The sequence below is a fragment of the Phytopseudomonas dryadis genome, from assembly GCF_004327355.1.
Lineage (GTDB): Bacteria > Pseudomonadota > Gammaproteobacteria > Pseudomonadales > Pseudomonadaceae > Aquipseudomonas > Aquipseudomonas dryadis.
Genome location: NZ_QJUM01000017.1, coordinates 1 through 56,913, shown reverse-complemented (window position 1 = coordinate 56,913; position 56,913 = coordinate 1). Strand labels below are relative to the sequence as shown.

The window sequence follows — 56,913 nt, the reverse complement described above, 5'->3', positions numbered from 1 at the left end:
AGCCGACCTACGGCCGGGTGTCGCGCTGGGGCATGATCGCCTACGCCTCCAGCCTCGACCAGGGCGGCCCGCTGGCGCGCACCGCCGAGGACTGCGCGCTGATGCTGCAGGCCATGGCCGGCTTCGACGCCAAGGACTCGACCAGCGTCGATCAGCCGCTCGATGATTACCTCGCCGCCCTGGCCAAGCCGCTGGCCGGCCTGCGTATGGGCCTGCCCAGGGAATACTTCGGCGCCGGCCTCGATGCGCGCATCGGCGAGAAGGTGCTGGCGGTGGTCGAGGAGCTGAAAAAGCTCGGCGCCACGGTCAAGGACATCTCGCTGCCGAACATGCAGCACGCCATCCCCGCCTACTACGTGATCGCCCCGGCCGAGGCCAGCTCCAACCTGTCGCGCTTCGACGGCGTGCGCTTCGGCTACCGCTGCGAGAACCCCCGGGATCTGCAGGATCTGTACAAGCGCTCGCGCGAAGAGGGCTTCGGCGCCGAGGTCAAACGGCGCATCATGGTCGGCACCTACGCCCTGTCCGCCGGTTACTACGATGCCTACTACCTCAAGGCGCAGAAGATCCGCCGCCTGATCAAGAACGACTTCGTCGCCGCTTTCAAGGAGGTCGACGTGATCCTCGGCCCGACCACGCCGAACCTGGCCTGGAAACTTGGCGAGAAGAACGCCGATCCGGTATCGGCCTATCTGGAAGACATCTACACCATCACCGCCAACCTGGCCGGCATCCCCGGCCTGTCGATGCCCGCGGGCTTCGTCGACGGCCTGCCGGTGGGCGTGCAGTTGCTCGGCAACTACTTCCAGGAAGGCCGCCTGCTCAACGTCGCCCATCAGTACCAGCAGGTCAGCGACTGGCACACACAAACACCCAAAAGCTTCTAAGTCATGGCGTCGCCATGCGGCCCATCCCCCTCTCCCCTCGGGAGAGGGTGGCGCGAAGCGCCGGGTGAGGGCAAAGGCAGCACGCCACATAGGATCGAGGAACACTAAAGATGCAATGGGAAACCGTGATCGGGCTGGAAATCCACGCTCAGCTCAGCACCCGATCGAAGATCTTCTCCGCCAGCGCCACCACCTTCGGCGCCGAGCCCAACACCCAGGCCAGCCTGGTCGACCTCGGCATGCCCGGCACCCTGCCGGTGCTCAACGCCGAGGCGGTGCGCATGGCCTGCCAGTTCGGCCTGGCCATCGACGCCGAGATCGCCGAGCGCAACGTCTTCGCGCGCAAGAACTACTTCTACCCGGACCTGCCCAAGGGCTACCAGACCAGCCAGATGGAGCAGCCCATCGTCGGCAAGGGCTTCCTCGACATCACCCTGGAAGACGGCACGGTCAAGCGCATCGGCATCACCCGCGCGCACCTGGAAGAAGACGCCGGCAAGAGCCTGCACGAAGACTTCCACGGCATGAGCGGCATCGACCTCAACCGCGCCGGCACGCCACTGCTGGAAATCGTTTCCGAGCCGGATATCCGTTCGGCCAAGGAAGCCGTGGCCTATGTGAAGGCCATTCATGCGCTCGTCCGTTACCTGGGCATCTGCGACGGCAATATGGCCGAAGGCTCGCTGCGCTGCGACTGCAACGTCTCGGTGCGGCCCAAGGGCCAGGCCGAATTCGGCACCCGCGCCGAGATCAAGAACGTCAACTCGTTCCGCTTCATCGAGAAAGCCATCAACCATGAAGTGCAGCGGCAGATCGAGCTGATCGAGGACGGCGGCAAGGTGGTGCAGGAAACCCGCCTGTACGACCCGAACAAGGACCAGACCCGCTCCATGCGCAGCAAGGAGGAAGCCAACGACTACCGTTACTTCCCCTGCCCCGACCTGCTGCCGGTGGTGATCGAGCGTGGCTTCCTCGACGACCTGCGCGGCCAGTTGCCGGAGCTGCCGCCGCAGAAGCGCGAACGTTTCGAGCGCGAGTTCGGCCTGTCCGCCTACGACGCCAGCGTGCTCTCGGCGAGCCGTGAGCTGGCCGACTACTTCGAGGCGGTCAACGCCAGCTGCGGCGACGCCAAGCTGGCGGCCAACTGGGTGATGGGCGAGCTGTCCAGCCTGCTCAACAAGGACAACCTGGAAATCGAGCAGTCGCCGGTGTCGGCCGCGCAACTGGGCGGGATGATCCTGCGCATCAAGGACAACACCATCAGCGGCAAGATCGCCAAGATGGTCTTCGAGGCCCTGGCCGCCGGCGAAGGCGCCACGGCCGACGAGGTCATCGAGAACAAGGGCCTCAAGCAGGTCACCGACTCGGGCGCCATCGAAGCGATGCTCGACGAAGTGCTGGCGGCCAACGCCGAGCAGGTCGAACAGTACCGCGCCAGCGACGAAGCCAAGCGCGGCAAGATGTTCGGCTTCTTCGTCGGCCAGGCGATGAAGGCCTCGAAAGGCAAGGCCAACCCGGGGCAGGTCAACCAGTTGCTGAAGAAGAAGCTGGAGGGATGAACGCGCAGCCGCAAGCGTCAAGCTACAAGCGGCAAGCCGGGCGTGCAGGCTCTTCACTTGCCGCGTGGGGCTTGCTGCTCATGGCTGCCATTCTCACCGGCTGCTCCAGCTTCGGTGGCGCGCCGGGCGACTATCGCGCGGAGGGCAAGGCGTCTTACTACGGCAAGGCCCACCACGGCAACAAGACCGCCAGTGGCGAACGCTTCGACCAGAACGCCTTGACCGCCGCCCACCGCACCCTGCCGTTCGGCACCCGGGTCAAAGTCACCAACCTGAACAACAACCGCAGCGTGGTGCTACGCATCAACGACCGCGGCCCCTTCACCCGCGGCCGTATCATCGATGTCTCGCACAAGGCCGCCGAGGCCCTGGGCATGCTCCGCGCCGGCGTGGCGCCGGTGCGCGTGGAAAGCCTGTAGATAGCGTCTTGATCCTGGCCTGCAAGAGCGTTCGCAGTCAGGGTTCACCAGTAGGAGCGTCGCCCCCGGCGCGATGCGATGGCGGCCATGCTGCAGAATCACGCTATGGCCACGATTCGCCGCGAGGTCGCGGCTCCTACGCAAATGCGACAGTTCTTGAATCCCGCGCAGGATGGGTCGGGCCGCGCAGGTGAAACCCATCAATTGCCGATGGGTTGCCACCCATCCTACAGGCTCATAACCGCCTCAAGCCTCAAGCCTCAAGCCTCAAGCCTCAAGCCTGAGACGGCTTCTATCTATGGATAACTGAAACTCTTCACCAGGGTCAGCTCACCCGGCGTACGCATGGGCACCAGGAAGCTTTCCTGCTTCTCGTTGACCGTGCCTTCTTCGCTGATCAGGGTGATCTGCCCGGTGGTGAGGATCTGCTGCGCTGAGCTGTTGCCATCTTCGTCGCGGCTGTAACCGCCACCGTAGTAGTTGACGTAGACCAGGTACTGGCCCTTGAGCGGCGTCGGCGAGGCGATCATTTCCGGGCCGTAGCCGGTGGTCACGTCGACATCCAGCGCGGCGCCATTGGCCAGGGAGCGGTCGCCATACCAGACGTGTCCGCCATCGGGGGTCACCAGGTGCAGGTCGAGGTCGGTGTTGTCGCTGTCCCAGGACAGCACCACACGCAGCCGTGCCGGGGTTTCGCCGCTGCCGCGGTTGTAGAACTGCACCCGCCGCCACTGGCCATCCGGGCTGCGCACCTCGACATTGTTGCTGCCCTCGGAAAACACGAAGGGCCGGTCGAAGCCGCCGTCCTCGCCGATCTTCAGCGGCATGCTCACGCCGTTGACCACCAGCCGCCCCGGCCCCGCTTTCGCGGTCGCCGTGATCGCGCCCTTGATCCGCGCGGTCTCGGCCTGGTTGGCCGAGCTGTTGACCGAGGATGCCGGGTAGTTGACCTGCTGCATGAACTGCGCGCCGGCGCCGCCGCCCTCGCGCCAGCCGCTACGCGGGGTGTCGAGTTGCACCTCGGCACAGGCCAGCAACGGGGTCAGACCGAGGAGCAGCAAAGCGAGCACGGTGGGCATGGCGGACATGGGGTCATTCCAGTAACAGGCGGCGGGCCAGGCGTTCGACATAGTCTTCGTCCTGGCCATTGGGGTGAGCGGCGAACGCCAGGTGCAGGTATTCGTGGGTCAGGTCGAGGCGGTCCTGCAGGGAGAACAGCCCACGCACGAAAATGCGCTGGCGCTCGCGGTCGACATAGGGCCGGCCGGATGCCAGCTGGCACACGGCGAACTGGCGGACCTCTTCGTGGCCAGGCTCGGCATCCAGGGTCTGGCGCCAGTCGCGGCGCTGCTTGCGCAGCCATTGTTCGGCCGCCGGCAGCGGCTGGCAGGCGGCCACGGGCTTGTCCCAGCGGCTCAGGCTGGCGCGCGGGAAGGCCCGGGCCAGGATGGCGTCGTAGCGCAGCCCGGCCGCGGCCTGCTCCACCGCCTGCGACCAGGCCAGGCGATCGGGCCCCGGCTGGCTGGCATGGTAGGTCACCGTGGCGCCGGCCAGCACCAGGTCGGCGCTCCAGGCGGCGATGTCGCGCGCGCCCTGGCTGGCCGGGCGCGGCGCCACGCGCTGGCTGCTACTGCTGTCGTCGATGACCAGGCAGTCGCCGCGCCGCGAGGCGTTCTGCAGCAGGTAGGTACGGATACTCACCGCCAGCGCCTTGGCCGCTTCGAGCGGCTGCGCCGAGGCTTCGCGATCCAGCACCCGGGCCACGTACTCTTCGCGGGAAAGATGGGCCGTGAGCTGCAGCCCTTCGCCGTCGCCTTCGAGAAACAGCTCGCCATCGCTGTCGATCGGCAGGCGGTTGCCATTGGCGAACTCGACCTCGTAACGTCCCCGCAGAGCCCCCGGCTCGGCGCTGCTGCCAGTGCCCGAGTGGCGCACCTGGTGCACGGGATAACGGGCGAACAGGCGCACCTCGACACAGCTGCCGGCGTCCGCCGGCCAGGGTGATGGCAACAGGCTGCCGAGCACCTCGGCATAGTCCTTGAGAATGCGCATGCTGGTGCCCGAACCGCCGACCCACAGCGGCGTGCCGTCCACCAGCCAGCCGGCGAAACCGCCCTGGCGCGACTGCGGGTCGTCATCGGCCAGCCAGCTCCAGGTCTTCACCCGCAGGCGCCCGCCCAGCGCGCCCAGGGCCGAGGCATCCGGCGCATTGAGGGGCACGTCCAGCAGCACCTTGCGCGCCTCGTCCTGGGCCGGCAAGCGCGCCAGTTGCTCGAGCAACTGGCTGACCGGCACCCGGGTCTGCGGCTGCAGCCGTGTCAGGTCGCCGAGCCAGGCCGGCGCCTGCCGCGCCCGCCAGTAACGCGCCCAGTCGGCATGCGCGAGCTGCAGATTGTCCGGCTCGAAATACAGGCCGCAGGATTGCACCAGCGCACGATCGCGCTCGATGCGCTCCCCCGTCTTGCAGCAATAGACTTCATCACGCAGCTGGCCCTGGCACTGATAGCCGCTTTCCGGCAGTTGGTTGTCGACCAGGTAGGCATAGACGAACAGTTTCCACAGGCTGCCCAGGGGCGCCTGCAGGTCTGGCGGCAAGGGCCCGCGGCCGATCACCTGCTGCGTGTTCATCAGCACCCGTTCATCGCCCTGCGCCGTGGGCCAGGCCAGCGCCAGTGGCGCATCGGCGGCGCGCAGCAGCCCGGGCAGCAGGGCAAGGGCCGCCAGCATCAGGCTCAGGGTGTTACTCAACGGTCACCTGCTGCAACGCGGGCTCGGCCTCCAGCGCCTGCTCGCCCGGCGCATACAGGCGCAGATAGCGCGCCGGCGGCAGCTCGAAGCGGCCCTTCTGCGAGAAACGCACCAGATGGCGCAACACCAGCTCGCCCTGCAGGCTGTCCACCGGCACGGCGTAGCTCAGTTGGCCGGGCTCGCTGCGCGCCCTTTCCAGCGCCGACGCCTCCTCGCCGGCCAGGCCGCTGACCTTGATCCCCCAGGTGGTGCGCTCGACATCGGCGCCCGGCGGCAACGGCACCTCCAGCAGGCCGTAGCGCAACGGGTGTTCGGCGCTGGAGGTGAGGGTCACTTCATCGAGGTACAGGTCGGCGCTGGAGATCTCGTCCCTGTCCACCTCTTCCACGCTGAAGGTGAAGGCTTCTTCACCCGGCACCAGGCGCAACAGGCGCCGGCTGAGGGTGAGCGGCACGGCGCTCGGCGCGGCCTGGGCGCTCTGGTAGTCGATGCGCACCTCGACCGGCTGATCGAGATCGCCGGCCAGCACCAGGGCCTCCGGCGCCTGCGCGCCCTGCCACTGCCAATAGGCGTCGCCACTGGCGCCCTGCCCGGCACGCCAGTCGCCTTCGGGAGCCAGGCTGTCCGTCGACGCCTGGAGATCCAGCGAGGGTTGCAGCCAGGTCAGCGCCAGCGCCCGTTCCAGACCGGCCTGGGCCGGCGCCATTTGCCTGAGCAGGCGCTGCGCCTGGTAGCGATCCGGGTGATTGAGGTACAGGCCCACGGCTTCGACGAACGGCGAACCGCTGTCATACAACGGCGCCCGGTCCTGCTCCACACGAGCCTTCAGTGCATCGCCGACGGGCACCCTGGCCCGCTCGGCCAGACCGACGCCGAGCTGCCGCGCCAGGGCCAGGCCGAGCGCCGAGTCCGGCGCCGCCATGACCAGGCTGTCTGCGTCCGCCAGCACCTGCTCCTGACCGTCGCCAGCGGCATCCAGGTCATACACCAGCCCTTCGAGCAAGGTGTTCACCGGCAGCCCCATGTCGCGGGCGAAAGCCAGGATCAGCGCGCGCTGCAGCAGCGGCGTTTGCTGGGCCCGGCGCGCATAGACATCGAGCGGGCGCTGCCAGTGCTCGGGCGGCAACTCGATGGCCAGGGCACGGCTGGCGTGCCAGTCGGCGTAGTAGGCATAGGCGGTGAGGAAGGCATCGCCCTCGGCGTCGCCGCCCCACCAGGTGAAGGTCGCTTCCGGCCCGGCCATCTGCACCAGGCGCAGGCGGCTGTTCTGCATGATCAGACGCAGGCGATCCTTGATCCGCGGCTCGCCCGCGGCCAGCACCGGGTAGGCCAGGCTCAGCGGCAGCAGGCGGCTGGCGGTCTGCTCGACGCCGCCGTAGGGGTAGCTCAACAGGTCGTCCAGGGCCGCGCCGAACAGATCTCCGCCGGCGCGCAGGCGCACGCCGCTGGCATCGGCTGGCAACTCCAGCGGCGTACTGCCGGGGAATGCCGAGAGGCGTTTGCTGTGCAGTTGCTGCCAGCCCTGTGCGACCAGGCGCAGGTCGACCGCCAGGGCATCCGCCTGCTCGCCGCCCTGCAGCAGTTCGGCGCTGAAATCGCCCTCGCTCAGGGCCATCTCCGGCAGCGCCAGGTAGTTGATGCCCTTGGCCAGCGTCACCTCGCGGCGCTGCTCCTGGCCGGCATAACGGGTCACCAGTTCGGCCTTGGCGCCGTCATTGCCCTGGTTGAAGGCGAACAGGCCCATGGCCGGCTTATCGCCGACGCGGAAACGGGTCGGCCCGCTCCACTTCAGGTACAGCGGCTTCTCCGAGCGCACGAAGTGGCGCTTCTGCCCGACCTGGCCATCGGCGCTCACCGCGCGGGCCGTGATGCGCCAGCGCGTGAGGGAGTCGGGCATGCGGAAACTGAAGCGCGCCTTGCCGTCGGCGTCCGTCAGCAGGTCCGGCTGCCAGGCGGCGGTGTCCACCTCTTCCCGGCGCGGGCGCTCCAGCACCTTGACCCCGCGCTCGCTGCGGTTGGCCCGTCCCGGCGCACTGGGCGTGCCCGGCAGGGCCAGGTCGTAGCTGATGAACGACAGGCTGGCGCTGGTGCGCACGTTGTTGCGCCGCGGGTGGTAGAAGAACTGATCGATGCCCGGGGCGATTTCCGGCTGCAGGGCGTAGATCATCTCGTCCACCACACTGACGGTCAGCCGCGCGGGCACCGGCTTGCCGGCGAAGCGGGTGGTCAGCTCCACGGTGACCATCTCGCCGGGACGCACCTGCTCGTGGTCGGTGGCGATGGCGATGTCGATCTGCGGCGTGGCGACCTTGATCCCGGCATTCTGGAAGCTGTAATCGCCGCCACGGGTGTACAGCGCGGAGAAGGTCATGTTCGGCGAGAAACGCTCGCCGACCGGAATCCGTGCGCGGTACTGGGTGTCGGACAGGCGCTCGAGCTGCAGCCAGTCGCCGCCCTTGGACAGCAGCGCGGTGGCCTCGACCTTGTCCCGCTCCAGGGTCAGCAGGGCATCGCTGACCGGCTCCGGGAAGGTGATCAGCGCCAGGGCCTCCTCGCCGCTGGCGTACTCGCTCTTGTCGAGCACGATTTCGATGGTGCCGGCCACCGCCTTGACGCCCTCGCCGCTGACCGAATGACCGGTGGCGCCGAGGATCAGGCCGCTGTCGTCCTTGAGGGTGATGCTGTAGGTACCGGGCCGCGGGAAACTCAGCTCGAAGCCCTTGGCATCCGCCGCCAGTTCGCCGCTGCCGGTGCTCTGGTCTTCCAGGCGCACCCAGTCGTAACGAGCCGGGCGCCGTTCGCTGTCACCCTCGCTGCGGTAGCTGAAGCCGACTGCCTCGCCGACGCTGCTGAAGCGCTGCGGCGCGCTCAGGCGATAGCGGGCTGCACCGCGCTCGATGAGGATTTCCTTGCTGGTCTTGACCCGGTAGGCGGCGCCGTCGCTGGCGAACACGCTGAGCAGGTAGCGGCTCGGCTTGTCGGCCGCCGGCAGGTCGAGGCGGGCACGCCCCTGGCTGTCGGTGCGCACCTCGGTGCTGCTCAGCTCCACCGGGAATTGCCCGAGGTACTGCAGCTCGTTGTCGATCATCGACAGTTGCTGGGCGCGCAGGCTCAGTTGCACCTGGGCGTCCGCCACCGGCTTGCCGTCCGGGTAGAGCAGCACCAGCGCCCCGGTGACCGCTTCGCCGGTGCGGAAGTCCGGCTTGTCCAGATCCAGCGACACCTCGAAGTGCGGCTTGATGTACTCGGCGACGCGGAAGGCGCTGCTGTACAGCTGGTCGCGATAGGCGAAACGCAGTTCGTAGCCACCGGCCACGGCGTTGTCGGGCAACTGGAAGCGCCCGTGGCTGCCGGTCTGCCCGTCGAAGTCCAGTTTCAGGCTCTGCAGTTCGGTGCCGTTGGCGTCGAGCACGGCCAGGCTGATCGGCGCGGAACCGGCCGCCACCGACTCGCGGGCGTTCTTGAACTCGCGGCCGACGATCTTCACTTCGACCCAGTCGCCCGGACGGTACAGCGGGCGATCGGTGAAGGCGTACAGCTTGGTGTCGTAGATCTCGCTGTCGTAATAGAAGTTCTCGGAAACGAAGACCCCGCCCTCCTCGTCCTCGCCGAGCACGTAGGAACGCTCCGGGCTGGCGTGCCCCAGGCGCAGCAGGCCTTCGCCGTCGGTCCTGCCGCTGGTCATCACCCCCAGGCCATCGCTCCACAGCACCTGGGCGTTGCTCACCGGCGTGCCTTCGTGCTTGCGCGCGGTCCACACCAGCAGTTCGCCGCCGGCGATCTTGCTCACCGCCACGGTGTTGGAAACGAAGACCACGGTGGTCGCCCGGTACTTGCCGATGATCGCCTCGGTCAGGTACAGGCCCGGCTCCAGCTTGCCCAGGGGAATGTAGACGTTACCCGGCGCGACGCTGAGGAACTGGCTCGAGGAGCCGGACAGATCGACGCCCTCGGGCGGCTCGATCGACTTGGCCTCCCACAGCGGGTAGCGGAATTCGGCCACCAGCGGCAGGCCCTTCATCGGCGCGAACTGCACCTGCGGGGTGTATTCGGTCGGCGCGGCGATGGCCGGACCCATCTTCAGCTCCGGCGCCTCTTCGGTGACCTGCTTGCGCGACTCGTAGGAGAAGGCGCGCTGCATCACCCGCCGCGACTTGCGGTACCAGTTGTCCCACAGGTAGGCCAGGGTGTTGGACAGCCCCTCGCCCTTGAACTGGCCCTCGGCGACCACCCGGTGCAGGTTCTTCTGCCGCTTGAGGAATTCCAGCGGCTGATCGATGCGGTACACGCGCACGTCGACCCCGCCGTAGCCTTCCATACGGTAGCGCCGGTAATCACGACCGGGCGCCTCGAGGCGCACCCTGGCCACCTCGTCGGTGGCGAAACTGCTGTCGGCGAGGAGGAAGAACGACTCGCCGGCCAGGGGCGAATAGTTGCTCGCCGGCACCTCGTCCCCGGCCTGGCCGACGCCCAGGGGCAGCAGCGCCAGCAGGGCCACGGCGCAGAGACGGCGCGTGCTCATCGCGAAAGAAAATGCAGCCGATAGATGCCGATAAAGTTGGGGTTGGCGTCGTCGGGTATCCATCGGGTGTCCTTCCAGGTCATGAGTTGTTGCAGGCTGACGGAACGCATGCCGTTGTCGGTGGGCGTGCTGCTGCCGGTGTGGTAGACGATGTCGCGGCCCATCCAGATCATCAGGTGTTGCTCGTCGCCCTGATCGAAGAACATCAGGTCACCGGGGCGTGCCTGGTTGAGGTCGCGACCGGCGAACCGGCTGTTGTGCTGGATCAGTTTGATCGCATTGACGTAGGGCCCGACCTGGCCGCCGCCCTGTTGCCATTGCTGGGCCAGGCGGCGCTGGGCGTCGTCCAGTTCCAGCTCCGGCGGCAGGTAGCGGTTGGACAGGCCATTGGCGCGCAGCCATTTGCCGTCGTGCACTTTCAACGCCTCGTTGGCGGCGAAGCGCACCAGGCCGGCACAGTCCTGCTGGTGCCAGCGCGGGCTCGGCCCCTGGCGCAACTGCTCCTGGGCGATGCGCACGAACCAGGCGCGAAACACCTGGGACTGCTCGGCGTTCAGCGCCGGCGCCTGCTCGGCGCGCAGGCCCAGGCTGCAGACCAGCAGCAGGAGGGCGGTCAGCATGACGCAGGGTCGATGCACGGCGGGCGTCGAACGGGCTCTCACAGTGCGCGCCACTCCAGCGCAATCCACTGCCAGTCATCCCCGGCGGCGGTATCGGCCGGCAGGCTCAGGGCGAACTGGCCATAGCCGCCCATGGCCCGCAGCTTGGGCAGCAGGTGGGTGTCGGCGGCATTACGGAACACCGGCTCGTAGTTGGCCGGCAGGCTCTCCAGGGTTTCCCGCTCGAGCAGCCGCGACAGGCTGTCCGGGGCGAAGTAGCCCGGCACCAGCGCGTCCCTGGGCAGGACCTCGGCCAAGGGCGGGAAGCGCTTGCCGAGGGTATCCAGCGCCTTGTCCACCAGGCGATCGTCCAGGGAGAACAACAGCGTCGAGCCGTGGCGCGCCAGGCTGACCCGGAAAAAGCCGCGGGAGGCCAGGGCATCCGGGGCCGAACTCTGCGCAGCCGGGTACTGGCCGAAATTGGAGCCCACCTCGCGCTGCCAGCGATGGCCGTCCGTCTCGCTGCGGCTGTCGAGGGGGAAGCGACCGTCCTCCACATAGGGCTCGAAGGCGCCGATCATGCTGTCGAACAGCCCGCCGATGGCGTCATCCAGCTCCGGCGTGACGGCCTCGTCGAGGTAGGTGACCAACAGCGGCGAGTGCAGGCGCGAGTCGGCGTACCAGCACAGGCCCGCCGCGCTGCCGAGGCGCTTTTCCAGGTCGGCGCCGACTTCCTTGCTCGCCCCGACCCGCGCCAGCAGGCGCTCGGCGCTGCCGGGCGCCACCGGCAGGGCGACGCAGGCGCTGGCGCCCATGGGCATGGCCTGCCAGATCGGCTTGAAGTCCAGGCGCGGCTGGTCATCGACCTCGTTCAGGGCCAGGAAGCTGTGCCAGCCCTGCTCGTTCTTTTCGAAGCGCAGGCCGGCGAAGGCCGGGAAGAAACGCTGGTAGCCCAGGGCGACGTACTCGCCGCTGAGGGAAATCCGCTGCTGCTCCTGGGCGCGCCGCTTGAGGCCGAAACGGGCGGGGAACGGGTTGTCGCCGTCGAGCAACGCCTCCACCGCGGCGGTGGCATCCCGTCCCGGCAGTTCGTCCTCGCCCAGCAGCATGCCCGGCGAGGACAGCACCAGCAGCTTGTCGCCATGGCTGGCCAGCAACAGGGAGCGGTCGCCCAGGTAGGTGAGGCGGTACAGCGGCACGCTGCTGCCATCGACCCGCAACTCACCGGCCCGGCTCAACTGGCGATCGTCCAGGGCCACGTGGGCCAGGGGCTCGAGCAGGCGGGCCAGGCCGCCGCGCTGGATGACCATGAGGAAGTGCTTGAGCTTGCCATCGGCGCCGCGCCACAGGGCGACATCGGCCGGCTGGTCGAGCAGCTCGTCGAGCAGGTTGTCCCGCAGCTTGAGGTCGCGCTCGTAGATGATCCGCCGCAGGCTGCCGATCAGGCCCAGGCGGTCGGCGTTGTGCTCGTAGTAGAAGACGAAGTCCTCGGTCAGGGTGTCGCGCAGCAGCGGCACCGCCAGCAGATCCCTGGGCAGGCGGCTGAGGGAGGCGCTTTCGATCAGCGCATCGGGCCGCTGCAGGTCCAGGCCCAGCTCACTGCGCTCCCCCAGCTCACGCGCCTCTTGCGAACAGCCGCCGAGCAGGCCGACGGCCAGCAAGCCCAGGGCGAGCGCGCGCAGGCCGCGCAGGCCCGGCGCAACCAGGGTGTCGTGGGCCGCTGCGGCAGTGGTATTCCGGTTCATGGTCAGACCCCAGTTCATCCGAGCATCGGGCTATCAGTAATTGAAGGACTTGACGAAAAGCAGCTCGCCAATGGCGCGCAAGGGCACCAGAAAGGTCTCGCGCTTTTCGTCCAGGGTGTTCTCGTTGAAGATCAGGCTGATCTGCGAGGTGATGACCTCGTTCTGGTTGCTGCCGGCCTCGAAGTTGTAGCCGCCGCTGCCCAGGTTGCCCCAGTAGTTCACGTAGATCAGGTAGGTGCCCTGCAGCGGCGCGGTCATGGTGAACATTTCCGGACCCGGGCCGTCGACGCTGTCGACATCCAACCCACCGCCGTTGCTCAGCACCGGCTGCCTCCAGAAGGCGTGCTGGCCGTCCGGGGTGACCACATGCAGGTCCAGCTCGGCCTTGGGATCGTCCCAGCCGAGGACGATGCGTATGCGCGCGGGGGTACGCAGGTTGTTGGCCTCGTAGAACTGCACACGCTTGAGCGACTTGCCCTCGCCCACCACCAGTTCGACGCTGTTGGAGCCGGCACCGAAGGCATAGGGCCGGGCGAAGCGGCCCTGCTCGTCGGTGTACAGCGGCAGTGGATTGCCATTGACCACCAGCCGGTGCGGCGCGCGCGCCTGCCCCAGGTCGTGCAGGGTGCCCTCGATCATGCTGCGGCCACGCTGGGCGCCACGGTCGATGGGAGGAGTCGGATAGGCGACGCGGGGATTCTCGCTGCCATCGCCGAGGCCGTGATAGCGCCAGCCGCCACTGGGGCTGGGCAGGGAAACCGAGGGTTCGGCCCAGACCAGGCAAGGCGCCAGCAGAACGCACAGCGACAACAAGCGTCCTGCCAGGCAGCCGCAGGCCCGAGCGGACTGAAACGATCGCCGTCGCGGAAAAAGACCAACCACTGCACCACACTCCTTGTGCCTGGCCCGACCCTGACGGCCGGGCACCCGCACTTCACATCCCAGGCTCACGGCGCACCGACGAGGCTACCCCACGGCGGCGTCATATGAAGTTACACGCTGGCCGAGGATGCTAACGAGTTACCCCGCAACTGACAATCGTGGCACGTGCGAATCAGTACTGCTTCACAGTGATGAGCGACCAATGAAAGGCGATAGCAGCCTTCGATCAAAAGCGCTTGAGGCTGGAAAGCTGGACGAAAGAGCCTGTGCGGTTTGCTTGTCGTTCAGCCTCCAGCCTCAAGCGCTCTTATCGGCCGTCCGTTTCCGCCTTTTTGTTGCCGGTCAGCCAGTAGGATGGGTGAAACCCATCGACGATTGATGGGTTTCACCCATCCTACGAAGAGCCGTTTGCGCCTCTAAGCTGCCCTCCTCGGCTATCTGCGCCCCCCAGCGATGACTAGATCCACCCCGCCCATTGCAGCAGCAACAGACCGACATTGGTGGTGACCACCGCCGCCAGGGTGGTGATGACGATGATCGCCGCCGCCAGCTGGTAGTTGCCGTTGACCGCCCGCGCCATGACGAAGCTGGCCGCGGCCGTGGGGCTGGCGAAGTACAGGAAGAGGATGGCCAGGTCGGCATCGCGGAAGCCGTACAGCCAGGCGCCGGCGGTGGACAGCAGCGGTAGCCAGACCATCTTCATCAGGCTCGAACTGATGGCGATGCCGCTGCTTTCCCGCAGCGAGGCCAGCGACAGGGTGCCGCCGATGCAGATCAGCGCCAGCGGCAGGGTCATCTGTGCGAAGTATTCAGCGGAGACCATCATCCAGTGCGGCGGGATCACTTCCCAGTAGGCGAAGGGAATCGCCGCCAGCACGCCGATGATCAGCGGGTTGCTGAAGATGCTCTTGCAGATCGTCCACGGGTCGGACTTCATGTCCGGGCTGTAGATCGCCAGGACGATGGCCGATAGCACGTTGTAGCAGAGGATCACCACGCCACCGAGCACCGCCCCCACCGACAGCCCGTAGTCGCCATACATGCTGGTGGCCAGCGCCAGGCCGACGATGCCGTTGTTGCCGCGAAACGCGCCCTGGGTATAGATACCGCGGTCGACCCTGGGGCAACGCCAGATGGCCCAGCCCCAGGCGATCAGGAAACACGCCAGCGTGGCGACCACGAAATAACCGATCAGCGCCGGCTGCAGGGCGGCGCTCAGGTCGGCCTGGACGATGCTGAGAAACAGCAGGGTCGGCATGGTGCCACGGAATACCAGCGACGAGGCGGTATTGATGAAGGCGGCATCGATCCAGCCGATCCGGCGCAACAACACCCCGAGAAACAGCATGGAGAACACCGGGGCGGTGATGCTGATGGTTTGCTGAAGCACAGCGAGCATGGAAGTCCCGGAAACGGAGGCGATGGAACAGCTTCAAGCTTCAAGCTTCAAGCTTCAAGCCAGAGTATGACCCGATACCGATGGCGTCTCGGCTCTCGCTTGCAGCTTGTGGCTTGCAGCTTGCCGCTGCCTCAACGGCGCACCGGGCGCTTCTGCAACTTGCGCTGCAGGGTGCGGCGGTGCATGCCCAGGGCACGGGCCGTGGCGGAAATGTTGCCTTCGTGCTCGGCCAGCACGCGCTGGATATGCTCCCACTGCAGGCGATCCACCGACATCGGGTTCTCCGGCACCAGGGTATCCAGGTCGGCATGCTGGGTGAGCAATGCGGCGAGCACGTCGTCGGCATCCGCGGGTTTGCACAGGTAATTGCAGGCGCCGCGCTTGATGGACTCCACCGCGGTGGCGATGCTCGAATAGCCGGTGAGGATCACCACGCGCATTTCCGCATCGAGTTCCAGCAGCTTGGGCAACAGCACCAGGCCGGAGTCGCCTTCCATCTTCAGGTCGAGCACGGCGTAATCCGGCAGATCGCGCTCGGCCAGGGCCAGGCCCTCCTCGGCCGAGGCCGCGGTGGATACCCGCAGGCCCCGGTTGCCCATGGCGCGGGCCATCACCCGGGTGAAGGTCGGATCGTCATCGACCAGCAGCAGGTGGGGTTGTTCTTCGCCTTCGAACAGCGCTTCTTCACTCATGCATCACTCCTTAGGTCCGCCCATAGGCCCGCGGCAATTTGAGCTCGGTGAGCGTGCCGCCCTCTTCATGGTTATACAGTTTAACCGTACCACCGGCACGGGTGACGCTGGCCTGACTAAGGAACAGGCCGAGGCCGAAGCCCTTGCCTTTGCCCTTGGTGGTGAAAAACGGCCGGCCCAGTTGTTCGGCGATGGCCAGCGGCACGCCGTCGCCGAAATCGCGGATGCTCAGGCGCAGCCACTGTTGGTCCCAGTCCAGGCGGATATCCAGCTTGTCCGGGCAGGCATCGGCGGCATTGTTCAACAGGTTGAGCAAGGCCTGGGTCAGATCCGCCGGCGGCATCAGTTGCGGCGGCTTGCCGCGACCCTGGCATGCGTAGCGATAGGTGGCCTCGGGACGCATCAGGTGCCAACGGTTGAGCGTGGTTTCCAGCCACTCCACCGCGGACATTTCCACCACCGCCTGGCGCCGATCCGCCTCGGCGGCGCGCACCAGTTGCTGCAAGGTGGCCTTGCACAGTTTGACCTGCTCCTGCAGCACGGCCAGATCCTCCTGCAGCAGCGGGTTGTCGTGCTCGCGGCGCAGCTCCTTGATCAGCACGCTCATGGTCGCCAAGGGCGTGCCCAGCTCATGGGCGGCGCCGGCGGCCTGGGTGGCCACGGCCAGCAGTTGCTGGTCACGCAGGCCTTCTTCGCGGCGCTCGGCGCGCAGCTCCTCCTGCTGGCGCAGTTCCTCGGCCATCTTGGCGACGAAGAAGGTGATCAACGCCGCGGCCAGGGCGAAGCTCAGCCACATGCCGTAGATCAGCAGGCTTTCCCGCGGGCCTACCGGCAACTGCAAGGGGTGCGACCACACCAGCAACAGGGTGTAGGCCGCCAGCGCCATGCCCGCCAGGATCATGGTGAACAACCAGGGCAAGGTGGCCGCGGCGATGGTCAGCGGCACCAGGTAATAGGAGACGAAGGGGTTGGTCGAGCCACCGGAGTAGTACAGCAGGACGCTGTGGATGATCAGGTCGATGCCCAGCTGCACCGCGTACTCGACCTCGGTCACCGGCCAGGGCCCACGCAGGCGCAACGCCGTGAGCAGGCACAGCACCAGGGAAATGCCCAGGGTCACGCTCAGTTCCAGCCAGGGCAGCGGCAGCAGCTCGGATTTGTAGGCGAGGCCAACCGAACCGGCCTGCGCAGCCAGCACCAGGATGCGGATCAGGGTCAGGCGCCAGAGATTCTGCCGGCTGGCCGACAACAGTTGCACGGGGGCAAGCATGAACGATTCCTCAGACCCTTTGGCGAGCCGTGCGATTATAACCAAGGCGCCTGCGCGCCTGCTGCGGCAACGCGCCGCAGCGGCACCGGGGTCGCAGGCGGGCGGGTAGACGTCGAAAATCGCTGCCGGCGATTTTTTGTGGCCCGCCATCCCTGGGGATTCAGCGACAAGCGCGCAGAATGGCCACATTGGGGTAGGAGCCGCGACCTCGCGGCGAATCGTGGCCATACCGCGATTTCTGCGGCATGACCGCCATCGCATCGCGCCGGGGTCGGCGCTCCTACTTATGAGCCTTGACTGCGAACCGGCGCTTGCAGGCCAAGGATCAAGGCGGTATCTGCGGGCCGCCTCCCACGACGTCGAAAATCGCTCCCGGCGATTTTTTCGTGAAGCCTTAACCCGGATGCCGTTACCTGTTCGTCTACCCTGATGAACACGGCAACCCCTCCGTGCCAGTCCATCGATAAGGAACCGCCATGCTGCCACTTTCCCGTCTCGCCACCGCCCTGGCCATCACCGCCGCCGGTCTGTTCAGCCTCACCGCCCAGGCCGACGAAGCGCGCTACAACCAGGTGTCGCTGAGCACCCAGGTCAGCCACGAAGTGGCGCACGACCTGATGCAGGTCACCCTCTACAGCGAAGCCCAGAACAAGGACCCGGCGGCCCTCGCCGCCGAGATCACCCGCACCCTCAATGCGGCCCTGAGCCAGGCGCGTGGCGTCGAAGGCATCAGCGTGTCCCAGGGCAGCCGCAACAGCTATCCGGTCTACAGCGAAAAGGGCGAGACCATCAGCGCCTGGCGCGAACGCGCCGAGATCCGCCTGGAAAGCGCGGACTTCGCGGCCCTGTCCAAACTCACCGGCGAGATGCTCACCAGCCTGAAGATGGGCGGCATGAACTTCAGCATCGCCACGGCCACCCGCAAGCAGGAAGAGGACGCCTTGATCAAGGACGCGGTCGCCGCCTTCAAGGCGCGCGCCCAGTTGACCACCGAGGCACTGGGCGGCAGCAGCTACAAGCTGGTCAGCCTGAACCTCAGCAGCGGCGGTTTCATGCAACCGCCGATGCGCCCGCAGATGATGAAAGCCGCCGCCTTCGCCAACGACAGCGTCACCCCGGAAATCGAGGCCGGTACCAGCCAGGTGACCCTCAGCGCCGACGGCGTGATCGAAGTGCAGATGCCTTGAGCCCCATGCGTGCCGGCGACCGGCGCGGCAGCGGCTTCAGCGGCGATGCTCGATCGCCGCTGAAGCGCCTCCCACGATCAGCGGCGTTCCGCAGACCGTGGATACCGGCTTGAATCCCATCCGGCAAGCATCAGTCGAGAAATAAGGCCGTCGCCTGGGTTCGAGCACGGCGATACCCGGGCCGCCCTGCCCCAGGTGTCGCCACGCTCGACCCGAGCGACACGAACAGAGGTTCGGCGCGAATCCGTCAGCCGCGATGCTTCGGCGCTCGAAGCAAGAAACACCCTCCCCCACCGCCAATCCGGCACATCCCGTGCATAGCCTCCCACAAGGTCTAGGGTTAACGCAGGCTTTGTCAGGCTCTGACAGACCCTTTTCCCTGCAGCAGACCCCTCACGAAAAACACAAATAGACATGAGGTAACCATGCACAAGAACGCCGTCATCCAGGCTTTCGTCGCCGCTGGCCTGATCGCCAGCGCCCCCTTCGCCCAGGCCGCCAGCAACCTGGTGTTCTGTTCCGAGGGCAGCCCGGCCGGATTCGACCCGGGGCTGTACACCACCGGCACGGATTTCGATGCCGCCGCGGAAACCGTCTTCAACCGCCTGTCCCAGTTCGAACGCGGCGGCACCGCCGTGATCCCTGGCCTGGCGGAAAAATGGGACATCAGTGACGACGGTCTCACCTATACCTTTCACCTGCGCCAGGGCGTGAAGTTCCATACCACCGACTACTTCACCCCGAGCCGCGACTTCAACGCCGACGACGTGCTGTTCACCTTCCAGCGCATGCTCGACAAGGAGCATCCGTTCCGCAAGGCCTACCCCACCGAGTTCCCCTACTTCACCGATATGGGCATGGACCAGAACATCGCCAGCATCGACAAGCTGGACGAGCACAGCGTTCGTTTCACCCTCAATAGCGTGGACGCGGCCTTTATCCAGAACATGGCCATGAGCTTCGCCTCGATCCATTCGGCCGAGTACGCCGAGCAGTTGCTCGAGGCCGGCAAGGCCGCGGACATCAACCAGAAGCCCATCGGCACCGGCCCGTTCGTGTTCAGCCGTTACCAGAAGGACGCGCAGATCCGCTACAAGGGCAACCCGCAATACTGGCACCCCGAGGACGTCAAGATCGACAACCTGATCTTCGCCATCAACACCGATCCCTCGGTGCGCATGCAGAAGCTCAGGGCCGGGGAGTGCCACGTCAGCGTCTACCCACGCCCCGCCGATCTGGACAACCTGAAAAAGGACCCCAAGCTGCAGATGCCCGACCAGGCCGGCTTCAACGTCGGCTACCTGGCCTACAACACCGAGCACAAGCCGTTCGACAAGCTCGAGGTGCGCCAGGCCATGGACATGGCGGTGAACAAGCAGGCCATCATCAACGCCGTGTACCAGGGCGCCGGCCAGGTCGCCGTGAACGGCATGCCGCCGACCCAGTGGTCCTATGACGAGAGCATCGTGGACACCCCGTACAACCCGGACAAGGCCAAGGAACTGCTCGAGGCCGCCGGCGTCGCCGAGGGCACCGAAATCACCCTGTGGGCCATGCCCGTACAGCGTCCGTACAACCCCAACGCCAAGCTGATGGCCGAGATGCTCCAGGCCGACTGGGCCAAGATCGGCATCAAGGCGCGCATCGTCAGCTACGAGTGGGGCGAGTACAACAAGCGCGCCAAGGCCGGTGAACACGACGCCCTGCTGATCGGCTGGACCGGCGACAACGGCGACCCCGACAACTGGCTCAGCGTGCTGTACGGCTGCGACGCCATCGGCGGCAACAACTACAGCCGCCTGTGCAACCCGGTGTTCGACAAGCTGCTCAAGCAGGCCAAGGCGATCAACGATCAGGAACAACGCACCACGCTGTACAAGCAGGCCCAGCACCTGCTCAAGGACGACGTGCAGATCACCCCGATCGCCCACTCCACGGTCTACCAGCCGATGAGCACCCGGGTGAAGGACTTCAAGATCAGCCCCTTCGGCGTCAATTCCTTCTATGGCGTCAGCATCGAGTAAGGCGGCAAACGCAACGCCCGGACCAATGCCCGGGCGTTGTCGTGCTCGCCGTGCCCCGGGAGCCCCGTCTCCGGGGCGCTGCGCGGGCGGCTGTCAGGCCTGCAGGCCGAAGGGGTCGTCCAGCGAATGGCTCGGCCGGGTAAACCAGCGCGGGCCCTCGGCGGTCATGTAGAAGTGGTCTTCCAGGCGGATACCGAATTCCCCCGGCACGCAGATCATCGGCTCGTTGCTGAAGCACATGCCTTCTTCCAGCGGGGTGTCATCGCCCCCGACCAGGTAGGGCCCTTCGTGGATGTCCAGGCCGATACCGTGGCCGGTGCGGTGCGACAGCCCTGGCAACGTGTAGCCCGGGCCAAGCCCTGCGGCTTCCAGGCTACGGCGGGCCGCCGCGTCCACCGCCGCGCAGGGCGCGCCGAGGCGCGCGGCCTCGAAGGCGGCCTGTTGCGCGGCCTTTTCCGTGTCCCAGAACGCGCGCTGACGGGCGCTGGGCGTGCCGAACACGTAGCTGCGGGTGATGTCCGACAGGTAGCCATGCACCTGGCAGCCGGTGTCGATCAGCACCATGTCACCGTCCTCGAGCCGTTGCGCATGCTTGACCCCATGGGGAAAGGCGCTGGCGGCACCGAACAGGACGATGCAGAAGATCGACCCCGGGGCACCGACCCGGCGGTGTGCCTGGCGGATGAACTCGGCCACCTCGGTGGTGCTGATGCCCTCGTGGAGGATGCTCGCGGCCGCCTTCTGCACCTCCAGGGTCATGTCCTTGGCCCGCTGCATCAGGCCGATTTCCGCCGCCGATTTGCGCTGTCGGCATAGCGTGCTGACCCGCCCGGCATCGACGAAACGGTAACCGTCGGCCAGTTGCCGGATGCCCTCGTACATGAAAAAAGGCAAGGAAGAACAAAGGCCTACCTGGGGCGGCCGAGCGCCATCGGGGGAAACGCCGATACGCTGCAGACAGTCCAGCAGCAGGCGGTAGGGATTCTCGTGCTCTTCCCAGGTGTTGATCGCCCCGGGCAGCACCTGGAAGTCGCGAACCGTGCCCTCCTCGAACGCGGGCGCCAGGTATTCGAGCTCGCCCTCGGCGGGCAGCAACGCGCCGACCAGGCGCTCGCTGGGATGCCACTGCACGCCCGTGAAGTAATGCAGGTTGCTGCCGGCAGCGAGGAACAGCGCCGCGATACCCTGCTCACGCATCAGCCCCTGAGCCTTGGCGATACGCGCCCGGTACTCGGCCTCGGCGATCGGCGTACTGCCCGCCGTCATGTCCTGCAAACGCGCCAGCGCCTGCTCCGGCGTACTGCCGCCAACTCCCAGTGTCATGTCCATTCCTCGTTGCCAGGGCAAAAACAGCCAGCCGCCCGCGGGCGAACCGTCAGCACTCGATGCGGCAGAATTTAAGTGCAACTTAAATTCTGGTCAAAATATTTTTCAGTCACACTTAAAAAAAGGATCGGAAATCCTTTTTCTCGTGACACGACCTGTCCCGGTGCAATGACCGCAATCGCATCGCCCCGAGGTCGGGGCTCCTACCGGTCGCGGACCACCCTACCCTTGTAGGAGCCGCGCCCTCGCGGCGATCGGCCACGCCGCGGTTTGGCCTGCACCCGTCTACGGGCTGTCGCCGCCGGGCCCGATGGGTATACTGCGGCCATTCGAACAGCGAGCCCCTCCATGACCGCAGATCGCATTGGCGAACGCCTGCGCCGATATCGGCGGGCCGCCGGCAAAACCCTCAACGAAGTGGCCGCCGATGCCGGCCTGACCGCCAGCTTCCTGTCCCAGGCCGAACGCAATCTCACCGGGGTCTCGCTGTCGTCCCTGGCGAGCATCGCCAAATCGCTCGACGTGCCGCTCAACGTGCTCTTCGACCAGCCCGAGCAGGCGCAACCCGACTCCCACGTGGACCAGCGCGTGCGCTACACCGTCGGCGGCCAGTTGCTGGCCTATGAGCGCCTCTCCAGCTCGTTTCCCGGCAACTCGATCAACGCGGTGAAGATGAACATTCCCGTGGGCTACCAGTCGGAACTGATCGCCCATGAGGGGGTGGAGTTCTCCTACGTACTGGTCGGGCAGATCGTCTACACCATCGAGGGTCGCGAATACCCGCTGGGGCCTGGCGACTCCGTGCACTTCGATGCCAACAAACTGCATCGCCTGGCCAATGCCGGCGACGGCAATGCCGAAGTGCTGACCATGACCACCATGGCCCTGTTCGACGATCGCCCCGTCAGCGAGTGACTTTTGCCCCAGATGAGGGCATTTGTGCGCAATGTTAGTGCTGCTTAATTTTTGTTGACCGGAATTTCAGCATGACTTAATTTCGAGCTCGACCCGGTGGGCCACCCGCCTTCACCGCATACCGAGCTCGTGCCGAACCAGGCGCGAACAAAAAAGAAAAAAGAGGTTCGCATGCGCATGTCACCCCTGTGCACGGCTCTGCTCACCGCAGGCCTGATCGTCGGTTCGCCCCTGGCCGTGGCCAGCAACCTGGTTTACTGCTCCGAGGGCAGCCCGGCCGGTTTCGATCCGGGCCAGTACACCACCGGCACCGACTTCGATGCGGCATCGGAAACCATCTTCAACCGCCTGGCCCAGTTCGAGCGCGGCGGCACCAAGGCCCAGCCGGCCCTGGCCAGCTCCTGGGACGTCAGCGAGGACGGCCTGACCTACACCTTCCACCTGCGCGAAGGGGTCAAGTTCCACAGCACCGATTACTTCAAGCCGAGCCGCGACTTCAACGCCGACGACGTGCTGTTCACCTTCCAGCGCATGCTCGACAAGGAGCATCCGTTCCGCAAGGCCTATCCCAGCGAATTCCCCTACTTCACCGACATGGGCCTGGACCAGAACATCGCCAGGATCGAGAAGGCCGACGACCACACCGTGGTGTTCACCCTCAACGCCGTCGACGCCGCCTTCGTGCAGAACCTGGCGATGAACTTCGCCGCCGTGCATTCCGCCGAGTACGCCGAGCAGTTGCTCAAGGCCGGCAAGGCCTCGGACATCAACCAGAAGCCGATCGGCACCGGCCCCTTCGTGTTCAGCCGCTACCAGAAGGACGCGGTGATTCGCTACAAGGGCAACACGCAATACTGGGCGCCCGAGGAAGTGAAGATCGACAACCTGATCTTCTCGATCAACACCGACGCCTCGGTACGCGCCCAGAAGCTGCGCGCCGGCGAATGCCAGATCACCCTCAATCCGCGCCCGGCCGACCTCAAGGGCCTGCTGGCGGACAGCAACCTCAACGTGCCGAGCGAGCCCGGCTACAACCTCGGCTACATCGCCTACAACGTCACCCGCGCGCCCTTCGACAAACTCGAAGTGCGCCAGGCGCTGGACATGGCGGTGAACAAGGCGGCGATCATCGAGGCCGTGTACCAGGGCGCCGGCCAGCTTGCCGTGAACGGCATGCCGCCGACCCAGTGGTCCTACGACGAGTCGCTCAAGGACGCGCCATACGACCCGGAAAAAGCCAGGCAACTGCTCGAGGCCGCCGGCGTCGCCGAAGGCACCGAGATCACCCTGTGGGCCATGCCCGTGCAGCGCCCCTACAACCCCAATGCCCGGCTGATGGCCGAGATGCTGCAGAGCGACTGGGCCAAGGTCGGCATCAAGGCGCGCATCGTCAGCTACGAGTGGGGCGAGTACATCAAGCGCGCCCATGCCGGCGAGCACGACGCCATGCTGATCGGCTGGACCGGCGACAATGGCGACCCCGATAACTGGCTCGGCACTCTGTACGGCTGCGCGTCGGTGGACGGCAACAACTTCTCCAAGTGGTGCGACGCCGAATACGACAAGCTGGTCGTGGCGGCCAAGCGCACCACCGACCAGGAGCAACGCAGCGAGCTGTACAAACAGGCCCAGGCCGTGCTCAAGCGCGAGGTGCCGATCACGCCGATCGCCCACTCCACCGTCTACCAACCGATGCGCACCAGCGTCAAAGGCTTCGAGATCAGCCCTTTCGGTCGCAACAGCTTCAGCGGTGTCAGCAACGACTGATAGCCTGTCGCACAACCGTCCCTGCACGGCGAGTCCGGGCGAATGCCCGGACCACGCCATGGTCGAACAGCTCATTGCATCCTATACCTAGAGGGGCCGCCAAGGCTCCCGCCGGCCCGGTTCTGCCGCCTGATGAGGAGTGACTCCCCCCAATGCTGAGTTTCATCGCACGCCGCCTGGGCTTGCTGATTCCCACCTTCTTCGGCGTCACCCTGCTGACCTTCGCCCTGATCCGCATGATCCCCGGCGATCCGGTGGAAGTGATGATGGGCGAACGCCGGGTCGACCCGCAGATGCACGCCGAGGCCATGGAGCGCCTGGGCCTGAACAAGCCACTGTATGCCCAGTACCTGGACTACATCGGCAAGCTGGCCCGGGGCGACCTGGGCGAATCGCTGCGTACGCGCACCCCGGTGTGGGACGAGTTCACCACCCTGTTTCCCGCCACCCTGGAACTGAGCCTCGCCGCCCTGCTGTTCGCCGGTACCCTGGGCCTGATCGCCGGCGTGATCGCCGCGCTCAAGCGCGGTTCGCTGTTCGACCACGGGGTGATGGGCATTTCCCTGGCCGGCTACTCCATGCCGATCTTCTGGTGGGGCCTGCTGCTGATCATGTTCTTCTCGGTATGGCTGGGCTGGACGCCGGTATCCGGGCGTATCGACCTGCTCTACGACATCCCCCCGGTGACCGGTTTCATGCTGATCGACAGCCTGCTGTCCGACGAACCAGGCGCCTTCCTCGACGCCCTGCGCCATCTGATCCTGCCAGCCGTGGTACTGGGCACCATTCCCCTGGCGGTGATCGCGCGCATGACCCGCTCGGCCATGCTCGAAGTGCTGCGCGAGGACTACGTGCGCACCGCCCGCGCCAAGGGCCTGTCGCCGGCGCGCGTGGTGTTCGTCCATGGCCTGCGCAATGCGCTGATCCCGGTGCTCACGGTATTCGGCCTGCAGGTCGGCACGCTGCTGGCCGGCGCGGTGCTGACCGAAACCATCTTCTCCTGGCCGGGCATCGGCAAGTGGCTGATCGAGTCGATCGGCGCCCGCGACTACCCGGTGGTGCAGAACGGCATCCTGCTGATCGCCTGCCTGGTGATCATGGTCAACTTCGTGGTGGACATCCTCTATGGCCTGGCCAACCCACGCATCCGCCATCAGCGCTAACGAGGATCTTTCCATGTCCCTGCCCCTGGCCTGCCGGAACACTGCTCGCGTAGCCTGGGTCGAGCGAAGCGACACCCGGGACAGTGCATCCTGGGTATCGCGTTGCTCGACCCAGGCTACACCTACTACGTGCCGGTGGACGGATGAAGCGCCGTCCACCCTACGGAAAGCCGACGCCTGCGTAGGGTGGATGGCGCTCTTTTCATCCACCATGGCCGTACCACGGTGGACGGGTGACGCGTCGTCCACCCTACGGAAAACCGACGCCTGCGTAGGGTGGATGGCGCTCCTTTCATCCACCATGGCCGTACCACGGTGGACGGGTGACGCGTCGTCCATCCGGCAGGAGAAGGAGGCGCGCCCATGACCTCGACCACCACCACGCCCCTCGATCAGAGCCTGCTCTACCCCTCGCCACTGAAGGAGTTCTGGAGCGCCTTCTGCCATAACAAGGGCGCCGTGGCCGGCCTCGGCTTCATGCTGCTGATGGTGTTCTGCGCCCTGTTCGCACCCTGGGTCGCGCCCTACTCGCCCAGCGAGCAGTTCCGCGATGCCCTGCTGACCCCGCCGGTATGGCTCGAGGGCGGGCAATGGCAGTTCCTGCTGGGCACCGACGAGGTCGGCCGCGACCTGCTCTCGCGGCTGATCCACGGCGCCCGCCTGTCGCTGCTGATCGGCCTGGCCTCGGTGGTGATATCGCTGATTCCCGGCGTGCTCATGGGGCTGGCCGCCGGCTTCTTTCCCAACCTGATCGGCCCGCTGATCATGCGCCTGATGGACATCATGCTGGCGCTGCCGTCGCTGCTGCTGGCGGTGGCCATCGTCGCCATCCTCGGCCCCGGCCTGATCAATACGGTGATCGCCATCGCCATCGTCTCGCTGCCGTCCTACGTGCGCCTGACCCGCGCGGCGGTGATGGGCGAGCTGAACCGCGACTACGTCACCGCCGCCCGCCTGGCCGGCGCCAGCCTGCCGCGGCTGATGTTCGTCACCGTGCTGCCCAACTGCATGGCGCCGCTGATCGTGCAGGCCACCCTGAGCTTTTCCTCGGCGATCCTCGACGCTGCCGCCCTGGGCTTCCTCGGCCTCGGCGTGCAACCGCCGACCCCCGAGTGGGGCACCATGCTGGCCTCGGCGCGCGACTACATCGAACGTGCCTGGTGGGTGGTCACCCTGCCGGGGCTGGCGATCCTGCTCAGCGTGCTGGCGATCAACCTGATGGGCGACGGCCTGCGCGATGCGCTGGACCCGAAACTCAAGAACGCGATCTGAGGAGGCCGCCATGAACAACCTCCACGCCATGACCGCACATCGGTGGACGGGTGAAGCATCGTCCACCCTACACAACCGCTCGAGACCGCCCGTAGGGTGGATCGGGGCGCGTAGCTGGCGCCTCTTTTCATCCACCATGGGTGAACCGCGACGGTGGACGGGTGAAGCGTCGTCCACCCTACGCCAGAACAGCCCCGCAGTGTGGCTCGGGGCGCGTAGCCGGCGCCTCTTTTCATCCACCATGGCCGCACCACGCTATCAGATGGAGGCCGTCCGATGAGCCTGCTCGAGATCCGCAACCTCAGCGTGCGCTTCGGTGACGCCAACGCCGTACCGGTGGTCGATGGCCTCGACCTGAACGTGGACAAGGGCGAAGTGCTGGCCATCGTCGGCGAGTCCGGCTCCGGCAAATCAGTGACCATGATGGCCCTCATGGGCCTGATCGACGCCCCCGGCATCGTCCGCGCCGAGCGCCTGGTGTTCGACGGCAGCGACATGCTCACCCTCAAGGGCCGGCAGCGCCGCCACATCGTCGGCAAGGACCTGTCGATGATCTTCCAGGACCCGATGACCGCCCTGAACCCCAGTTTCACCGTCGGCTTCCAGATCGAAGAAGTGCTGCGCCAGCACCTCGGGCTCAAGGGCAAGGCTGCCCGGCAGCGCGCCCTGCAGTTGCTCGAGCGGGTGGAAATCCCGGGCGCGGCCAGTCGCCTCGACGCTTACCCGCACCAACTCTCCGGCGGCATGAGCCAGCGGGTGGCGATCGCCATGGCCATCGCCGCCGAGCCCAAACTGCTGATCGCCGACGAGCCGACCACCGCCCTCGACGTGACCATCCAGGCGCAGATCATGGAGCTGCTGCTGAACCTGCAGCGCGAGCAGAACATGGGCCTGGTGCTGATCACCCACGACCTGGCGGTGGTCGCCGAAACCGCCAACCGGGTCTGCGTGATGTATGCCGGGCAAGCCGTGGAGCTGGGCCAGGTGCCGGCGCTGTTCGACGCGCCGACCCATCCGTACAGCGAAGCGCTGATCAAGGCGATTCCCGAACACAGCCTGGGCGCCAGCCGCCTGTCGACCCTGCCCGGCATCGTCCCCGGGCGCTACGACCGGCCCCATGGCTGCCTGCTGTCGCCACGCTGCCCCTATGTACAAGCCAGTTGCCGAGAACGACGTCCGGCCCTGGAGCCGCACGAGCGCGGTGCGGTGCGCTGCTACTTCCCCCTCAACCTGAATGCGGAGGTGGCGTGATGACGACCGTCCTCACGGCGCGCCAACTGACGCGCCATTACGCCGTGTCCCGCGGGTTGTTCAAGCCCGGCGCCACGGTACAGGCGCTCAACGGCGTGTCCTTCGACCTCGAGGCCGGCAGGACCCTGGCCGTGGTCGGCGAGTCGGGCTGTGGCAAATCCACCCTGGCCCGTGCCCTGACGCTGATCGAGGAGCCAACCTCGGGGTCGCTGCAGATCGCCGGCCAGGAGGTCGCCGGCGCCAGCGCACAGGCGCGCAAGCAGTTGCGCCGCGACGTGCAGATGGTCTTCCAGAACCCCTACGCCTCGCTCAACCCGCGGCAGAAGATCGGCGATCAACTGGCCGAACCCCTGGTGATCAATACCGGCCTGTCGCGCGCCGAGCGCCGCGACAAGGTGCAGGCGATGATGAGCCAGGTCGGCCTGCGCCCGGAGCATTACCAGCGCTACCCGCACATGTTCTCCGGCGGCCAGCGCCAGCGCATCGCCCTGGCCCGGGCGATGATGCTGACGCCCAAGGTGCTGGTGGCCGACGAGCCGACCTCGGCGCTGGACGTGTCGATCCAGGCCCAGGTGCTCAACCTGTTCATGGATCTGCAGGACGAATTCAGGACCGGCTACGTGTTCATCTCGCACAACCTTTCCGTGGTGCGCCATGTCGCCGACGAGGTGCTGGTGATGTACCTCGGCCGCCCCGCCGAGATGGGCCCCAGCACGCTGATCTACGAACGCCCCCTGCACCCCTACACCAAGGCGCTGCTCTCGGCCACGCCGACCATCCACCCCGATCCGGACAAACCCAAGATCAGGATCGTCGGCGAACTGCCCAACCCGCTGGACCCGCCCCCCGGCTGCGCCTTCCACAAGCGCTGCCCCCATGCCAGCCAGCGCTGCCAGGAAGAAGTCCCGCCGCTGCGGGCGCTGGATGGCCGTCAGGTGGCCTGCCACCACGCGGAGACGATCAACGCCTGAGCCCGCCCAGCGGACTCAATAGACATCGCGGCGGTAGCGGCCCTGTTCGATGAGTTGGTCGACCGCCGCGTGGCCGAGTATCTCGCGCAGCACGCCATCGACCCCGCTGGCCATACCGGCCAGGCTGCCGCATACGTACAGCGCGGCGCCGTCCGCCAGCCACGCCTGCAGCGTTTCGCCGGCCTCGCGCAAGCGATCCTGCACATAGACCTTCTGCGCCTGGTCGCGGGAGAAGGCCAGGTCCAGACGCGCCAGTTGGCCTGCGGCCAGCCAGCCCTGCAATTGCTCGCGGCAATAGAAGTCATGGGCGGCGCTGCGCTCGCCGAACAGCAGCCAGTTGCGTGAGTGCCCCGCCGCGATACGGGCCTTGAGCAGGCTGCGCAAACCGGCCAGGCCGGTGCCATTGCCGATCAGGATCAGCGGGCGCTCGTCGGCCGGCACATGGAAGCCGCTGTTGCGCCGAATCCGCCCCAGCACCTGCCCGGGCACAGCGGCATGCTCGGTCAGCCAGCCCGAACCCGCGCCAAGGCGACCGTCGGCCTGATGCTGCTGGCGCACGATCAACTCGAGCAGCCCGTCCTCGGGCAGCGAGGCGATGGAATATTCGCGCGAGGCCAGCGGCACCAGGGCCTCGAACAGCGCCTGGGCATGCAGGCCGACCAGATGCGCCGCGCTCTGCGGTAGCTGACGCGTGGCCAGCGCCTCGCGCAGCGGCTGTCCCAGCGGCTCGATCCTGGCCCGCTGCAACGCCTCGAGGCCGTGGGCCCGCAGCCAGCGCTGCACGTCCGCCGCACCGTTGCGCGGCAGGATCTCGAGAATGTCGCCCGCCTGCCAGGAGCTATCCGCCGGCGCCCGCAGACCGACCAGCCAGGTGCCCGCCGCCGTGCTCTGTGGGTTCAGGCACTGGCGCTGGCACAGTTCCCAGGCCTCGAAGGGCACCTCTTGCGGCACCTGCAGTTGCACGCCGGTCAACTCGGTCAGTTGCCGCTGCCAGTGGTCGAGGGCACTGCCGTCGTTGCCATCGACCTCCACCCGCTCACCGAGACGCCGTGCGCCAAGGCGCTCCAGCCAGTCATCGACGCGCCGGGCAAAACCGCAGAACTGGCTGTACTGACGGTCACCGAGGGCCAGCATGGCGTAGCGCAGGTGGCTCAGGTCCAGCGCTGCGCCGAGCCATTGCCGCTCGAAACCGCGCGCACTGTCCGGCGCCTCGCCATCGCCGAAGGTACTGAGCACCAGCAAGGCCCGGGGCGTGCGACGCCATTTCTCGGCATCGATTCGCGCCAGGGGCTGCACCTCCACCGCCAGGCCGGCGGCCTGCAACTGGCCGGCGGTCTGCCAGGCCAGCTGCTCGGCGAAGCCGCTCTGACTGGCGAAGCCCACCAGCCAGGATTCCCCCTGCTCGGAACCGCTCAACGCCTGGCGCGCCGTCCTGACCGCGCGTTTCTTGCGCCGCCGATCGAGATACAGCAGCAGACCGGTGATGAAGAACAGTGGCATCAGCAGGCTGGCGACCGTCATCAGCACCCGCCCGGTCAGGCCGAAGTACTCCCCGGTATGCAGGGCATAGATGCTGGCCAGCAGCCGCTCGTTGAGCGACTTGTCGGCATAGCGCTGCACCTGCCTGGCCTCGCCGCTGAGCGGGTCGAGCTGCATCTGGTTGAAGGCGCGCGCGTGCTCGGCATCGCGCAGCATGAAGGACACCCGCACCGGCTGCCCGGCCGCGTTCGGCAGCTGCAGGCTGTAGACGCCCAGCTGGTCGCCCGCGGTCTGGCGGATACCCTGCCAGAGGTTGTGATAATCCACCTGGGGCGCCGGCTGCCCCGCGGCAGGCGGCGGCCCGCGCCGGCCACGCCCCTCGCCGGCGACCCGGGGCGTATCGCTGAGCAGGGTTTCCAGGCCGCTGCGATACCAGTCGTACGACCAGTACAAGCCGGTCAGCGCCGCACACAGGTACAACGGCAGACACCAGGTACCGGCCACCGCATGCAGATCCCAGTTGAAGGCCCGGCCCCGCTTGGCCCAGTCGAAGGTCAGCCAGGTACGCCAGCTCAGCGCACGCCTCGGCCAACGCAAATAGAGCCCGGACAGGCAGAAAAACACCAGGGCGATGGTGCAGGCACCGGTGATCTGCCTGCCGCTCTGACCCATGGCCAGAAAGCGGTGGAGCTGCAGCATCAGGCCGAAGAACGGCAAGCCACGGGGCTCGCCAAGCGACTCGGCGCTATAGGGGTCGACGAAACGCATGCCACCCCGGCGCTCACCGGCTGGCGGCGTCAGGAAGACCCGTGCCGGCTGGCCGCCTGCGGTGTCCACATGGATACCGGACACGCTCAGGCCCTGCGCCTGCAGGCGCTCAATCAACTCGCCCGGCGCCAGCACCGGCCCCGGCTGCGGCGCAACCGACATCTGCGGGTTGATGGCCACGAGCAGCTCTTCCTGGAAGCTGTAGAGCGCCCCGGTCACGCCCATCAGGGCGAGCACCAGCCCGGCGCTGATACCGAGCAACCAATGCAGTTGAAAGAGGATTTTCTTGAACACGAGAGTCGACCGCGTCATGGGGAAGTGGATCAGGGGTGCGCAGGCTGCCGGCGCGGATGGACCAGCCCCAGAGACGCGAAAGCCCCGCCGGCAGAAGCACGACGGGGCCGGAGCCAGCGAAGGCGCGATGCCCCCTGAAAGGCGCCCAAGTCTATTCGATAATTGTTAACACGCAATAGGCGTTCTCATCTTTACATCTGTAAAGAACGCGCTACCGGCTATCCTCGGCGTGGATCGTCGCCTGGCTGCGAACCGACCTTGTCCAGGGCAGCCATCGCTCAGCCCGCACGCAAGATCTCGAACGGCCTGGCCAGCACGAAGAGATCCCGGGCGATGGTTTCCGGGTACTGGTCGTCCGGCAGGGCTTCGGGCAGGTACAGGGCGCTGTCGTCCAGCGTGCTCAGGTCGAATTCCGGCTCGATGCCGCCGGCCTGGAACAGGCAGGCAATGGCTTCGGCCTCGGCGCTGTTCGAACAGTTGACCCGGCGCCCGGCGAGGAACTCGTTGAGCTGGTCGCAGACCTTCTCCAGCGTCAGGCCGGTGGCCTCGGCCTCGAGCAGGGACAGGCCGAGCGTCTCTTCGCTCGAGGGATCGAGCATGGCGAAGCCGGCGGTGGGCTTGACGATGGCCGACATGCTCGAGCCGGGCACGGCAGCCCCGATCTCGATGGGGAAATGGCCATTGACGCTCTGGTAATAGCGAACGGCCAAAGCGCCTTCCAGCATTCCTGGGGTCGATTTCATGGCAACGACTCTCACTGATCCGTCATGTTCCTGGCCACGCGACGTGCCGATCACGTCACTGCGGGGAGGCATTGTCGTCCTCTTGCATGTAGGACTCATGACACTGGAAATGGTTGAGTGTTTTTCGCCTGACGGCCAACCGCATGCAAGGGCAAAGAGGCGACCAATGAGCATGCTCCATGCACGAGGTGTAGGAGCCCGCTTGCGGGCGATGCTCGCAGGCATGACAATGCCGCCATCCAGGGCAACGGCAGGCTTACGTCAGCGAGGTCGCCAACGAAAACGCCCGCAACGGGTGCGGGCGTTCGGCGTAGCGGGAGCGCTTACAGGTAGAAGGATTTCAGCGGCGGGAAGCCATTGAATTCCACGGCGCTGTAGCTGGTGGTGTAGGCACCGGTGGACAGCCAGTACAGGCGGTCGCCGCTGGCCAGGTTGAGCGGCAGGCCGTACTTGTAGTGCTCGTACATGATGTCGGCGCTGTCGCAGGTCGGGCCGGCGATCACCACTTCCTCCATCTCGCCCTTCTTCTCGGTCCAGATGGGGAACTTGATGGCTTCGTCCATGGTTTCGATCAGGCCGCTGAACTTGCCCACATCGGTGTACACCCAGCGCTCCACGGCGGTACGCGACTTGCGCGCCACCAGCACCACTTCACTGACCAGGATACCGGCGTTGGCGATCAGCGAACGGCCCGGCTCGAGGATGATTTCCGGCAACTCGTCACCGAAGTCGTCCTTGAGGAAGCGGATGATTTCCTCGGCGTAGGTTTCCAGGCTGTTGGTACGGGTGATGTAGTTGGCCGGGAAGCCGCCGCCCATGTTGATCATCTGCAGCACGATGCCGTCCTCTTCCTTCAGACGCTCGAAGATCACCTTGACCTTGGCGATGGCGGCGTCCCACACGTCGATGTCGCGCTGCTGCGAGCCCACGTGGAAGGAGATGCCGTAGGGCACCAGGCCCAGTTGCTTGGCCAGGATCAGCAGGTCCATGGCCATGTCGGTCTGGCAGCCGAACTTGCGCGACAGCGGCCAGTCGGCCGAGGTCGAGCCCTCGGTGAGGATGCGCACGTAGATCTTCGAGCCCGGCGCGGCCTTGGCGATGTTGCGCAGGTCGGCTTCGGAGTCGGTGGCGAACAGGCGCACGCCCTTCTCATAGAAGTAGCGCACGTCGCGGGCTTTCTTGATGGTGTTGCCGTAGCTGATGCGCTCCGGGCCGACGCCGGTGGCGAGCACCTTGTCCAGTTCGTAGATCGAGGCGATATCGAAGTTGGAGCCCTTGTCGCGCAGCAACTCGATGATTTCCACCGCCGGGTTGGCCTTGACGGCGTAGTACACCTTGGCGAATTCGAAACCGGCACGCAGGTCGTCGTAGGCCTGGCTGATGATCGCGGTGTCGATCACCACGAACGGGGTTTCCTGCTGGTCGGCGAACGCCTTCATCTTATTGAAGGTTTCGCGCGGGTAGTAATCTTCGACCTTGATCGGCATGCGGGGCTCCAGATGGCTAAACCATGAACACTATGATTCGGGCAGTTGAACCGGGCACAGGTTCAACCAGGTGTCGGGGGCGGCCTGCTGCCAGGCCTGGAACGTCTGATCAGTTTCCCCACTTTGGTTCGCCTACTTCCCAAGGCATGTCGCCGAGGATTGCCACTGCCTGTGGACAGGCGCGCGCCAACCTCTCGTCGTCAGTACTTGAGCCGGATGGATCGTTGCCAGCATGGACGTTCGGCGCGGACTTTAAGACCAGGCCCGGCTCAGATCAATCAAAAATTATCCCTGGCGACGCAGTCGTTTCCCGAGCGTTTCGGATTTCGCACAAGACACGGCGAAATGCTGCACAGCCGCGGCCCGCGCAGAGAACCGAACGCCTGACGATCAGCCTGGCATGGGCTGCTTTCACGACGATGACAGCCACGCTCGCCAGGCTTCGGGGCTTTATTCGGGGAAGGCAGTTACAAGGCAGAAGCGGCCGTTCGTAGGGTGGACGACGCTTCACCCGTCCACCGCTCCGCAATAGCCTGTAGGATGGGTGAAACCCATCAATTGCCGATGGGTTGCACCCATCCTACGATCGTCCGCTATCGCCTTTAACCAGCCGGCGTGCCAGCCGCCTGCGCCGCCGGCGAGACGATACTGGTCTTGCCGCGCGAACGCCCCGAACTGAGGTAGTCGGCGATGGACTCCTGGGTGACCTCACCGAGGAAGTCGTGCTCGGCGCTGAGCACCGGCAACCAGGAGCTGTTGAACTCGTACATGCGCGACAGCAGGATGCGCAGGTGTTCGTCGTAGGCCGCCGTCGCGGTGAACGCGCGCAGGAACGGCTGCACCGGACCGCTCTGCCCACGCAGGTCCCGGCGGCGGATGTAGCCCAGGCCCTTGCGGTTGCCGTCGGTGACCACCAGGTAGCGGCGGTCATGCTCCTCCATCAGTTCCAGGGCATCGCTCACCGAGGTCGCGGGCAGGATCGACGGTGCGTCGTCGGCGGCATCTTCGGCGCGGATCAGCAACAGGCGCTTGAGGGTGCTGTCCTGGCCGACGAAACCGCTGATGAAGTCGTCCGCGGGATGCGCCAGCAGGGTGTCGGGATGATCGTACTGCAGCAGTCTGCCGTCCTTGAAGATGGCGATCTTGTCGCCCAGCTTGATGGCCTCGTCGATATCGTGGCTGACCATGATCACCGTCTTGTTCAGGGCCCGCTGCATCTGGAAGAACTCGTTCTGGATGGCGTCGCGGTTGACCGGATCGACCGCGCCGAAGGGTTCGTCCATCAGCAACACCGGCGCGTCGGCGGCCAGCGCGCGGATCACGCCGATGCGCTGCTGCTGGCCACCGGACAGCTCGCGCGGGTAGCGCGACAGGTACTGCCTGGGCTCCAGTTGCACCATGCCCATCAGTTCCACCGCCCGCTCGCGGCAACGCTTCCTGTCCCAGCCGAGCAGCTTGGGCACCACGGTGATGTTCTCTTCGATGGTCATGTTGGGGAACAGACCGATCTGCTGGATCACATAGCCGATGTTGCGCCGCAGGGTCACCTCGTCGATGCCCGTGGTGTCCTCGCCGTTGATCAGCACGCGCCCGGAAGTCGGTTCGATCAGGCGGTTGATCATTTTCAGGGTGGTGGTCTTGCCACAGCCGGAGGGGCCGAGGAAGACACAGATCTGCCCCTCGTCGACGCTCAGGCTGACGGCATCCACCGCCGTCACGTCCTTGCCCTTCTGCTGGAAGATCTTGGTCAGTTTGTCGAGCTCGATCATCTCGGATTCCTCAGTGCGCCGCTCGCAGGCCACGCGGGGTCAGGGTTTTCTGCAGCCATTGCAGGAACAGGTCGGCGACGATGGCGAGCAGGCTCACCAGCACCGCGCCGACCAGCAGGGTGGCCATGTCGCTACGGCTGATGGCGGTCAGGATGAGCACGCCGAGGCCTCCGGCGCCGATGGTGGCGGCGATGGTCATCACGCCGATGTTCATCACCACGGCGGTGCGCACGCCGGCCAGGATCACCGGCACGGCGATGGGCAGGTCGACCATGCGCAGGCGCTGCCAGAAGGTCATGCCGATACCGCTGCCGGCCTCGCGAATGCCCGGCTCGACACTGCTCAAGGCCAGGTAGGTGTTGCGCAGGATCGGCAGCAACGAATAGAGGAACACCGCCGTCACCGCCGGCAGCGGCCCCAGGCCCTGGCCGAATTGCGAGTAGAACGGCAGCAGCAGGCCGAACAGGGCGATGGAGGGGATGGTCAGCATCACCGTGGCGGCGCCCTGCAACGGGCCGGCGAGCCACGGGAAGCGCGTCATCAGAATGCCCAGCGGCACGCCGATGAGGATCGCCAGGCTGACGGCGATACCGACCAGGGCGATGTGCTCGAAGGTCAGGGCCATGACCTGGGCCCAGTCGATGTGCTGGAAAGCGGTCATGAAATCCATGTCAGCGCTCCCCCTCGATCAGCTTCTGCTCGCGCAGGAAGTCCGCCGCCACCGCCGCAGGCGACTCGCGCTGGACATCGACACGGGCGTTGAGGCGGCGCATGGTGGCGTCGTCCAGGCGCTCGGCCAGGGGCTTGAGCAACTCGCGCAGATCGGGATGCGCCTGCAGGTAGTCGGCATTGACCACCGGCGCCGCGGTGTAGTCGGGGAAGTAGCCCTTGTCGTCCTCCAGCAGGCGCAGGCCGAAGGAGTCGAGGCGGCCATCGGTGGTGTACACCAGGCCGACGAACACCTGGCCGTTGCGCAACGCGGTATAGACCAGCCCGGGATCCATCTGCCGCACCTCATCGCGGGAGAAGCGCAGGTCGTACTCCTTGACCAGCCCGGCCAGGCCGTCGGAACGATTGGCGAACTCGATGTCCAGCGCCAGCAGCCGGCTGCCTTCGCCCGGCTGCTGCAGCGCGGCAGCCAGATCGCTGATGCTGTGGATATCCGGATGCTCCTTGGCGACCTGCTCCGGCAGCGCCAGGGCATAGGTGTTATTGAACCGGGTCGGTGTCAGCCAGATCGCGCCGCTCTTGGCATCCAGCGCCTTGACGCGCTCATAGGCGGCCTCCTTGTCGAGACGCTCGGTGACCTTGTTGTAGGCCACCAGCGAGGTGCCGGTGTATTCCCAGGTCAGGTCGAGCTGGCCGCTCTTCATGCCGTTCCAGGCAATGGTGCTGCCGAGGTTGCCGACGATGCGCGCCTGGTAGCCATGGGGCCGCAGATACTGGGCGGTGAGCTCGGACAGAATCGCCTGCTCGGTGAATACCTTGGCGCCGATACGGATCTCCGCGGCCTGGCCGGTGGCGGCCAGCAGCAGGCCGAGGCAGAGGGCAAAAGACTTCATCAGGATCTCCATCAGCGGGCCAGGCCTCGCTCGAAGCAGAAGCGGCTGAGCGCGGCGACCAGGCCGTCGAGCAGCAGTGCCAGCAAGGCGGTGGTGGCCGCGCCAAGGATCAGCAGCGGCTGGTTTTCCAGGGCGATGGCCGGGAAGATCAGGCTGCCCAGGCTGTTGGCGCCGATCAGGAAGGCCAGCGGTGCGGTACCGACGTTCAGCGCCAGCGCGACCCGCACGCCACCGACGATGATCGGCACGGCGTTGGGCAACTCCACCTGCCAGAGCACCTGGCCCGGCGTCATGCCGATACCGGTGGCGGCCTCCTTGAGCGAGCCGGGCACGTTGCGCAAGCCCTCGTAGGTATTGCGCACGATGGGCAGCAGGGAGGCGAGGAACAGCGCCAGAATCGCCGGGCCATTGCCGATGCCGACCAGCGACAGGGCGATCGCCAGCACCGCCAGCGGCGGCACCGTATTACCGACGTTGAACACCTGCATGAAACGCTCGGCGCTACGCTCGCGGCCCGGCCGGCTGAGCAGGATGCCCGCGGGCACACCCACCGCCAGGGCAGCGAGCATGGACACGCCGACCAGCAACAGGTGGGCCTGCAGGTAGAACAGAAGATCGTCGCGGTGCTGCACGAGAATGGCGGGGGTGATCCAGTGGACCAGCAAGGCCAGTACAGCTGCCAAGGCAGCGCCTCCCAGCAAGACCTTGGCATAGGTGTTCACCATGCTTCGACTCCAATCGACGCAAGCGCAACGCTCGCCTTATCCATCCGCCCCCCTTACGCGGCGGCCATGCCGGAAGCAGAAGGCCAAGCCTCTTTTCGCGCCCCTGTCGTCGCTCACCGGCGCGCGCATGCCGCTGCGGGCTTGAGCCAGGGGGTCTTCCGGCGCATGGATACTCGACCGCCGTCCCGAGCGAGGGGTTCAATGCTTTTGCCACCCTTATGACATGACAAAAATGCCGGCGGGTTCCACATATCCTGTTACATCGCCGTTATCATCCCCCTCTCGCCACACTGTCATCCCACCGCCAAAGGACTTGCCGTGCTCGACCTGGTAGCTGCCTTCATCGCCCTGACCACCCTGCTCACTTACGTCAATTACCGCTTCATCCGCCTGCCGCCGACCATCGGCGTCATGGCCACCGCGCTGGTGTTCTCGCTGATCGCCCAGGCCCTGAGCCAGCTCGGCTACCCGCTGATCGAGCTGGAGGTGCAGGAGATGATCCGCCGCATCGACTTCTCCGACGTCCTCATGACCTGGTTCCTGCCGGCCCTGCTGTTCGCCGGGGCGCTGCATGTCGACCTGCGCGACCTGAGCAGCTACAAGTGGCCCATCGGCCTGCTGGCCACCGTGGGCGTGCTGATCGCCACCACCGTGATCGGCGTCCTCTCCTACAGCATCTTCGCCCTGTTCGGCTGGCACGTGGACTTCCTCTATTGCCTGCTGTTCGGCGCCCTGATCTCGCCCACCGACCCCATCGCCGTGCTCGGCATCCTCAAGTCCTCGGGCGCGCCCAAGCCGCTGGCCACCACCATCGTCGGCGAATCGCTGTTCAACGATGGCACCGCCGTGGTGGTGTTCACCATCCTGCTCGGCATCCTCCAGCTCGGCACCACCCCCACGCTGGGCAGCGTCAGCTGGTTGTTCGTGCATGAAGCGGTCGGCGGCTTGCTGTTCGGCGCCGCCCTGGGCTATGGCGTATTCCTGATGATCCGCAGCATCGACCAGTACCAGGTCGAAGTCATGCTGACCCTGGCCCTGGTGTTCGGCGGGGCGGCACTGGCGGCGCGGCTGCACGTGTCCGGGCCGATCGCCATGGTGGTCGCCGGCCTGATCATCGGTAACCTGGGGCGCAACCATGCGATGTCCGACGAGTCGCGGCGTTACGTGGACGGGTTCTGGGAGCTGATCGATGAAATCCTCAACGCCCTGCTGTTCGCCCTGATCGGCCTGGAGCTGCTGCTCCTGCCGTTCTCCTGGCTGCACATCGTCGCCGCCTTCGTGCTCGGTGGCGCGGTACTGGTGGCGCGCTGGCTGACGGTCGCGCCGGCCATCCTGCTCATCCGTCGTCACCCCAGCGGGCGCCGCCAGGTGCCGGTCGGCACCATCCGCATCCTCGCCTGGGGCGGTTTGCGCGGCGGCGTCTCGGTCGCCCTGGCGCTGTCCCTGCCCCTGGGCGAGCAGCGCGACCTGCTGCTGAGCCTGACCTACATCGTGGTGCTCACCTCGATCCTGCTCCAGGGCCTGTCCATCGGCCCGCTGGTCAGGTACCTGTACCGCGATGCGCCTCACTGACGCCAGGCTCGTTCCCACACCCAGGGCAATCGCGCTATGCGCTCGAAGAGCCGGCGACTGCATGGATGCAGGAGGTAGAGCGAAGCAGGAGCCCGAGCCGAAAACAGCGCTGGAAAGCTGGAGGCTGAACGAAAGGCGGCTCGAGCACGACGCGAAACAGCGGTTTCTCATCCAGCTTTCCAGCCTCCAGCGCTTTTCATCGAGTGCGGGCGATGCCCTAACGCCATAGCGCGATTGCCCTGTTTCCATAGCCGTAACCATGGGCAGCAGCGCCCGCCCACTGCTAGCTTATCCAGAGGTAATACCTGGTAATCACAAGGGTCCCCTCATGGCGACTTCGATCAAGATCGACGACGAGTTGAAAGAACGTATCCAGCAACTGGCCGGGCTGCGCCAGCGCTCGGCCCACTGGATCATGCGTGAAGCGATCGTGCAGTACGTCACACGCGAGGAGGCCCGTGAAAGCTTCAAGCAGGAGGCCCTGGCGTCCTGGGCGTCGTATCAGGAAACCGGGCAACACCTCACCGCTCAGGAAGCTCGCGCCTGGCTCGCCACATGGAGTACCGAGGAGGAAACGGGGCAGCCCGAATGCCACGACTGATCATTACCGCTGGGGCCATGGCAGGGCTCCAGCGATGCCGCCAGTTCCTCGCCGAGAAAAGCCCCCAGGTAGCCAGACGTGCCGGGCAGGCCATCGAGCAGCAAATCATCCGCCTGGAAAACCATCCCGAGATAGGTCGCCCGCTCGCCGACCTTTCAGAACTGCGCGAGTTGATCATCGACTTTGGCGACTCGGGCTACGTTTGCACTGTACCGCCATGAGCCCGATACATCTGCCGTCTATTTGCTTGCATTCCGGCACCAGAAAGCAGCGGGTTACTAAGATAGACAATGATCGCTGCCGGCACTGACAGAAACGCGCAACGCCCATCAGCCAGGACAATCGATCCCCACGCGGCTGCCGACCGTCACCCCGAGCCGCGCGAAATCGCCCTTGGCCAGTTCGACGATGTAGCGAATCGGCTCGATCGAACTGTGCCGCTGGAGGCTGTAGGGCTGCATGTCGACCAGGCGCCGCACCACCCCGTCAGCGTCGATGAAGGCCGCCGACAGGGGCACCCGCGTGTCCTTCATCCACAGCTCCCGCACGGCGGAGTCCTTCCAGGCGAAGAGCATGCCGGGTCCGATGTCGTCGCGGCCGGACAAGCCGAGCGCGCGCTCGTCGGCCGTGGCGGCCAGCGGCATGCGCAGGGAGCGCCCCTGATCGAAGCTCACCCTGCACGCGGCAGTGTCCGCCAGGGCGGTCACCGGCAGGGCGCCGCACGCCCACAGCAGAAGCATTGCGCGGGCGCGCCGAAAAAGTGCCATGAATCACCTCGTTGAAAGAACCCTGGGGGCAATCCTATCCGACAGCGCAGCAACGCGCAGAGCAAGCCGCCGCCAGCGCCGTGCACTTTGACCGGGCTGGCGATCCAGCCTGTTTTTAACGCCGCGCTGGCAACGCAGGTAGTTTTTCAACAGCCTGCTATAATCGCGCGTTTTTCCGGGCCTAGATCGCCCGCCACCGCTTTCAAGCAGGCACGTACCCATGACCACTCAGGCCGCCGAAGTCGCCAAGCGCCGAACCTTCGCCATCATCTCCCACCCCGATGCCGGTAAGACCACCATTACCGAGAAGCTGCTGCTGATGGGCAAGGCGATCGCCGTGGCCGGCACGGTCAAGTCGCGCAAGTCCGACCGCCATGCGACCTCCGACTGGATGGAAATGGAAAAGCAGCGGGGCATCTCCATCACCACCTCGGTGATGCAGTTCCCCTACCGCGAACACATGATCAACCTGCTCGACACCCCCGGCCACGAAGACTTCTCCGAAGACACCTACCGCACCCTGACCGCGGTGGACAGCGCGCTGATGGTGCTCGACGGCGGTAAAGGCGTCGAGCCGCGCACCATCGCCCTGATGGACGTCTGCCGCCTGCGCGACACGCCCATCGTCAGTTTCGTCAACAAGCTCGACCGCGACATCCGCGACCCCATCGAGCTGCTCGACGAGATCGAGGCGGTGCTGAAGATCAAGGCCGCGCCGATCACCTGGCCGATCGGCTGCTACCGCGACTTCAAGGGCGTGTACCACCTCGAAGGCGACTACATCATCGTCTACACCCCCGGCCACGGCCACGAGCGCACCGAAACCCGGATCATCGAGAAACTCGACTCCGACGAGGCCCGCGCCCACCTGGGCGACGAATACGAACGCTTCCTCGAACAACTGGAACTGGTGCAGGGCGCCTGCCACGGCTTCGATCAGGACGAGTTCATCAGCGGCCAGCTGACCCCGGTGTTCTTCGGCACCGCCCTGGGCAACTTCGGCGTCGACCATGTGCTCGACGCCGTGGTCGACTGGGCCCCTCGCCCGCTGGCCCGGGTCGCCCACGAGCGCACCGTGGAGCCGGAGGAAGAGAAGTTCAGCGGCTTCATCTTCAAGATCCAGGCGAACATGGACCCCAAGCACCGGGACAGGATCGCCTTCATGCGCATCTGCTCGGGCAAGTACGAGAAAGGCATGAAGATGCGCCATGTGCGCACCGGCAAGGACGTGCGCATCGGCGACGCCCTGACCTTCTTCTCCAGCGAGCGCGAGCAACTGGAAGAGGCGTTCGCCGGCGATATCATCGGCCTGCACAACCACGGCACCATCCAGATCGGCGATACCTTCAGCGAAGGCGAGAACCTCGGCTTCACCGGCATCCCCCACTTCGCCCCGGAACTGTTCCGCCGCGTGCGCCTGAAGGATCCGCTCAAGTCCAAGCAACTGCGCCAGGGCCTGCAGCAACTCGCCGAAGAAGGCGCCACCCAGGTGTTCTTCCCCGAGCGCAGCAACGACATCATCCTCGGCGCCGTCGGTGTGCTGCAGTTCGACGTGGTCGCCAGCCGCCTGAAAGAGGAATACAAGGTCGAGTGCGCCTACGAACCGATCACCGTCTGGTCGGCGCGCTGGATCGAATGCGACGACAGGAAGAAGCTGGAGGAGTTTTCCAACAAGGCCGTGGAAAACCTCGCCCTCGACGGCGGCGGCCACCTCACCTACCTGGCGCCGACCCGGGTCAACCTGGCACTGATGGAAGAACGCTGGCCGGATGTGAAATTCCGCGCCACCCGCGAGCATCATTGATCAGCGCAGATCTATCGGCGAGATAAACGAGAACCGGCCCACGAAAGGCCGGTTCTTTTTTGCGCGTGAGCTCAGATTCGTAGGGCGTATTAGCCGCAGGCGTAATCCGTCGCACAACCCCGAACAGTTCGTAGGATGGGTGCAACCCATCGGCAATTGATGGGTTTCACCCATCCTACGGGCTGCAAAGAGGCGCAAGCGGACGTAGGGTGGACAACGCTCTTTTTGTCCACCACTGCGATTGCGGAGAGGTGGACGGGTCGGGCCGCGTAGGCAAGCGTCGTCCACCCTACGACCATCCGCTTCTGCCTTACTGCCCACCAGGAAATATCTATCTGATAGCCCGTAGGATGGGTGAAACCCATGGCAATTGGTGGTTTTCACCCATCCTACGTTCGTCCGCTACCGCCTTGTAGCATCCTGTCAGGCGACCCTTGATCTCGCGAGCCATAACGCAGGGTGGATCGGGGCCCGTAGCCAGCGCTTCATCCATCCACCTTTGGGCCGCGATATGGGATGAAAGGAGCGCCAGCGATACGCACGGCCCCTGCGAACCTCCCCGTCGCTTACTGCTTATCCTCCGCCAACGTCCAGGCCGTTACCGAGTCACCGATTGTGGTGCCGAACGAGCCATGCCCGCCGGCCATCTGCACGACGAACTGTTTGCCGGACTTCTCCGAGACATAGGTCATGGGCGTGGCCTGCCCGCCAGCTGGCAGACGCCCCTTCCAGAGCTCCTTGCCGGTCTGCAGGTCATAGGCACGCAGGTAATAGTCCAGAGAGCCGCTCATGAATGCCACGCCACCCGCGGTCACCACCGGCCCACCCAGCGCCGGCGTGCCGACCGTGAACGGCAAGCCCAGCGGGGCACTGTCGCGACTGGTACCGTTCTTGTGCATCCAGACTTTCTTCATGGTGCGCAGGTCGACCGCCGTCACGTAGCCCCAGGGCGGCGCCTGGCAGGGCAAGCCAAGCGCCGACAGGAACGGCTCCAGGCGAACCAGATACGGCGCCCCGAGGTTGGGCTGCAAGCCGGTTTCGCCGCCACCGCTGCGCGCCTCGGCGTTCACCTCGCTGCGCTTGACCATCTGCGAGATGAACGCCAGGTAGTTGGGCGCCCCGAACAGCAGTTGACGGTTCGGATCGACCGCCACGGACGGCCAGTTGAAGGTGCCCACGTTACCCGGGTAGATCAACGAGCCTTGCAGGGAAGGCGGCGTGAAGTCACCCTCATAGCGCAGCTTGCGGAACTGGATACGGCACATCATCTGATCCAGCGGCGTGCCACCCCACATGTCCCGCTCGCGCAAGGGCTGCGCTGGCGCGTAACTGAGCGCCGATGCCGGCTGGGTCGGCGCGGTGTGCTCGCCATAATCGGTACCTTGCGGTACCGCGACCTCTTCGACGGGCACGATGGGCTCGCCGGTGCGCCGGTCGAGGACATAGAGGTCACCCCGCTTGGTCGGCTGGATGATGGCGGGCACCCTGCCTTCGGGCCGGTCGATATCCACCAGGGTCGGCTGTGAAGGCAAGTCACGATCCCAGAGGTCATGGTGCACGGTCTGAAACTCCCAGCGAACCTGGCCGCTGGCCAGATCCAGGGCGACCAGACTGGCGGTGAAGCGCTCGGCCAGCTCGGTGCGGGGAGTCGCCCACTGATCCGGGGTCTGGTTACCGGTGGGGATATAGACCAGGCCCAGCGCTTCATCCGCCGTGGCGATCGTCCAGGAGTTGGGTGTGCTGCGCACATAGGTTGCACCCGACGGCAACGGCTCGGTGGCCTCCGGGTTGCCCGGATCGAAATTCCAGACCAGCCGACCGGTTCGTACGTCATAGGCGCGGATGACACCGCCCGGCGAATCCACCGAACCGTTGTCGGTGATGGAACCGCCCACGATCACCAGTTTTTCGGTGACCACGGGGGGCGAGGTTGGCAGGTACACGCCCAGCGCGTCGTCCCCCAATCCGACCTTCAGGTCGACCGTCCCGTCACGGCCAAAATCCTCGCACAACTTGCCATCGCCAGGATCCAGCGCGATCAGGGTCGCGTCATTGGTAGGCAGGAACAGACGGCGCGCGCAACGTGCCGCAGGCCGATCCGACTGACCTGCAGAAGCAGCCGCTCCGGCATAGCGCGGGCCGTCGTGATAGGCAAGGCCGCGGCAGGTCATATGCTGGTAATGCCTGGCATCGCGGTTGATAGAGGGATCGAAGCGCCAGAGCTCCTGCCCCGTGTCGGCATCCAGGGCGATCGCAACGCTATGTGGCGTACAGATGAACAGTCTATCGCCGACCTTCAGAGGCGTGACCTGGTTGGTCAGCTCGTGAGGATCGTTCGGCCCCGGCAAATCGCCCGTGTGGTACTCCCAGGCCTTTTCCAGCTGGCCGGCGTTGCCCGGGTTTATCTGATCGGCGCTCGAATAACGATCGCCCCGCTCGGAACCGCCGTAGGCAGGCCACTCATGCGGCGAACGCGGCGCCTGCTCCAGAGGCGACGGTTGCATCTGCGCATCGCTGAACTCGCCCGTCAGGGAATGGTAGTCCTGCGTCAGGGAATAGACTGCCATCAGCGCCCCGGCCAGCACGCCGAGCCCCAGCAGAGCACTGGCACCGTCACGCCAGCCTCCGCCAGCGCTCACATGGCGATTGACGAACGGCAGCATCAGCCAGAGGCCGAGAATGCACCACAGGTCTATACGCGGTGCCAGTTGCCACCAATCGAAACGCACCTCGTAGACCGTCCAGGCCAGCGTCGCCAGTAACAGCACCCCGTACAACCCGATCGCTGCCCGGCGCCGAGCGAACAGCAACCCCGCCACCAGCAGCAGCCCCATGCCGATCGCCAGGTAATACCAGGAGCCGCCCAGCATGGCGAGATAGCCACCGCCGGCAACCATCAGCACACCCAGCACCAGCACCACCCAGGCAGTCAGGGTGACCCGCAAAGGGCGCTGGCCGTATTCGATACTCATGACGCGTTCTCCCTGGCACTCATGCCACATATCGCGATGAAAGCTCTGGAAGCAATGCCTGTTTGGTCGTCAATGGCTCCAGTGATCGGGAAACAGTGTAAGCCACCACGCAGCGTCCATTACTAAACAGAGGCGCGGAGGCTCAGCAAGGCACGCAAGAAACGGCAACCTCTCACGCATCCCCTGCAACCTCGAGCTCGGAACGGCTCGCCCGTTCCAGTGGAGACCACCCGGCACGCACGTCACGGTGAACACTCGAGTGAGGCCAATCCCGCGCCTGGCGCACCAGCCCATGCTTGAGCGGGTTGAGGTGCACATAATCGACATGCCAGCGGAAATCCTCTTCATTGCGGATCAGATGCTCGCAATAGCCACGCTGCCAGATACCGCGCTGACCTCGCGGCAGGTGCACCATCGCACGGTATTCGGCAGGCGGCAGGGCGCGGCAGAAGAATGTCTTGAGCAGGCGCCAGCGCAGTGGCCGGGCGCTATCCCCCGGCGGCAGCGTCCACACGCAGTGCATGTGCTCGGGCAGCACCACCCAGGCATCGATCACGAACGGATGCAGGCGCTGCACCCGCAGTACCGCATCGCGCAGCACCTCGACATGCCTCACCAACAGGTCATTATCGCGACGCCGCAGCAACGCGGCGGTAAAGAACCAGGTCGACCCTGGCGTATGAACACGACGGTAGTTCGGCATCCTTGCCACCCTTTCCATGTGAAAGGAGCAAGCATAGACCGCAGACCGGCAGCGTGCTTGCCGCGATCAATCCGTAGGACGTATTGGCCGAAGACCTGATCCGCCGAACGACACCGACGCCAGCACAAATCCCGAACAGCCCAACGCCCCGCACGAGTCGGGGCGTTGGGTGCAGCCGGCTACGACCCGAGGTCTAGGCGGAACTCGAAGCAGAAATCGACTGGTACGTGGCTTGCGCCCCTCCCCCTCTACAATCAATCTTACTGCGCCTTGCAATATATCCATATTGGTATAAATTAACATCCAGCCATCTCATGGAGCGAGCATTGGAATGAAGCCCTTGCACTGGGTGGGTAGCAGCAAAAAGGATCTCTTGGATATGCCCGACGAGGTACAGGACATATTCGGTTTTGCCCTCCACCTGGCTCAGGAGGGTCACAAGCATTCCCAGGCGAAACCAATGAAAGGCTTTTCGGGCGCTGGAGTACTGGAGGTTGTCGAGGACTACGATGGCGATACTTATCGAGCCGTCTACACCGTCAAGCTCGGAGCAGTCGTCTATGCCCTGCATTGCTTTCAGAAAAAATCAACCAAAGGCATAGAGACTCCAAAGCACGACCTCGACCTGATCAAATCCAGGCTGAGAGATGCGCAAGAACATGCAAAGGGCTTAAAGACATGATCGAAATCGAAGCTGGCACCGGAAACGTTTACGCCGATCTTGGCAGAGCAGATGCCAACGAGATGCAAGTCAAAGCGCAGTTGGCTGCAAAAATTGGCAGCATCATTAAAGCCCGCCACCTGACCCAGGTCGAAGCCGCCGAAATCCTGGGTCTTTCCCAGCCAAAGGTTTCCGACATACTGCGCGGAAAATTCAGAGGCATCAGTGAAGCCCGGATGATGGATTGCCTGTCACGCCTCGGCCGTGATGTCCAGATAGTGGTGAAACAAGCACCACGCACACGCAAAGCAGGACGAGTAGAAGTCGTTTTTGCGTGATCCTGCGCAGTGCAGGTGCAGAGAGTCTGCGCTATCGCGATGTGGCAGGGTAAGCGCCCTGCCGCAATCGATCCGTAGGACGTATTGACCGTAGGCGTAATCCGCCGAACGACTTCGACACCGGCACAAATCCCAAACAGCACAACGCCCCGGGCAAGGCAAGGCGTTGGTCGAAGGATGCTCCAGGCGCGCTTGACCAGGAGCAGCCTGCCTCGTCACTGCGCAGATTCTCTCAGGGCGTTACCGCCTCACCCCGAAACCGCTGCAGCTCCTCACGGGCCACTCGACGATCACCATCCGTATCGGCCAACAGCATCAAGGCGACCGAAGCCTCCACATACTCTTCTTCGGTCACCTTTCCATCGCCATTGCCATCCCAATACTCCAGCGTCTTCTGCGCCACCGAAGCCAACACCTCGGCCGGCCACACCATATCGGGGCCGCTCTCGGCAACCGTGTAGGCAGCGATCTCCTCCACATCGACCATCCCATTACCATCCCGGTCAATGGTACGGAAGGTGGCGGGCGCTGCGGCCCGGGCTTCCTCGACGGAAATCGCTCCGTCGCCGTCGCTATCCTCCGAGCGGAAAATCTCCTCTATGTCAGCCGCTGCCGCATTGGCGGCTACCAGGGCCAGCAGCAGGCCGCCGGAAAACATCCGTGCAAGCGATAACATAAAAATCCCCTATCGATGATGGGCCAAGAAGATAGCGTTGGTACTGGAGATTGCCAGATATCAACGGCATGTCGTAGATAACAACACGACAAAACTCCATGCTCGATGAAGAATTGCTCACGTGCGCCCGGTGCCTGAAGATTACACAGCTCCAGCCATACCCTAAGGCTTATCGAGGCATGCAGCCCAGCCGCAGGTGTGATCCACTACACGAAACCGGTACGACACAAACCCCAGAGATTGGATCGGCGTCCAACTTTTGGGGTGCAGTTCACGAGGCGAGGCGCTCAGGCATATCAGCGGATGCAGCCCCAGGTCGCGGTAAACGACGGATTACGCCTTCGGCTAGGCTACGCGCCCCGATCCATCTTACGGATATGAATCAGTCTTACCGCGATGATTGCAGCGGGCTCATTGACCAAATCCCCCAGACCAGGACACCGTGCTAGCATAAGAGTCAGGCTAACGAATCCTGGGAATCGAAATCATGTCCGGCGTTTCCTCTACCGCTGCCACCTTTACCAGTGAATTGCTCAAGCTCTCCCCTGCCGAACGCATACAACTGGCAGAGGATCTTTGGGACAGCGTGGCTGCGCAGCCCGACAACGCCCCGCCTCTCTCGGCACAGCAACGCGAGGAAGTACAGCGACGCCTCGACGCCTACCGTGACAAGCCTGGCGACGCGCAGGACTGGGAAAGCATTCGCAGCCGCTTATGGGCCCGCCTGGGATGAAAAGGGGTATCCGGCTACGACCCGAGGTCGAGGCGGAACTCGAAGCGGCAATCGACTGGTACGAGGCTTGCGCTCCCGGGCTTGGTAGCGACTTCATGCGAGCAGTGGAGGCGAGCCTGGCAAGCATCGAACGCAACCCGGAATATTACCAGGTCGTTTTCGACACGGCCCGCCGGGCATTACTGCGTCGCTTTCCCTACGCCCTGATCTATAGCATCGAGCCCGACGCCATAGTGATTGCGGCATGCCTGCACACACGGCAAAATCCGGAACGCTGGCAGCGACAGAACGGCTAGCTCCCGCAGGCGGGGCTACTAGAGGTGCGCGGCAAACGACACCACACCTGTAGGGCGCGTAATCCGCCGCAAGATTCGCAACAACGCAAAACCCCAGACAGCAAAACTCCCCGCACGAAGGCGAGGCGCTCTGGTATATCAACGGATACAGCAGGTTCGCGGTAAACGACGGATTACGCCTTCGGCTAGGCTACGCGCCCCGATCCATCTTACGGATATGAATCCGTCTTACCGCGCTGCAGCAATGACGGAACAATATGAGTAGTTAGCGTCTACCACATCCAGTATTGTGGTCTGCGGCGCTGATGGGCTACGGCCAGTATCTGAATCGCTGAGTGTTGCTCGCGATAGATCACATGAAAGGGAAATTTGTGCAAGACCGCACTGCGGATATCGAGCCCATGAACCACCGGTTTTTTTTGGGCTATCGCAGATCAGCTCGATGACAAGCTCAAATTCTGCAATGAATGCGGCACCGAGCCCTCGCCCCCTGGACTCATAAAACCCGACTGACTCGAGAACTCAGCCTCGGCGGTTGGATGGAACTCATAGGTTATTTCAGCAGTGTTCGGGCCTTTTCGAGCACTTGGTGCCCTGGAACCGCTCTGACCTTGTGATTATCCAGCTCTTGCGCACGCAACGCAGCTTCTGCCAGCCAGTCCTTACGCAGCTCTTCCGCTGGCGGCGAGTCCAGGCTGAGCAATAGTTTTTGCAGTAGAATCGTGCGCTCCCCTTTCGACAAGTGAAGGGCCTCGGCTTCGATCTTTTGCAGGTTCATCAGTTCGCCTCATGGTCGGCGGTTGTTGCTGCGTAGTTGTGCTGATTGCACGAGCCTAACCCGGTAAGGCAGGTAAAGGAAAGCCGCTGTCGACAGAGGACAAACAGGAAGCCAATGCGTGGAGTTGCTGGCAGCGCTTCTGAACCGACCTCAGCGACCATCAACGGGCTGGGCAGGAAACGGCAGGCGCTGCGGCCCGGGCTTCCTCGACGGGAATCGCTCCGTCGCCGTCGCTATCTCCGAGCGGAAAATCTCGTCCATGTCAGCCGCGGCTGCATTGGCGGCGACCAGGGCCAGCAGCAGGCCGCTGGAAAACATCCGTGCAAGCGATAACATGAAAATCCCCTATCGATGATGGGCCAAACAGAGAGCGTCGGGGCTGGAGATTGCCAGATATCAACGGCATGTCGTAGATAACAACACGACAAAACGCCATGTCCGATGGCGAACTGCTCACATGCGGCGGTGAATTCGGTAGAAGAACGGTGCCTACAGATTACGCAGTTCCAGCCATGCCCTAAGGCGTATCAGGACGCGCAGCCTAGCCGCAGGCGTAATCCGCCAATCGATAGCCGCCAAAACGCAAACCCAAGACAGCACAACGCCCCGCACGAGGGCGGGGCGTTGGTTGCAACATCGGAAGCAGCAGATTAGCGGTAAACGACGGAAGCGCCTTCGGCGATTCTATCGATACGTCTTACCATGCTAATTATGCAGTTATAGGTGAGCCACCCATACCACAATACAATTTAACGGCAGCTAGCAGGAAGGTACTTGTCTTCAATACCATTAGTGCTAGCTGCTTCACACTTCCAGCCACGAACAGGCTTGATGCTTGCACTAGCAAAATCCGCCGCAACAGATGCTGTAGCAAGTGTGGCATCGCTATACGGAACAAGCTGCAGAACCGTGTTACTACCCAACTGCGAAATATTACGAGCAGTGATAGTAATTACACCGGCAGTACTAGTACTGACACTTTGAACATACTGAGAGATAGGAGCAGCAACAGTGCCACCCTCACCACAACCAAAGCTATCAGCAGCAGCAGGAGCGGCTGCAAAACCGGTTTGTGATGCTTCAGAAATTGCAGTTCGGCAGGTAGAAGCGGCAAGAACTACTTCGGAAACTTTAGCGCGAGCAGTATAGTCTTGGTACGCAGGCAACGCGATAGCGGCCAGAATACCGATGATCGCCACAACGATCATCAGTTCGATGAGGGTAAAACCCTTTTGCATTTGAGCTTTCATATAACTCTCCAATCGGTTAAGTGTCAGGCAGACAGCCTGCCGTAGCCATAGCAGCAAGCATGCCAACTCTCCTGCAGTGGGTTTTATACAGCCAGATAGCGGAGCGCCGCCCACAGCCGCCATCCATTGCCTGCCTCGCCCACCCTGGCGTCCTCCATTGTTTCGCACCTTGTGACATTTTCCGTCACCAGTTCTCATCACGTTTGGCAGCCAGGGGCAACTGCGCTATAACGCCCCCATTCATTTAGCGAGGCGCCCATGAGCGACAATATTCCCCTTTCCGGCCTGGCCAGGCAGGTGGTGCTGGCCGAGCTGCTGGACGAGAAAGCCGCTCAGCAAGCGCAACTGCAAGCCAAGCGCAATAAACTGTCGCTGGTCACCTACCTCGCCCAGAACAAGCTGGTAAAAAGCCGTGCCCTGGCCGAGTTGGCGGCCGATCAATTCGGTGTGGCCTATTTCGACCTGAGCGCCCTGGACAAGGAAACACAGCCCAGGGATCTGGTCAGCGAGAAACTGGTGCGCCAGCACCGGGTGCTGCCACTATGGCGGCGTGGCAACAAGCTGTTCGTTGGCATTTCCGATCCGTCCAACCACCAGGCGGTCACCGATATCCAGTTCAGCACCGGCCTGTCCACCGAGGCGCTGCTGGTCGAGGACGACAAGCTCGGCGAGGCTATCGACAAGTTCTTCGAGTCCACTACTAGTGGTATGGAAGATCTGGCCGATGTCGACCTCGATGGCATAGAAACCGGTGCAGTCAGCGACGACGGCCCGATCAACGACGGCAGCGGCCAGGATGCCGACGATGCTCCGGTGGTGCGCTTCGTCAACAAGATGCTGCTGGATGCGATCAAGGGCGGCTCCTCGGACTTGCATTTCGAGCCCTATGAAAAGACCTACCGCGTGCGCTTTCGTACCGACGGCATTCTGCACGAGACGGCGCGCCCACCGGTTCAGTTGGCGCCACGTATCGCCGCGCGCCTGAAAGTCATGGCCGGGCTGGATATCTCCGAGCGGCGCAAGCCGCAGGATGGCCGCATCAAGATGAAAATCTCCAAGACCAAGGCCATCGACTTTCGCGTCAATACCCTGCCCACCCTGTGGGGCGAGAAGATCGTGATGCGGATTCTCGACCCCTCCAGCGCGCAGATGGGCATCGACGCCCTCGGCTACGAAGAAGACCAGAAAGCCCTGTATATGGCGGCGCTCAAGCAGCCCCAGGGGATGATCCTGGTCACCGGCCCCACCGGCTCGGGCAAGACCGTGTCCCTGTACACTGGCCTGAATATCCTCAACACCCCGGACGTGAATATCTCCACCGCCGAAGACCCGGTGGAGATCAACCTGGAGGGCATCAACCAGGTCAACGTCAACCCCAAGCAGGGCATGGACTTTACCCAGGCCCTGCGTGCCTTTCTGCGTCAGGACCCGGACATCATCATGGTCGGCGAGATTCGCGACCTGGACACCGCCTCCATTGCGGTGAAGGCGGCGCAGACCGGCCATATGGTCATGTCCACCCTGCACACCAACAGCGCGGCGGAAACCCTGACCCGCCTGCGCAATATGGGTGTGCCTTCCTTCAATATCGCCACCTCGGTCAACCTGATCATCGCCCAGCGCCTGGCGCGCAAGCTGTGCAACAGTTGCAAGAAGGAAGTGCAGATCCCGCGTGAAACGCTGCTCGAGGAAGGGTTTCCCGAAGACCGGATCGGCACCTTCAAGCTTTACGGCCCGGTGGGCTGTGAAAACTGCAAGGGCGGTTACAAGGGCCGTGTCGGTATTTATGAAGTGGTTAAAAACACGGCGAACCTGCAGCGGATTATCATGGAGGAAGGCAACTCCATCGACATTGCCACGCAAATGCGTAAAGACGGCTTCAACGACCTGCGCACCTCGGCCCTGCTGAAGGCCATGCAAGGCGTGACCAGCCTCGAGGAAGTCAACCGCGTGACCAAGGATTAACCATGGCGAGCAAAGCGATAAAGACCAGCGTATTTACCTGGGAAGGTAAGGATCGGAAAGGCGCCTCGGTCAAGGGCGAGTTGAGCGGGCAGAACCCAGCCCTGGTCAAGGCCCAGTTGCGCAAGCAGGGCATCAATCCGACCAAGGTGCGCAAAAAGGGCATCTCGCTGTTCGGCGGCGGCAAGAAGATCAAGCCGATGGATATCGCCCTCTTTGCCCGGCAGATGGCGACCATGATGAAGGCCGGCGTGCCCTTGCTGCAGTCCTTCGATATCATCGCCGAGGGCGTCGACAACCCCAATATGCGCAAGCTGGTAGACGAGCTCAAGCAGCACGTCGCCGCCGGTAACAGCTTTGCCGCTGCATTGCGTACCAAGCCGGAATACTTCGATGACCTGTTCTGCAACCTGGTGGAAGCCGGCGAACAGGCGGGCGCCCTGGAAAACCTGCTCGACCGAGTAGCGACCTACAAGGAAAAGACCGAAGCGCTGAAAGCCAAGATCAGAAAGGCCATGAACTACCCGATCGCGGTCATCGTGGTGGCGGTGATCGTCTCCTGTATCTTGCTGATCAAGGTCGTCCCGCAGTTCGAATCGGTGTTCGCCAATTTCGGCGCGGAGCTGCCAGCCTTCACATTGTTTGTAATCGGCATATCCCAGGCGCTACAGGAATGGTGGTTTATCTTCCTGATCGCCATAGTGGGGGCAGGTTATGCCTTTATCCAGGCCAAACAGCGCTCGGAGAAGTTTCGCAACAGCCTGGATCGCGCCGCCCTCAAGGCTCCGATTGTCGGCGATATCATCTATAAATCTTCGGTCGCCCGTTATGCCCGCACCCTGGCGACCACCTTTGCGGCGGGTGTTCCACTCGTCGAAGCATTGGACTCCGTAGCCGGTGCGACCGGTAACGTGGTGTTCAGAAATGCGGTACTCAAGGTCAAGCAGGATGTCACCAGCGGCATGCAGTTGAACTTCTCCATGCGTTCCACGGAGGTGTTCCCCTCCATGGCCATTCAGATGACCGCCATCGGCGAGGAATCCGGCGCCCTGGATTCGATGCTGGACAAGGTGGCCAGCTACTACGAGGCCGAGGTCGATAACGCCGTGGACGGCCTGACCGCGCTGATGGAGCCCTTGATCATGTCCGTGCTCGGCGTACTGGTCGGTGGCCTGATCATCGCCATGTACCTGCCGATCTTCCAATTGGGCTCCGTCGTTTAATCCCATGCCCGTTATCGACTTCCTGGCCAGCCAACCGCTGGCCCTAGTTCTGTGCGCACTGTTGCTCGGCTTGCTGGTCGGCAGCTTTCTCAACGTGCTGATCTACCGCCTGCCGAAGATGATGCAGCGCGACTGGCGTATCCAGGCACGGGAAATACTGGAGCTCCCCGCGGAACCCGCCGGGGCGACCTTCAACCTGGTGCTGCCCCACTCCACCTGCCCGCAGTGCCAGCACGAGATCCGCCCGTGGGAAAATATCCCGCTGCTCAGCTACCTGTTGCTGCGCGGTAAATGCGCCAGTTGCAAGACACCGATCAGCCTGCGCTACCCGCTGGTCGAACTGGCGTGTGGACTGCTGTCGGCCTATATCGCCTGGCATTTCGGCTTTACCTGGCAGGCGGCGAGCATGCTGGTGCTGACCTGGGGTCTGCTGGCGATGAGCCTGATCGATGCCGACCACCAATTGCTGCCGGACGCCCTGGTGCTGCCGCTGCTGTGGCTGGGCCTGATCGTCAATTGCCTCGGCCTGTTCACCAGCCTGGAGGACGCCCTCTGGGGAGCCATCGCCGGCTACCTGAGCCTATGGTCGGTGTACTGGCTGTTCAAGCTGATCACCGGCAAGGAAGGCATGGGCTACGGCGACTTCAAACTGCTGGCCATGCTCGGCGCCTGGGGCGGCTGGCAGGTGCTGCCGCTGACCATTCTGCTGTCCTCTCTGGTCGGCGCGGTGCTCGGTGTGATCATGCTCAGGTTGCGCAACGCCGAGACCAGCACACCCATCCCATTCGGCCCCTACCTCGCCATCGCCGGCTGGATCGCCTTGCTCTGGGGCGAGCGGATCACCGGAACCTACCTGCAGTTCGCCGGGTTCAAGTAAGTATCCCCAATACATTTGGCCCGCAAAACATCGGCTTGCCCTGCCCCTGTAGGAGCCGCGCCCCGCGGCGATTGCGGGTCGCACCACGGATTTTGTCGGATGGCCGCCATCGTATCGCGCCGGGGTCGACGCTCCTACTTGTGAACCCTGACTCCGAACGGGCTCTTGCAGGCCAAGGAGCAAGACGGTATCTACGGGATGCTATTTGAAGGGCTTAGCCGAGCTCATCAATTAATCGCCGCTAAAGCGCCTCCCACGACAGCCGTCTCTACGCGAAGCCCAGCGAGCCTACATGCCAGCCCCCTGCACTCGGCCATCATTCGCCAGCAGCGGATCGCTCCTTTACAATTGCACTCCTGTTTTCGGCATATGTGGGCCACACGCAGACCATGAAACCCTGGACGCTCGGCCTGACAGGCGGCATCGGCAGCGGCAAGAGCGCTGTCGCCCAGTGCTTCGTCGACCTCGGCGTGCACCTGGTGGATGCCGACCATGCCGCACGCTGGGTCGTCGAACCCGGGCGCCCGGCTCTCGCGGCCATCGTTGCGCACTTTGGCGAGGAGGTACTGCAGGCGGACGGCCAGTTGAACCGTGCCGCCCTGCGCGCGCGAGTGTTTGCCAATGCCGAGGAGCGCCGCTGGCTGGAAAGCCTGCTGCACCCTCTGATCGGTCAGGAAATCAGTCAGTACCTGACGCGCGCGCAATCGCCCTACTCGATTCTGGTGTCGCCGCTGCTGATCGAATCCGGCCAATACGCCATGACCCAGCGCGTGCTGGTGGTCGATGCGCCGGAACACCTGCAGGTGCAACGCACCATGCTGCGCGACCAGAGCTCCGCCGAACAGGTGCAGGCGATCCTCGCCGCACAGGCCAGACGCGAGGAGCGGCTGCGCCACGCCGATGACGTATTGGTCAATGACCGCGACCTGGCCTGGCTGAAAGCTGAAGTCGAACACCTGCATGCCTTTTATCTGACCTTGAAAGGAGGCCAACCATGAGCACCCCGACCCTCGTTGCCTGCCCGACCTGCGCCGCCCCCGTGGAATGGGGCCCGCAAAGCCCGAGCCGCCCGTTCTGCTCGGAGCGCTGCAAATTGATCGACCTCGGCGCCTGGGCGGCCGAGGAACATGCGATCCCCGGCAACCCGCTGGAAGACGACCTGTTCTCCGACGACCTGCCGCCACGCCGGCACTGATCCTGCGCAGAAAGCGCTGCATCGACAGGTGACTGTGTCGCTGACGTTTGTTTCGTTTGTCCGATAGCTTCTCATACCGTAGCGACCGGGCATGTGCTCTCAAGGCGGATCCTGCCCGTCCTTCCAGGGCGCCGAGAGATAGCGGCTGCGATTGAAGGTCTCCAGCCATTCCGGGCAGAACACCACCAACGCGGTCACCAGCATGCCGTTGACGAAGGCCTCCGGGAACAGGATCAGCCACAGATAGCCGAACCAATCTGCGCCCCAGAGCGGCATCGTGAAGAGTCCGCCATGCCAGAGCAGGGCGAAACCGAACACGGCACACGACAAGCCGGCCAGGGCCGCCGGGAAGAAACCACAGAAAAAGATATAGACGAACAGGTTACCCGGCTGCGCTCGCTCGACGCGTAGCGCGCAGACTTCGGTAATCGCCACGGGAATCGCCACCAGCAGCAGACCATTGGCGCCCAACCCGATCCACTCCTGACGCCCCAGCGCCAGAAGCCCCAGCTGTGCGCAGAACCCGGCCAGCAGCGCCAGTGGCCAATCGAGCAACAAGGTAACCGCCGTCATGCCGAGCAGATGATAGGAGAGACCGACATCGAAATCGCGGCGCACCAGCCACAGCAGGAACAACCCCAGCACGGTGCCGAACATCAGGTGCTGGCGACGCAGATCACTGAACAGTTCCAGCCAGGGCGCGCGCCACAGCGCCCATGACAGGAGGCCGGCATACAGCAGCCAGCCCACCAACAGGCTGCTTGGCGCAAGCAACTGGGGAGCGATCATGAGCTGGACTCCAAGCCGGGCATCCGTACTCTGCAACAGACTGCGCCACGGCCGCATTGACTCACACCATCTTCGCCATCGCCGCAGGTCGTGGCCTCTACAGAATTGGCCCATCTCACAAAATCGCATCACGGCCACTATTCGCCGCGGGGTCGCGACTCCTACAGGTTCGCGGCCAATCATCGTTCGGGCAGGAGCGTCGACCTCGGCGCGATGCCATCGTGGCCATCCCGCAAAACCGCGTCATGGCCACCAATCGCCGCGGGGTCGCGACTCCTACAGGTTCGCGGC

General features: G+C 64.7%; 49 protein-coding genes (1 of these 49 only partly in view). 24 read left to right on the top strand and 25 right to left on the bottom strand.

The genetic code is table 11. The annotated features are described in order from the left end of the window. The 3 genes from gatA to DNK34_RS15225 all read left to right on the top strand — a co-directional run. Nucleotides 1-887: the 3' portion of an Asp-tRNA(Asn)/Glu-tRNA(Gln) amidotransferase subunit GatA gene (gene gatA, locus DNK34_RS15235; protein ID WP_131175907.1), read on the top strand. 565 nt of this gene lie to the left of the window's left edge; the window shows 887 of its 1,452 coding nt (coding positions 566-1,452); the start codon falls outside the window, past its left edge; its stop codon occupies nucleotides 885-887. 110 nt (nucleotides 888-997) lie between these two features. Continuing rightward, nucleotides 998-2,446: an Asp-tRNA(Asn)/Glu-tRNA(Gln) amidotransferase subunit GatB gene (gene gatB, locus DNK34_RS15230; protein ID WP_131175908.1), complete on the top strand. Its 1,449-nt coding sequence runs from the start codon at nucleotides 998-1,000 to the stop codon at nucleotides 2,444-2,446. Nucleotides 2,447-2,526: 80 nt separating this feature from the next. Beyond that, nucleotides 2,527-2,865 (top strand): septal ring lytic transglycosylase RlpA family protein, encoded by a 339-nt coding sequence (locus DNK34_RS15225; protein ID WP_242675335.1) that lies wholly within the window; start codon nucleotides 2,527-2,529, stop codon nucleotides 2,863-2,865. A gap of 296 nt (nucleotides 2,866-3,161) precedes the next feature. Here DNK34_RS15225 and DNK34_RS15220 read toward each other — a convergent pair whose 3' ends face one another. The 9 genes from DNK34_RS15220 to DNK34_RS15180 all read right to left on the bottom strand — a co-directional run bounded on the left by DNK34_RS15220 (nucleotide 3,162) and on the right by DNK34_RS15180 (nucleotide 16,722). Then, nucleotides 3,162-3,953 (bottom strand): YfaP family protein, encoded by a 792-nt coding sequence (locus DNK34_RS15220; RefSeq protein ID WP_411269314.1) that lies wholly within the window; start codon nucleotides 3,951-3,953, stop codon nucleotides 3,162-3,164. A 4-nt stretch (nucleotides 3,954-3,957) separates the two neighbouring features. Further along, nucleotides 3,958-5,592, bottom strand: a complete 1,635-nt coding sequence (locus tag DNK34_RS15215) for a DUF2300 domain-containing protein (RefSeq protein ID WP_131175955.1) — start codon at nucleotides 5,590-5,592, stop codon at nucleotides 3,958-3,960. A 13-nt stretch (nucleotides 5,593-5,605) separates the two neighbouring features. Further along, nucleotides 5,606-10,135, bottom strand: a complete 4,530-nt coding sequence (locus tag DNK34_RS15210; protein ID WP_207401602.1) for an alpha-2-macroglobulin family protein — start codon at nucleotides 10,133-10,135, stop codon at nucleotides 5,606-5,608. Continuing rightward, on the bottom strand, nucleotides 10,132-10,755 hold the full coding sequence (locus DNK34_RS15205; protein ID WP_131175912.1) for a DUF1175 domain-containing protein: 624 nt from the start codon (nucleotides 10,753-10,755) through the stop codon (nucleotides 10,132-10,134). The genes DNK34_RS15210 and DNK34_RS15205 overlap by 4 nt, the downstream gene beginning before the upstream one ends. 38 nt (nucleotides 10,756-10,793) lie before the next feature. Then, nucleotides 10,794-12,479, bottom strand: a complete 1,686-nt coding sequence (locus tag DNK34_RS15200; RefSeq protein WP_131175913.1) for a DUF2138 domain-containing protein — start codon at nucleotides 12,477-12,479, stop codon at nucleotides 10,794-10,796. Between the two features lie 33 nt (nucleotides 12,480-12,512). After that, on the bottom strand, nucleotides 12,513-13,292 hold the full coding sequence (locus DNK34_RS15195; protein WP_411269315.1) for a YfaP family protein: 780 nt from the start codon (nucleotides 13,290-13,292) through the stop codon (nucleotides 12,513-12,515). A 526-nt stretch (nucleotides 13,293-13,818) separates the two neighbouring features. Further along, nucleotides 13,819-14,760, bottom strand: coding sequence for an AEC family transporter (locus tag DNK34_RS15190; RefSeq protein WP_131175914.1), 942 nt, complete (start codon nucleotides 14,758-14,760; stop codon nucleotides 13,819-13,821). Between the two features lie 131 nt (nucleotides 14,761-14,891). Continuing rightward, nucleotides 14,892-15,452, bottom strand: coding sequence for a response regulator transcription factor (locus DNK34_RS15185; protein WP_131175915.1), 561 nt, complete (start codon nucleotides 15,450-15,452; stop codon nucleotides 14,892-14,894). 10 nt (nucleotides 15,453-15,462) lie between these two features. Beyond that, entirely contained in the window at nucleotides 15,463-16,722 is a 1,260-nt protein-coding gene (locus DNK34_RS15180; RefSeq protein ID WP_131175916.1) for an ATP-binding protein, read from the bottom strand. A gap of 476 nt (nucleotides 16,723-17,198) precedes the next feature. Here DNK34_RS15180 and DNK34_RS15175 point away from each other — a divergent pair, with 476 nt between their 5' ends. Further along, the gene (locus DNK34_RS15175) at nucleotides 17,199-17,909 is read left to right on the top strand and encodes an SIMPL domain-containing protein (protein WP_131175917.1); all 711 of its coding nucleotides are present in this window, start codon (nucleotides 17,199-17,201) and stop codon (nucleotides 17,907-17,909) included. Nucleotides 17,910-18,334: 425 nt separating this feature from the next. Further along, on the top strand, nucleotides 18,335-19,933 hold the full coding sequence (locus DNK34_RS15170) for an ABC transporter substrate-binding protein (RefSeq protein ID WP_131175918.1): 1,599 nt from the start codon (nucleotides 18,335-18,337) through the stop codon (nucleotides 19,931-19,933). 93 nt (nucleotides 19,934-20,026) lie between these two features. On the opposite strand, the gene DNK34_RS15165 is transcribed toward DNK34_RS15170, so the two are convergent. After that, nucleotides 20,027-21,256: a M24 family metallopeptidase gene (locus DNK34_RS15165; protein ID WP_131175919.1), complete on the bottom strand. Its 1,230-nt coding sequence runs from the start codon at nucleotides 21,254-21,256 to the stop codon at nucleotides 20,027-20,029. Between the two features lie 351 nt (nucleotides 21,257-21,607). Here DNK34_RS15165 and DNK34_RS15160 point away from each other — a divergent pair, with 351 nt between their 5' ends. From DNK34_RS15160 to DNK34_RS15135, 6 genes are all read left to right on the top strand, one after another. Continuing rightward, nucleotides 21,608-22,174: a helix-turn-helix domain-containing protein gene (locus tag DNK34_RS15160; RefSeq protein WP_131175920.1), complete on the top strand. Its 567-nt coding sequence runs from the start codon at nucleotides 21,608-21,610 to the stop codon at nucleotides 22,172-22,174. Nucleotides 22,175-22,345: 171 nt separating this feature from the next. After that, nucleotides 22,346-23,941, top strand: a complete 1,596-nt coding sequence (locus DNK34_RS15155) for an ABC transporter substrate-binding protein (RefSeq protein WP_131175921.1) — start codon at nucleotides 22,346-22,348, stop codon at nucleotides 23,939-23,941. A 152-nt stretch (nucleotides 23,942-24,093) separates the two neighbouring features. Continuing rightward, entirely contained in the window at nucleotides 24,094-25,104 is a 1,011-nt protein-coding gene (locus DNK34_RS15150; RefSeq protein WP_131175922.1) for an ABC transporter permease subunit, read from the top strand. 363 nt (nucleotides 25,105-25,467) lie between these two features. Beyond that, a complete protein-coding gene (locus tag DNK34_RS15145) occupies nucleotides 25,468-26,376 on the top strand; it encodes an ABC transporter permease subunit (RefSeq protein ID WP_131175923.1) in 909 nt (302 codons plus the stop codon). A 276-nt stretch (nucleotides 26,377-26,652) separates the two neighbouring features. Continuing rightward, nucleotides 26,653-27,627, top strand: a complete 975-nt coding sequence (locus tag DNK34_RS15140) for an ABC transporter ATP-binding protein (protein WP_131175924.1) — start codon at nucleotides 26,653-26,655, stop codon at nucleotides 27,625-27,627. Continuing rightward, on the top strand, nucleotides 27,627-28,598 hold the full coding sequence (locus tag DNK34_RS15135) for a peptide ABC transporter ATP-binding protein (RefSeq protein WP_131175925.1): 972 nt from the start codon (nucleotides 27,627-27,629) through the stop codon (nucleotides 28,596-28,598). The genes DNK34_RS15140 and DNK34_RS15135 overlap by 1 nt, the downstream gene beginning before the upstream one ends. Before the next feature lie 15 nt (nucleotides 28,599-28,613). Here DNK34_RS15135 and DNK34_RS15130 read toward each other — a convergent pair whose 3' ends face one another. From DNK34_RS15130 to DNK34_RS15100, 7 genes are all read right to left on the bottom strand, one after another. Next, nucleotides 28,614-31,139: a sulfite reductase flavoprotein subunit alpha gene (locus DNK34_RS15130; protein ID WP_131175926.1), complete on the bottom strand. Its 2,526-nt coding sequence runs from the start codon at nucleotides 31,137-31,139 to the stop codon at nucleotides 28,614-28,616. 278 nt (nucleotides 31,140-31,417) lie between these two features. Beyond that, a complete protein-coding gene (locus DNK34_RS15125) occupies nucleotides 31,418-31,882 on the bottom strand; it encodes a hypothetical protein (protein ID WP_131175927.1) in 465 nt (154 codons plus the stop codon). A gap of 323 nt (nucleotides 31,883-32,205) precedes the next feature. Beyond that, a complete protein-coding gene (locus DNK34_RS15120; RefSeq protein WP_131175928.1) occupies nucleotides 32,206-33,369 on the bottom strand; it encodes a type III PLP-dependent enzyme in 1,164 nt (387 codons plus the stop codon). Nucleotides 33,370-33,971: 602 nt separating this feature from the next. Then, the gene (locus tag DNK34_RS15115; RefSeq protein WP_131175929.1) at nucleotides 33,972-35,138 is read right to left on the bottom strand and encodes an ABC transporter ATP-binding protein; all 1,167 of its coding nucleotides are present in this window, start codon (nucleotides 35,136-35,138) and stop codon (nucleotides 33,972-33,974) included. 10 nt (nucleotides 35,139-35,148) lie between these two features. Then, the gene (locus DNK34_RS15110; RefSeq protein WP_131175930.1) at nucleotides 35,149-35,808 is read right to left on the bottom strand and encodes an ABC transporter permease; all 660 of its coding nucleotides are present in this window, start codon (nucleotides 35,806-35,808) and stop codon (nucleotides 35,149-35,151) included. Nucleotide 35,809: 1 nt separating this feature from the next. Continuing rightward, complete coding sequence (locus tag DNK34_RS15105) at nucleotides 35,810-36,700, bottom strand: glycine betaine ABC transporter substrate-binding protein (protein WP_131175931.1); 891 nt, start codon at nucleotides 36,698-36,700, stop codon at nucleotides 35,810-35,812. Between the two features lie 11 nt (nucleotides 36,701-36,711). Further along, complete coding sequence (locus DNK34_RS15100; RefSeq protein WP_131175932.1) at nucleotides 36,712-37,425, bottom strand: ABC transporter permease; 714 nt, start codon at nucleotides 37,423-37,425, stop codon at nucleotides 36,712-36,714. A gap of 318 nt (nucleotides 37,426-37,743) precedes the next feature. On the opposite strand from DNK34_RS15100, the gene DNK34_RS15095 reads away from it, so the two are divergent. From DNK34_RS15095 to DNK34_RS15085, 3 genes are all read left to right on the top strand, one after another. Continuing rightward, a complete protein-coding gene (locus DNK34_RS15095) occupies nucleotides 37,744-38,997 on the top strand; it encodes a cation:proton antiporter (RefSeq protein WP_131175933.1) in 1,254 nt (417 codons plus the stop codon). 328 nt (nucleotides 38,998-39,325) lie between these two features. Continuing rightward, nucleotides 39,326-39,598: a CopG family ribbon-helix-helix protein gene (locus DNK34_RS15090; protein ID WP_131175934.1), complete on the top strand. Its 273-nt coding sequence runs from the start codon at nucleotides 39,326-39,328 to the stop codon at nucleotides 39,596-39,598. Beyond that, the gene (locus DNK34_RS15085; RefSeq protein ID WP_242675275.1) at nucleotides 39,586-39,819 is read left to right on the top strand and encodes a type II toxin-antitoxin system RelE/ParE family toxin; all 234 of its coding nucleotides are present in this window, start codon (nucleotides 39,586-39,588) and stop codon (nucleotides 39,817-39,819) included. The genes DNK34_RS15090 and DNK34_RS15085 overlap by 13 nt, the downstream gene beginning before the upstream one ends. Nucleotides 39,820-39,927: 108 nt before the next feature. Here DNK34_RS15085 and DNK34_RS15080 read toward each other — a convergent pair whose 3' ends face one another. Then, nucleotides 39,928-40,365: a DUF192 domain-containing protein gene (locus DNK34_RS15080; protein WP_131175935.1), complete on the bottom strand. Its 438-nt coding sequence runs from the start codon at nucleotides 40,363-40,365 to the stop codon at nucleotides 39,928-39,930. A 220-nt stretch (nucleotides 40,366-40,585) separates the two neighbouring features. On the opposite strand from DNK34_RS15080, the gene DNK34_RS15075 reads away from it, so the two are divergent. Next, nucleotides 40,586-42,169, top strand: coding sequence for a peptide chain release factor 3 (locus DNK34_RS15075; protein WP_131175936.1), 1,584 nt, complete (start codon nucleotides 40,586-40,588; stop codon nucleotides 42,167-42,169). 566 nt (nucleotides 42,170-42,735) lie between these two features. Here DNK34_RS15075 and DNK34_RS15070 read toward each other — a convergent pair. Together DNK34_RS15070 and DNK34_RS15065 are read right to left on the bottom strand one after the other, a co-directional pair. Further along, the gene (locus tag DNK34_RS15070; RefSeq protein WP_131175937.1) at nucleotides 42,736-45,141 is read right to left on the bottom strand and encodes a glucose/quinate/shikimate family membrane-bound PQQ-dependent dehydrogenase; all 2,406 of its coding nucleotides are present in this window, start codon (nucleotides 45,139-45,141) and stop codon (nucleotides 42,736-42,738) included. A 172-nt stretch (nucleotides 45,142-45,313) separates the two neighbouring features. Beyond that, nucleotides 45,314-45,844, bottom strand: coding sequence for an REP-associated tyrosine transposase (locus tag DNK34_RS15065; RefSeq protein ID WP_131175938.1), 531 nt, complete (start codon nucleotides 45,842-45,844; stop codon nucleotides 45,314-45,316). Nucleotides 45,845-46,175: 331 nt separating this feature from the next. Between DNK34_RS15065 and DNK34_RS15060 the strand changes: the two genes are divergently transcribed. Next, complete coding sequence (locus DNK34_RS15060; protein WP_278248878.1) at nucleotides 46,176-46,526, top strand: type II toxin-antitoxin system RelE/ParE family toxin; 351 nt, start codon at nucleotides 46,176-46,178, stop codon at nucleotides 46,524-46,526. Further along, nucleotides 46,523-46,843: a helix-turn-helix domain-containing protein gene (locus DNK34_RS15055; RefSeq protein WP_131175939.1), complete on the top strand. Its 321-nt coding sequence runs from the start codon at nucleotides 46,523-46,525 to the stop codon at nucleotides 46,841-46,843. Before DNK34_RS15060 ends, DNK34_RS15055 begins: the two co-directional genes overlap by 4 nt. A gap of 232 nt (nucleotides 46,844-47,075) precedes the next feature. Here the strand turns inward: DNK34_RS15055 and DNK34_RS15050 are convergent, their stop codons facing one another. Further along, a complete protein-coding gene (locus DNK34_RS15050; protein WP_131175940.1) occupies nucleotides 47,076-47,519 on the bottom strand; it encodes an EF-hand domain-containing protein in 444 nt (147 codons plus the stop codon). A 487-nt stretch (nucleotides 47,520-48,006) separates the two neighbouring features. Here DNK34_RS15050 and DNK34_RS15045 point away from each other — a divergent pair, with 487 nt between their 5' ends. Continuing rightward, the gene (locus tag DNK34_RS15045) at nucleotides 48,007-48,252 is read left to right on the top strand and encodes an addiction module protein (RefSeq protein ID WP_131175941.1); all 246 of its coding nucleotides are present in this window, start codon (nucleotides 48,007-48,009) and stop codon (nucleotides 48,250-48,252) included. Continuing rightward, nucleotides 48,249-48,548, top strand: coding sequence for a type II toxin-antitoxin system RelE/ParE family toxin (locus tag DNK34_RS15040; protein ID WP_165497317.1), 300 nt, complete (start codon nucleotides 48,249-48,251; stop codon nucleotides 48,546-48,548). The genes DNK34_RS15045 and DNK34_RS15040 overlap by 4 nt, the downstream gene beginning before the upstream one ends. Before the next feature lie 553 nt (nucleotides 48,549-49,101). Here DNK34_RS15040 and DNK34_RS15035 read toward each other — a convergent pair. The 3 genes from DNK34_RS15035 to DNK34_RS15025 form a co-directional block, all read right to left on the bottom strand. Further along, nucleotides 49,102-49,326, bottom strand: a complete 225-nt coding sequence (locus tag DNK34_RS15035) for an addiction module protein (RefSeq protein ID WP_131175943.1) — start codon at nucleotides 49,324-49,326, stop codon at nucleotides 49,102-49,104. A 150-nt stretch (nucleotides 49,327-49,476) separates the two neighbouring features. Continuing rightward, on the bottom strand, nucleotides 49,477-49,662 hold the full coding sequence (locus DNK34_RS15030; protein ID WP_131175944.1) for a hypothetical protein: 186 nt from the start codon (nucleotides 49,660-49,662) through the stop codon (nucleotides 49,477-49,479). Between the two features lie 413 nt (nucleotides 49,663-50,075). After that, nucleotides 50,076-50,576: a pilin gene (locus tag DNK34_RS15025; protein WP_131175945.1), complete on the bottom strand. Its 501-nt coding sequence runs from the start codon at nucleotides 50,574-50,576 to the stop codon at nucleotides 50,076-50,078. 258 nt (nucleotides 50,577-50,834) lie between these two features. Here DNK34_RS15025 and pilB point away from each other — a divergent pair, with 258 nt between their 5' ends. The 5 genes from pilB (at nucleotide 50,835) to yacG (ending at nucleotide 55,833) form a co-directional block, all read left to right on the top strand. Continuing rightward, a complete protein-coding gene (gene pilB, locus DNK34_RS15020) occupies nucleotides 50,835-52,541 on the top strand; it encodes a type IV-A pilus assembly ATPase PilB (protein ID WP_131175946.1) in 1,707 nt (568 codons plus the stop codon). Between the two features lie 2 nt (nucleotides 52,542-52,543). Further along, entirely contained in the window at nucleotides 52,544-53,761 is a 1,218-nt protein-coding gene (locus tag DNK34_RS15015) for a type II secretion system F family protein (protein ID WP_131175947.1), read from the top strand. Between the two features lie 4 nt (nucleotides 53,762-53,765). Then, nucleotides 53,766-54,638, top strand: a complete 873-nt coding sequence (locus DNK34_RS15010) for a prepilin peptidase (RefSeq protein ID WP_131175948.1) — start codon at nucleotides 53,766-53,768, stop codon at nucleotides 54,636-54,638. Between the two features lie 389 nt (nucleotides 54,639-55,027). Further along, nucleotides 55,028-55,636, top strand: a complete 609-nt coding sequence (gene coaE, locus DNK34_RS15005) for a dephospho-CoA kinase (protein ID WP_131175949.1) — start codon at nucleotides 55,028-55,030, stop codon at nucleotides 55,634-55,636. Continuing rightward, nucleotides 55,633-55,833, top strand: a complete 201-nt coding sequence (gene yacG / locus DNK34_RS15000; protein WP_131175950.1) for a DNA gyrase inhibitor YacG — start codon at nucleotides 55,633-55,635, stop codon at nucleotides 55,831-55,833. The genes coaE and yacG overlap by 4 nt, the downstream gene beginning before the upstream one ends. A 99-nt stretch (nucleotides 55,834-55,932) precedes the next feature. On the opposite strand, the gene DNK34_RS14995 is transcribed toward yacG, so the two are convergent. Next, entirely contained in the window at nucleotides 55,933-56,622 is a 690-nt protein-coding gene (locus DNK34_RS14995) for an energy-coupling factor ABC transporter permease (protein ID WP_131175951.1), read from the bottom strand. Nucleotides 56,623-56,913 lie beyond the last annotated feature (291 nt).

Excerpts from the sequence above, each read along its gene's own strand:
- gatB (WP_131175908.1), top strand. The coding sequence starts at position 998 with ATGCAATGGGAAACCGTGATCGGGCTGGAAATCCACGCTCAGCTCAGC.
- DNK34_RS15225 (WP_242675335.1), top strand. The coding sequence starts at position 2,527 with ATGGCTGCCATTCTCACCGGCTGCTCCAGCTTCGGTGGCGCGCCGGGC.
- DNK34_RS15220 (WP_411269314.1), bottom strand. The coding sequence starts at position 3,953 with ATGTCCGCCATGCCCACCGTGCTCGCTTTGCTGCTCCTCGGTCTGACC.
- DNK34_RS15215 (WP_131175955.1), bottom strand. The coding sequence starts at position 5,592 with ATGCTGGCGGCCCTTGCCCTGCTGCCCGGGCTGCTGCGCGCCGCCGAT.
- DNK34_RS15210 (WP_207401602.1), bottom strand. The coding sequence starts at position 10,135 with ATGAGCACGCGCCGTCTCTGCGCCGTGGCCCTGCTGGCGCTGCTGCCC.
- DNK34_RS15205 (WP_131175912.1), bottom strand. The coding sequence starts at position 10,755 with ATGCTGACCGCCCTCCTGCTGCTGGTCTGCAGCCTGGGCCTGCGCGCC.
- DNK34_RS15200 (WP_131175913.1), bottom strand. The coding sequence starts at position 12,479 with ATGAACCGGAATACCACTGCCGCAGCGGCCCACGACACCCTGGTTGCG.
- DNK34_RS15190 (WP_131175914.1), bottom strand. The coding sequence starts at position 14,760 with ATGCTCGCTGTGCTTCAGCAAACCATCAGCATCACCGCCCCGGTGTTC.
- DNK34_RS15185 (WP_131175915.1), bottom strand. The coding sequence starts at position 15,452 with ATGAGTGAAGAAGCGCTGTTCGAAGGCGAAGAACAACCCCACCTGCTG.
- DNK34_RS15180 (WP_131175916.1), bottom strand. The coding sequence starts at position 16,722 with ATGCTTGCCCCCGTGCAACTGTTGTCGGCCAGCCGGCAGAATCTCTGG.
- DNK34_RS15175 (WP_131175917.1), top strand. The coding sequence starts at position 17,199 with ATGCTGCCACTTTCCCGTCTCGCCACCGCCCTGGCCATCACCGCCGCC.
- DNK34_RS15170 (WP_131175918.1), top strand. The coding sequence starts at position 18,335 with ATGCACAAGAACGCCGTCATCCAGGCTTTCGTCGCCGCTGGCCTGATC.
- DNK34_RS15165 (WP_131175919.1), bottom strand. The coding sequence starts at position 21,256 with ATGACACTGGGAGTTGGCGGCAGTACGCCGGAGCAGGCGCTGGCGCGT.
- DNK34_RS15160 (WP_131175920.1), top strand. The coding sequence starts at position 21,608 with ATGACCGCAGATCGCATTGGCGAACGCCTGCGCCGATATCGGCGGGCC.
- DNK34_RS15155 (WP_131175921.1), top strand. The coding sequence starts at position 22,346 with ATGCGCATGTCACCCCTGTGCACGGCTCTGCTCACCGCAGGCCTGATC.
- DNK34_RS15150 (WP_131175922.1), top strand. The coding sequence starts at position 24,094 with ATGCTGAGTTTCATCGCACGCCGCCTGGGCTTGCTGATTCCCACCTTC.
- DNK34_RS15145 (WP_131175923.1), top strand. The coding sequence starts at position 25,468 with ATGACCTCGACCACCACCACGCCCCTCGATCAGAGCCTGCTCTACCCC.
- DNK34_RS15140 (WP_131175924.1), top strand. The coding sequence starts at position 26,653 with ATGAGCCTGCTCGAGATCCGCAACCTCAGCGTGCGCTTCGGTGACGCC.
- DNK34_RS15135 (WP_131175925.1), top strand. The coding sequence starts at position 27,627 with ATGACGACCGTCCTCACGGCGCGCCAACTGACGCGCCATTACGCCGTG.
- DNK34_RS15125 (WP_131175927.1), bottom strand. The coding sequence starts at position 31,882 with ATGAAATCGACCCCAGGAATGCTGGAAGGCGCTTTGGCCGTTCGCTAT.
- DNK34_RS15120 (WP_131175928.1), bottom strand. The coding sequence starts at position 33,369 with ATGCCGATCAAGGTCGAAGATTACTACCCGCGCGAAACCTTCAATAAG.
- DNK34_RS15115 (WP_131175929.1), bottom strand. The coding sequence starts at position 35,138 with ATGATCGAGCTCGACAAACTGACCAAGATCTTCCAGCAGAAGGGCAAG.
- DNK34_RS15110 (WP_131175930.1), bottom strand. The coding sequence starts at position 35,808 with ATGGATTTCATGACCGCTTTCCAGCACATCGACTGGGCCCAGGTCATG.
- DNK34_RS15105 (WP_131175931.1), bottom strand. The coding sequence starts at position 36,700 with ATGAAGTCTTTTGCCCTCTGCCTCGGCCTGCTGCTGGCCGCCACCGGC.
- DNK34_RS15100 (WP_131175932.1), bottom strand. The coding sequence starts at position 37,425 with ATGGTGAACACCTATGCCAAGGTCTTGCTGGGAGGCGCTGCCTTGGCA.
- DNK34_RS15090 (WP_131175934.1), top strand. The coding sequence starts at position 39,326 with ATGGCGACTTCGATCAAGATCGACGACGAGTTGAAAGAACGTATCCAG.
- DNK34_RS15085 (WP_242675275.1), top strand. The coding sequence starts at position 39,586 with ATGCCACGACTGATCATTACCGCTGGGGCCATGGCAGGGCTCCAGCGA.
- DNK34_RS15080 (WP_131175935.1), bottom strand. The coding sequence starts at position 40,365 with ATGGCACTTTTTCGGCGCGCCCGCGCAATGCTTCTGCTGTGGGCGTGC.
- DNK34_RS15075 (WP_131175936.1), top strand. The coding sequence starts at position 40,586 with ATGACCACTCAGGCCGCCGAAGTCGCCAAGCGCCGAACCTTCGCCATC.
- DNK34_RS15070 (WP_131175937.1), bottom strand. The coding sequence starts at position 45,141 with ATGAGTATCGAATACGGCCAGCGCCCTTTGCGGGTCACCCTGACTGCC.
- DNK34_RS15065 (WP_131175938.1), bottom strand. The coding sequence starts at position 45,844 with ATGCCGAACTACCGTCGTGTTCATACGCCAGGGTCGACCTGGTTCTTT.
- DNK34_RS15060 (WP_278248878.1), top strand. The coding sequence starts at position 46,176 with ATGAAGCCCTTGCACTGGGTGGGTAGCAGCAAAAAGGATCTCTTGGAT.
- DNK34_RS15055 (WP_131175939.1), top strand. The coding sequence starts at position 46,523 with ATGATCGAAATCGAAGCTGGCACCGGAAACGTTTACGCCGATCTTGGC.
- DNK34_RS15050 (WP_131175940.1), bottom strand. The coding sequence starts at position 47,519 with ATGTTATCGCTTGCACGGATGTTTTCCGGCGGCCTGCTGCTGGCCCTG.
- DNK34_RS15045 (WP_131175941.1), top strand. The coding sequence starts at position 48,007 with ATGTCCGGCGTTTCCTCTACCGCTGCCACCTTTACCAGTGAATTGCTC.
- DNK34_RS15040 (WP_165497317.1), top strand. The coding sequence starts at position 48,249 with ATGAAAAGGGGTATCCGGCTACGACCCGAGGTCGAGGCGGAACTCGAA.
- DNK34_RS15035 (WP_131175943.1), bottom strand. The coding sequence starts at position 49,326 with ATGAACCTGCAAAAGATCGAAGCCGAGGCCCTTCACTTGTCGAAAGGG.
- DNK34_RS15030 (WP_131175944.1), bottom strand. The coding sequence starts at position 49,662 with ATGTTATCGCTTGCACGGATGTTTTCCAGCGGCCTGCTGCTGGCCCTG.
- DNK34_RS15025 (WP_131175945.1), bottom strand. The coding sequence starts at position 50,576 with ATGAAAGCTCAAATGCAAAAGGGTTTTACCCTCATCGAACTGATGATC.
- pilB (WP_131175946.1), top strand. The coding sequence starts at position 50,835 with ATGAGCGACAATATTCCCCTTTCCGGCCTGGCCAGGCAGGTGGTGCTG.
- DNK34_RS15015 (WP_131175947.1), top strand. The coding sequence starts at position 52,544 with ATGGCGAGCAAAGCGATAAAGACCAGCGTATTTACCTGGGAAGGTAAG.
- DNK34_RS15010 (WP_131175948.1), top strand. The coding sequence starts at position 53,766 with ATGCCCGTTATCGACTTCCTGGCCAGCCAACCGCTGGCCCTAGTTCTG.
- coaE (WP_131175949.1), top strand. The coding sequence starts at position 55,028 with ATGAAACCCTGGACGCTCGGCCTGACAGGCGGCATCGGCAGCGGCAAG.
- yacG (WP_131175950.1), top strand. The coding sequence starts at position 55,633 with ATGAGCACCCCGACCCTCGTTGCCTGCCCGACCTGCGCCGCCCCCGTG.
- DNK34_RS14995 (WP_131175951.1), bottom strand. The coding sequence starts at position 56,622 with ATGATCGCTCCCCAGTTGCTTGCGCCAAGCAGCCTGTTGGTGGGCTGG.